This is a genomic window from Streptosporangium sp. G12, assembly GCF_052983175.1.
Genome location: NZ_JBRIQO010000041.1, coordinates 1 through 57671, shown reverse-complemented (window position 1 = coordinate 57671; position 57671 = coordinate 1). Strand labels below are relative to the sequence as shown.

50 protein-coding genes and 1 pseudogene are annotated in these 57671 nt (G+C 70.1%); 12 read left to right on the top strand and 39 right to left on the bottom strand.

Translation table 11 applies throughout. The features are described 5' to 3' along the window. Positions 1–89: 89 nt before the first annotated feature. The gene (locus ACVCAG_RS41775; RefSeq protein ID WP_447191452.1) at positions 90–1808 is read left to right on the top strand and encodes an HAD-IIB family hydrolase; all 1719 of its coding nucleotides are present in this window, start codon (positions 90–92) and stop codon (positions 1806–1808) included. A 60-nt stretch (positions 1809–1868) separates the two neighbouring features. Here ACVCAG_RS41775 and ACVCAG_RS41770 read toward each other — a convergent pair whose 3' ends face one another. Next, complete coding sequence (locus ACVCAG_RS41770; RefSeq protein ID WP_447191451.1) at positions 1869–2612, bottom strand: hypothetical protein; 744 nt, start codon at positions 2610–2612, stop codon at positions 1869–1871. Between the two features lie 187 nt (positions 2613–2799). Further along, on the bottom strand, positions 2800–3330 hold the full coding sequence (locus ACVCAG_RS41765; protein WP_440086844.1) for a hypothetical protein: 531 nt from the start codon (positions 3328–3330) through the stop codon (positions 2800–2802). Between the two features lie 516 nt (positions 3331–3846). Here ACVCAG_RS41765 and ACVCAG_RS41760 point away from each other — a divergent pair. Further along, a complete protein-coding gene (locus ACVCAG_RS41760; RefSeq protein ID WP_447191450.1) occupies positions 3847–5733 on the top strand; it encodes a propionyl-CoA synthetase in 1887 nt (628 codons plus the stop codon). A gap of 149 nt (positions 5734–5882) precedes the next feature. Beyond that, on the top strand, positions 5883–8165 hold the full coding sequence (locus ACVCAG_RS41755) for a WD40 repeat domain-containing serine/threonine protein kinase (protein WP_440086847.1): 2283 nt from the start codon (positions 5883–5885) through the stop codon (positions 8163–8165). Between the two features lie 172 nt (positions 8166–8337). Here the strand turns inward: ACVCAG_RS41755 and ACVCAG_RS41750 are convergent. The 12 genes and pseudogenes from ACVCAG_RS41750 to ACVCAG_RS41695 form a co-directional block, all read right to left on the bottom strand. Then, positions 8338–8703, bottom strand: a pseudogene (locus tag ACVCAG_RS41750) (cation:proton antiporter domain-containing protein); the annotation flags it as partial. Further along, entirely contained in the window at positions 8655–9137 is a 483-nt protein-coding gene (locus ACVCAG_RS41745) for a cation:proton antiporter domain-containing protein (protein WP_440086848.1), read from the bottom strand. The pseudogene ACVCAG_RS41750 and the gene ACVCAG_RS41745, both read right to left, overlap by 49 nt. A gap of 68 nt (positions 9138–9205) precedes the next feature. After that, positions 9206–9538 carry a hypothetical protein gene (locus ACVCAG_RS41740; protein ID WP_440086849.1) on the bottom strand — a complete coding sequence of 111 codons (333 nt, stop codon included), beginning with the start codon at positions 9536–9538 and terminating at the stop codon, positions 9206–9208. An 8-nt stretch (positions 9539–9546) separates the two neighbouring features. After that, entirely contained in the window at positions 9547–10713 is a 1167-nt protein-coding gene (locus tag ACVCAG_RS41735; protein WP_440086850.1) for a DUF418 domain-containing protein, read from the bottom strand. A gap of 121 nt (positions 10714–10834) precedes the next feature. Continuing rightward, a complete protein-coding gene (locus ACVCAG_RS41730) occupies positions 10835–11830 on the bottom strand; it encodes a BadF/BadG/BcrA/BcrD ATPase family protein (RefSeq protein ID WP_440086851.1) in 996 nt (331 codons plus the stop codon). A 5-nt stretch (positions 11831–11835) separates the two neighbouring features. Beyond that, the gene (locus tag ACVCAG_RS41725; RefSeq protein WP_440086852.1) at positions 11836–12723 is read right to left on the bottom strand and encodes an alpha/beta fold hydrolase; all 888 of its coding nucleotides are present in this window, start codon (positions 12721–12723) and stop codon (positions 11836–11838) included. Positions 12724–12940: 217 nt separating this feature from the next. Next, the gene (locus ACVCAG_RS41720; RefSeq protein ID WP_440086984.1) at positions 12941–14335 is read right to left on the bottom strand and encodes an FAD-dependent oxidoreductase; all 1395 of its coding nucleotides are present in this window, start codon (positions 14333–14335) and stop codon (positions 12941–12943) included. Between the two features lie 243 nt (positions 14336–14578). Continuing rightward, a complete protein-coding gene (locus ACVCAG_RS41715; RefSeq protein WP_440071169.1) occupies positions 14579–15430 on the bottom strand; it encodes an ABC transporter permease subunit in 852 nt (283 codons plus the stop codon). After that, positions 15427–16278, bottom strand: a complete 852-nt coding sequence (locus tag ACVCAG_RS41710; RefSeq protein WP_440086853.1) for an ABC transporter permease subunit — start codon at positions 16276–16278, stop codon at positions 15427–15429. The genes ACVCAG_RS41715 and ACVCAG_RS41710 overlap by 4 nt, the downstream gene beginning before the upstream one ends. A gap of 42 nt (positions 16279–16320) precedes the next feature. Next, a complete protein-coding gene (locus tag ACVCAG_RS41705; RefSeq protein WP_440086854.1) occupies positions 16321–17565 on the bottom strand; it encodes an extracellular solute-binding protein in 1245 nt (414 codons plus the stop codon). A gap of 7 nt (positions 17566–17572) precedes the next feature. Next, on the bottom strand, positions 17573–18718 hold the full coding sequence (locus ACVCAG_RS41700; protein ID WP_440086855.1) for a polyamine ABC transporter ATP-binding protein: 1146 nt from the start codon (positions 18716–18718) through the stop codon (positions 17573–17575). Between the two features lie 25 nt (positions 18719–18743). Further along, positions 18744–20201, bottom strand: a complete 1458-nt coding sequence (locus tag ACVCAG_RS41695; protein WP_440086856.1) for a gamma-aminobutyraldehyde dehydrogenase — start codon at positions 20199–20201, stop codon at positions 18744–18746. A gap of 193 nt (positions 20202–20394) precedes the next feature. Between ACVCAG_RS41695 and ACVCAG_RS41690 the strand changes: the two genes are divergently transcribed. Next, positions 20395–20889 carry an Lrp/AsnC family transcriptional regulator gene (locus ACVCAG_RS41690; RefSeq protein ID WP_329091340.1) on the top strand — a complete coding sequence of 165 codons (495 nt, stop codon included), beginning with the start codon at positions 20395–20397 and terminating at the stop codon, positions 20887–20889. Between the two features lie 122 nt (positions 20890–21011). On the opposite strand, the gene ACVCAG_RS41685 is transcribed toward ACVCAG_RS41690, so the two are convergent. Next, on the bottom strand, positions 21012–21593 hold the full coding sequence (locus tag ACVCAG_RS41685; RefSeq protein WP_440086857.1) for a DivIVA domain-containing protein: 582 nt from the start codon (positions 21591–21593) through the stop codon (positions 21012–21014). Positions 21594–22042: 449 nt separating this feature from the next. Further along, the gene (locus ACVCAG_RS41680) at positions 22043–24799 is read right to left on the bottom strand and encodes a glycosyl hydrolase family 95 catalytic domain-containing protein (RefSeq protein WP_440086858.1); all 2757 of its coding nucleotides are present in this window, start codon (positions 24797–24799) and stop codon (positions 22043–22045) included. A gap of 620 nt (positions 24800–25419) precedes the next feature. Between ACVCAG_RS41680 and ACVCAG_RS41675 the strand changes: the two genes are divergently transcribed. The 4 genes from ACVCAG_RS41675 (at position 25420) to ACVCAG_RS41660 (ending at position 32592) form a co-directional block, all read left to right on the top strand. Next, the gene (locus tag ACVCAG_RS41675) at positions 25420–27540 is read left to right on the top strand and encodes a ThuA domain-containing protein (RefSeq protein WP_440086859.1); all 2121 of its coding nucleotides are present in this window, start codon (positions 25420–25422) and stop codon (positions 27538–27540) included. Between the two features lie 45 nt (positions 27541–27585). Then, positions 27586–30930 carry a galactose-binding domain-containing protein gene (locus tag ACVCAG_RS41670; protein WP_440086860.1) on the top strand — a complete coding sequence of 1115 codons (3345 nt, stop codon included), beginning with the start codon at positions 27586–27588 and terminating at the stop codon, positions 30928–30930. Positions 30931–31168: 238 nt separating this feature from the next. After that, a complete protein-coding gene (locus ACVCAG_RS41665) occupies positions 31169–31924 on the top strand; it encodes an ATP-binding cassette domain-containing protein (protein WP_440086862.1) in 756 nt (251 codons plus the stop codon). Then, positions 31921–32592: a hypothetical protein gene (locus ACVCAG_RS41660; protein WP_440086863.1), complete on the top strand. Its 672-nt coding sequence runs from the start codon at positions 31921–31923 to the stop codon at positions 32590–32592. Before ACVCAG_RS41665 ends, ACVCAG_RS41660 begins: the two co-directional genes overlap by 4 nt. A gap of 110 nt (positions 32593–32702) precedes the next feature. On the opposite strand, the gene ACVCAG_RS41655 is transcribed toward ACVCAG_RS41660, so the two are convergent. The 4 genes from ACVCAG_RS41655 to rlmN form a co-directional block, all read right to left on the bottom strand. Then, positions 32703–34217 carry an alpha/beta fold hydrolase gene (locus ACVCAG_RS41655; RefSeq protein ID WP_440086864.1) on the bottom strand — a complete coding sequence of 505 codons (1515 nt, stop codon included), beginning with the start codon at positions 34215–34217 and terminating at the stop codon, positions 32703–32705. A 155-nt stretch (positions 34218–34372) separates the two neighbouring features. Continuing rightward, the gene (locus tag ACVCAG_RS41650) at positions 34373–34624 is read right to left on the bottom strand and encodes a Scr1 family TA system antitoxin-like transcriptional regulator (protein ID WP_440086865.1); all 252 of its coding nucleotides are present in this window, start codon (positions 34622–34624) and stop codon (positions 34373–34375) included. Between the two features lie 154 nt (positions 34625–34778). Further along, a complete protein-coding gene (locus ACVCAG_RS41645) occupies positions 34779–35039 on the bottom strand; it encodes a hypothetical protein (RefSeq protein ID WP_440086866.1) in 261 nt (86 codons plus the stop codon). Between the two features lie 404 nt (positions 35040–35443). Then, positions 35444–36568 (bottom strand): 23S rRNA (adenine(2503)-C(2))-methyltransferase RlmN, encoded by a 1125-nt coding sequence (gene rlmN / locus ACVCAG_RS41640; protein ID WP_362680458.1) that lies wholly within the window; start codon positions 36566–36568, stop codon positions 35444–35446. 72 nt (positions 36569–36640) lie between these two features. Here rlmN and ACVCAG_RS41635 point away from each other — a divergent pair, with 72 nt between their 5' ends. Beyond that, positions 36641–37732: a suppressor of fused domain protein gene (locus ACVCAG_RS41635; RefSeq protein ID WP_447191449.1), complete on the top strand. Its 1092-nt coding sequence runs from the start codon at positions 36641–36643 to the stop codon at positions 37730–37732. A gap of 93 nt (positions 37733–37825) precedes the next feature. Here the strand turns inward: ACVCAG_RS41635 and ACVCAG_RS41630 are convergent, their stop codons facing one another. The 6 genes from ACVCAG_RS41630 to ACVCAG_RS41605 form a co-directional block, all read right to left on the bottom strand. Then, positions 37826–38695 (bottom strand): phosphatidate cytidylyltransferase, encoded by an 870-nt coding sequence (locus ACVCAG_RS41630; protein WP_362680452.1) that lies wholly within the window; start codon positions 38693–38695, stop codon positions 37826–37828. A gap of 59 nt (positions 38696–38754) precedes the next feature. Beyond that, positions 38755–39312, bottom strand: coding sequence for a ribosome recycling factor (gene frr / locus ACVCAG_RS41625; RefSeq protein WP_362680448.1), 558 nt, complete (start codon positions 39310–39312; stop codon positions 38755–38757). A 336-nt stretch (positions 39313–39648) separates the two neighbouring features. Further along, on the bottom strand, positions 39649–40416 hold the full coding sequence (gene pyrH / locus ACVCAG_RS41620) for a UMP kinase (RefSeq protein WP_386160956.1): 768 nt from the start codon (positions 40414–40416) through the stop codon (positions 39649–39651). Positions 40417–40466: 50 nt separating this feature from the next. Then, positions 40467–41300 carry a translation elongation factor Ts gene (gene tsf / locus ACVCAG_RS41615; RefSeq protein ID WP_440086868.1) on the bottom strand — a complete coding sequence of 278 codons (834 nt, stop codon included), beginning with the start codon at positions 41298–41300 and terminating at the stop codon, positions 40467–40469. 109 nt (positions 41301–41409) lie between these two features. Next, positions 41410–42339 (bottom strand): 30S ribosomal protein S2, encoded by a 930-nt coding sequence (gene rpsB, locus ACVCAG_RS41610; RefSeq protein WP_440086870.1) that lies wholly within the window; start codon positions 42337–42339, stop codon positions 41410–41412. A 227-nt stretch (positions 42340–42566) separates the two neighbouring features. Next, positions 42567–43175: an ArsR/SmtB family transcription factor gene (locus ACVCAG_RS41605; RefSeq protein ID WP_440086871.1), complete on the bottom strand. Its 609-nt coding sequence runs from the start codon at positions 43173–43175 to the stop codon at positions 42567–42569. A 118-nt stretch (positions 43176–43293) separates the two neighbouring features. Here ACVCAG_RS41605 and ACVCAG_RS41600 point away from each other — a divergent pair, with 118 nt between their 5' ends. After that, a complete protein-coding gene (locus tag ACVCAG_RS41600; protein WP_440086873.1) occupies positions 43294–44601 on the top strand; it encodes an MFS transporter in 1308 nt (435 codons plus the stop codon). A gap of 194 nt (positions 44602–44795) precedes the next feature. Here the strand turns inward: ACVCAG_RS41600 and ACVCAG_RS41595 are convergent, their stop codons facing one another. Further along, positions 44796–46148 carry a CoA transferase gene (locus tag ACVCAG_RS41595; RefSeq protein WP_440086874.1) on the bottom strand — a complete coding sequence of 451 codons (1353 nt, stop codon included), beginning with the start codon at positions 46146–46148 and terminating at the stop codon, positions 44796–44798. A gap of 335 nt (positions 46149–46483) precedes the next feature. Between ACVCAG_RS41595 and ACVCAG_RS41590 the strand changes: the two genes are divergently transcribed. Beyond that, positions 46484–47218, top strand: coding sequence for a peptidoglycan DD-metalloendopeptidase family protein (locus tag ACVCAG_RS41590; RefSeq protein ID WP_440086875.1), 735 nt, complete (start codon positions 46484–46486; stop codon positions 47216–47218). A gap of 161 nt (positions 47219–47379) precedes the next feature. Here ACVCAG_RS41590 and dprA read toward each other — a convergent pair whose 3' ends face one another. The 12 genes from dprA to rpsP all read right to left on the bottom strand — a co-directional run bounded on the left by dprA (position 47380) and on the right by rpsP (position 56775). After that, entirely contained in the window at positions 47380–48447 is a 1068-nt protein-coding gene (dprA, locus tag ACVCAG_RS41585; RefSeq protein ID WP_440086876.1) for a DNA-processing protein DprA, read from the bottom strand. Between the two features lie 476 nt (positions 48448–48923). Further along, positions 48924–50585, bottom strand: a complete 1662-nt coding sequence (locus tag ACVCAG_RS41580) for an ATP-binding protein (protein WP_440086877.1) — start codon at positions 50583–50585, stop codon at positions 48924–48926. A gap of 122 nt (positions 50586–50707) precedes the next feature. Beyond that, entirely contained in the window at positions 50708–51061 is a 354-nt protein-coding gene (locus tag ACVCAG_RS41575) for a YraN family protein (protein WP_440071194.1), read from the bottom strand. Positions 51062–51306: 245 nt separating this feature from the next. Next, positions 51307–51630 (bottom strand): DUF2469 domain-containing protein, encoded by a 324-nt coding sequence (locus tag ACVCAG_RS41570; protein WP_030511723.1) that lies wholly within the window; start codon positions 51628–51630, stop codon positions 51307–51309. A 39-nt stretch (positions 51631–51669) separates the two neighbouring features. Continuing rightward, entirely contained in the window at positions 51670–52356 is a 687-nt protein-coding gene (locus ACVCAG_RS41565) for a ribonuclease HII (RefSeq protein ID WP_440086878.1), read from the bottom strand. 64 nt (positions 52357–52420) lie between these two features. Then, the gene (lepB, locus tag ACVCAG_RS41560; protein WP_440086879.1) at positions 52421–53017 is read right to left on the bottom strand and encodes a signal peptidase I; all 597 of its coding nucleotides are present in this window, start codon (positions 53015–53017) and stop codon (positions 52421–52423) included. A gap of 9 nt (positions 53018–53026) precedes the next feature. Then, a complete protein-coding gene (lepB, locus tag ACVCAG_RS41555; RefSeq protein ID WP_440086880.1) occupies positions 53027–53893 on the bottom strand; it encodes a signal peptidase I in 867 nt (288 codons plus the stop codon). Positions 53894–54049: 156 nt separating this feature from the next. Beyond that, complete coding sequence (gene rplS, locus ACVCAG_RS41550) at positions 54050–54403, bottom strand: 50S ribosomal protein L19 (protein WP_362680339.1); 354 nt, start codon at positions 54401–54403, stop codon at positions 54050–54052. Positions 54404–54601: 198 nt separating this feature from the next. Continuing rightward, positions 54602–55402, bottom strand: a complete 801-nt coding sequence (gene trmD / locus ACVCAG_RS41545) for a tRNA (guanosine(37)-N1)-methyltransferase TrmD (protein ID WP_440086881.1) — start codon at positions 55400–55402, stop codon at positions 54602–54604. A 1-nt stretch (position 55403) separates the two neighbouring features. Next, positions 55404–55937, bottom strand: coding sequence for a ribosome maturation factor RimM (gene rimM, locus ACVCAG_RS41540; protein WP_440086882.1), 534 nt, complete (start codon positions 55935–55937; stop codon positions 55404–55406). A 93-nt stretch (positions 55938–56030) separates the two neighbouring features. Continuing rightward, positions 56031–56273 (bottom strand): RNA-binding protein, encoded by a 243-nt coding sequence (locus ACVCAG_RS41535; RefSeq protein WP_362680331.1) that lies wholly within the window; start codon positions 56271–56273, stop codon positions 56031–56033. A 1-nt stretch (position 56274) separates the two neighbouring features. Continuing rightward, entirely contained in the window at positions 56275–56775 is a 501-nt protein-coding gene (gene rpsP, locus ACVCAG_RS41530; protein ID WP_362680328.1) for a 30S ribosomal protein S16, read from the bottom strand. Positions 56776–57042: 267 nt separating this feature from the next. Here rpsP and ACVCAG_RS41525 point away from each other — a divergent pair, with 267 nt between their 5' ends. After that, a complete protein-coding gene (locus tag ACVCAG_RS41525; RefSeq protein ID WP_440086883.1) occupies positions 57043–57597 on the top strand; it encodes a hypothetical protein in 555 nt (184 codons plus the stop codon). Positions 57598–57671 lie beyond the last annotated feature (74 nt).

Here is a 57671-nt window from a genome sequence, read left to right as displayed (position 1 = left end):
ATCTCGTTCCGCCACCGGAACATCCTCCTGCCAGGAGAAGTTCACCTCGGACCCCGTTTCCCTCCCTGGGGCGGGGTAAGTGGCCCGGCATGCGCTATCACGTTCTGGCCTGTGACTACGACGGAACGCTGGCCGCCGAGGGCCACGTCGACGACGACACCCTGGACGCGCTCGAACGCCTCGCCCGATCGGGGCGGCGGCTGGTGATGGTCACCGGCAGGGAGGTCGACTCGCTCACCCGGGACTTCGAGCGACTGGACCTGTTCGACCTGGTCGTCGCCGAGAACGGGGCCGTGCTCCACCGTCCCGGCGAACAGGAGAGCTCGACCCTCGCGGAGGCGCCGCCCGAGGCCTTCGTCGAGCGGCTGCGCGAGCTGGGCGTGGAGCCGCTCAGTGTCGGTTCGGCGATCGTCTCCACCTTGGAACCCCACGCCGAGACCGTTCTCACCGCCATCCGCGAGCTCGGGCTGGAGATGCAGGTCATCTTCAACAAGGGCGCGGTGATGGTCCTGCCCTCGGGTGTCAACAAGGCCACCGGCCTGGCCGCGGCCCTGGCCGAGCTGGAGATGTCGGCCCACGGCGTGGTCGGCGTGGGCGACGCCGAGAACGACCACGCGTTCCTGGCCGCCTGCGAGTGCGCGGTGGCGGTGGCCAACGCGCTCCCCGCCGTCAAGGAACGGTGTGACCTGGTGACCGAACGGGAGCGCGGCGCCGGGGTCGTCGAGTTGATCGACCGGATCGTGGAGACCGACCTGGCCGACGTGGACGTGACGCGCCACCACCTGCTGCTGGGCACCGACGACGGCGGAGAGGTACGGTTCCCGCCGCACGGCGTGCGCATGCTGGTCGCCGGGCCCTCGCACAGCGGCAAGTCCACCGTCACCGCCGCGCTGCTGGAGCGGATCACCAGGGCGGGCTACCAGTTCTGCCTGATCGACCCCGAGGGCGACTACACCGACGGGGTCGAGGGCGCGTCCGTGCTCGGCGACGTCCGGCGCGCGCCCACCCAGGAGGAGATCCTCCAGGTGCTGCAGGACCCCGAGCAGAGCGTCGTGGTCAACCTGCTGGGCGTACCCCTCGACGACCGGCCCGGTTTCTTCCAGGACTTCCTGCCCCGCCTGTCGGCACTGCCGGCCGGCTCCGGGCACCCGCACTGGCTGGTGGTCGACGAGGCCCACCACATGATGCCCGACGGGTTCAAGCTGCGGTCGGTGGGGATGCTGCGCGAGATAGGCGGGATCCTGCTGGTCACCGTGCATCCCGAGGCGGTCAGCGAGGCGGTCGTCCAGACCCTCGACACGGTCGTCGCGGTCGGGGACGAGCCCGGGGGCGTCCTGGGCGCGTTCGCCGCCGCCACCGGCCACGACGCTCCCGGCCGGGATCTTCCCGACCTGCCGACCGGGGAACTGCTGTTCTGGCGGCTCGGCGGCGAGCCGGTCAGGGTGAGGCTGGCCCCGCCGGAGGAGGAACGCCAGAGGCACCGCCGCAAGTACGCGGCCGGCGAGCTCGGGGAGGACGCCAGCTTCTACTTCCGCGGCCCCGAGAACGTGCTGAACCTGCGGGCCGGCAACCTGACCGCGTTCTGCCGCATCGCCGACGGCGTCGACGAGGAGACGTGGACCTACCACCTGCGCCGGGGCGACTACTCGCGCTGGCTGGCGGACAGCGTCAAGGACGAGGAGCTGTCGGCCGAGGTGGCCGAGGTCGAGCAGGATCCCGGCGACTCCGTCGACGACGCCAGGAAACGGGTACGCGAGCTCATCGAGGCCCGCTACACCGCCCCCGCCGAACCGAGCGGAATCACCTGATCCCCCAGCCGGACCGGCGTGTCGGGCGAGGACGGCGTGACCTCGCCCGACACGCCGTCCTCATGCCGTGGCACCGGTGAGCTGGGCGTGAAGGCGCTTGCACTCGTGGACGAAGCGGATCGTCCGGCGGCTGCGCGCGAACTCGGCGACGACCGGGATCTCCCCGCGCGCGCCGGTCCAGCGTGCCACGTCGGTGGCGAAGGCGACGAGTTCGGTGTGGGTCACGGTGATGCGCCGCCCCTCGCCCGGCAACATCCCGGGCAGCAGAGCCCGCAGGATGCGCCACACCTCGTGGTGGCCGCCGGCGTCGGCCAGCTCGGTCAGGGCCGCGATGGCGGGGCGGGTCTCCAGCCAGGTGCGGCGCAGCACCAACGCGAGCTGGCGGCCGATCGTCTCGGCGGGCAGGTCGCCCCTGGCCGCCATCCGCAGCACCACCGGGATCGTCCTGGGCACGCCGCTCCCCAGCAGGAAGGCGATGATCACCGCCGTCGCCTCGCTCACGGGGCCGTCGCAGGCGGCCAGGCGGGACAGTTCCGCCGGGGTCACGCTCGCGTACCAGCGGCCGCGGAGCACGAACGGCAGCATGTTCACGACCACCACCTCGCGGTGCGAGGGCAGCATGGCCGACCACCCGTCGATCCCGCTGCCCAGGCCCTCGCCCGACCAGTCGAACGGCTGCCGCAGCAGCACCTCGTCGATCAGCTCGTCGCCGGTGGGCGTGGCCCGTAGCGCGGGTGTCAGGCGGACCTCGGTGAAGTACTCGGGTTCGCCGTCGCCGAACTCGACCATGGACGCGTCCACCATGTGAGTCCACCGGAGACCGCACTCCGGGTCGGGCATGCCCTGCCCGGCCAGCCATTCGGTTAAGATTCTTTATTAAAATCTTGACATCCGTGATCTTCCATGCCGACCGTGCCTGGCGAGCTGGTCGGCGACCGGACAACGGCCCGGCCGAGGGAGGTCCTGCCAGGATCGGTGTGGTCCAGGGGGATCACGGGACGGATGGTCGTGTGGCGTCAGCGCCGGCCTTGGCAGTGGTGAGGGCCGCCAGCAGGTAGGCGGCGAGGGCGTAGGCCGGGGCGTAGAGGAAGAACGGTGTCGCCCCGGCGCCCCGGTAGCAGGCGGAGTCATGGTCACCCAACGGCGGGCACACCGACAGATCCGAGAAAAGGGCAACCAGGTTGGCGCCGAGATTCGCCACTGAAAGGACGACCAGCAGCCAGACCACGAGCCTGGTGAAGCGACGTTCCCGCCACAGCAACGCCGCGACAACCAGAACCGCCGGCACCGCGAAACCGATCGTGAAAATTTCCACGCGCAGCACCGCCACCGCCACATCGAAGACCGCCGGGTTCAGGTACCCGACGCCGAGTCCTTGCGCCAGCGCGAATATCCCGATCCCATCACGCACGGACATGTCATAATAAAACAGCCCGGTAATCGAGATAAGTGCTCCCCCGAAATACGCCGACACCGTCGGAAACAACACGAAAATCACGGCAGCCGACCAACGCATCCACATGCGTCGAAATCATAGGTCCAGCCCCGTCGCTCCACCCACACCCAGGCTTGTCATCCAGGGCGCCGGCACCGCGGTCCGGTCATGAAGCGCCGTGCTCGCATATGCCGGAAGAAGCGGCCCGGAAGGCCGCCCGCTGCGCGCTCTGTCCGTGCTCTCGTTCTACGGCTGGTTGAAGAGAATCCGTCATGGGGTCACCGGCGCGTGCACGGCGAACCGGCCATCCTCGGTATCAAGGTCGCGCCCTCTGCCATCTGGGAAATTCTTAAGACGGATCCGGAGGACGCGGGCTGCCGAGCGCGCCACCTGATCCAAGAGCGGGACGGGAATTGCCCGGAACTCATGGACGAGATCCCGGCCGAGGCCGGCATCCATACGGTGCTCACCGGCGTCCGCATACCGCGCGTCAACACGGTCACGGAGAGGTGGGTGAGGTCCTGCTGTCGTGTGCTTATGGATCGATGCCCGCTCCGGAGAGGGGCCTCGACCCGGGAGTCCGGGAAAGAGCATGATGGCCTGATGTCGTACGCTGACGCCTTCGCCCGCAGCATCGCCGATCCCGAGGACTTCTGGGCCGAGGCCGCCGAGGCGGTCACCTGGAGCAGGCCGCCGCGCGAGGTGCTGGACGCGGGGGCGCCGCCCTTCTACCGGTGGTTTCCCGACGGGGAGCTGAACACCTGCCACAACGCGCTGGACCGGCACGTCGAGGCAGGTCACGGCGACCGGCTCGCGCTGGTCCACGACAGCCCGGTGACGGGCACCGGCAGGCGCTACACCTACGCCGAGCTGCGCGACGAGGTCGCCAGGTTCGCCGGCGTGCTGCGCTCGCTCGGGGTGGAGCAGGGCGACCGGGTGGTGGTCTACATGCCGATGGTGCCCGAGGCGGTGATCGCCATGCTGGCGTGCGCGCGGCTGGGGGCGGTGCACTCGGTGGTGTTCGGCGGGTTCGCGCCCAGGGAGCTGGCGGCCAGGATCGACGACGCGCGCCCCAAGGTGGTCGTGTCGGCCTCCTGCGGGATCGAGCCCTCGCGCGTGGTGCCGTACAAGCCGATGCTCGACGCCGCGCTGGGGCTGGCCGCGCACGCGCCCGCGCACTGCGTGATCCTGCAGCGCGAGCAGGCCCCCGCCGAGCTGGTGGAGGGGCGGGACGTCGACTGGGCGAGCGCGAAGGCCGAACCGGCCGAATGCGTGCCGGTGCGGGCGACCGACCCGCTCTACATCCTCTACACCAGCGGCACGACCGGCCTGCCGAAGGGCGTCGTGCGCGACAACGGCGGGCACGCGGTGGCGCTGCTGTGGAGCATGGCCAACGTCTACGACATCGCGCCGGGCGAGGTGTTCTGGGCGGCCTCCGACGTCGGCTGGGTCGTCGGGCACTCCTACATCGTGTACGGGCCGCTGCTGCGCGGCGCCACGACCGTGCTGTACGAGGGCAAGCCGGTCGGCACCCCCGACGCGGGCGCGTTCTGGCGGGTGATCGCCGAGCACCGGGTGAACGCGCTGTTCACGGCGCCGACCGCGTTCCGCGCCATCAGGAAGGCCGACCCGGAGGCGGCCCTGCTCGGCGGGTACGACATCTCGTCGCTGCGGACGCTGTTCCTCGCCGGTGAGCGTCTCGACCCCGACACCTACCACTGGGCGGCGGACAGGCTGGGCGTGCCGGTCGTCGACCACTGGTGGCAGACCGAGACCGGCTGGCCCGTCGCCGCCAACCTGCGCGGACTGGAGCCCATGCCGGTCAAGCCCGGCTCCCCCACCGTGCCCGTCCCCGGGTACGACGTGCGCGTGCTGAGGCCCTCCGGCGACGAGTGCGCCCCGGGAGAGGAGGGGGCGATCTGCATCCGGCTCCCGCTCCCGCCGGGCACCCTTCCCACCCTCTGGCAGGACGACGAGCGCTACGTGAAGTCCTACCTGTCGGCCTTCCCCGGCCACTACCTGACCGGCGACGGCGGCCACCTCGACGAGGACGGCTACCTGTTCGTGATGGGCCGCACCGACGACGTGATCAACGTGGCCGGGCACCGGCTGTCGACCGGGTCCATGGAGGCGGTGCTCGCCGCGCATCCGGCGGTGGCCGAGTGCGCGGTCATCGGGGTCGCCGACGAGCTTAAGGGGCAGGTGCCGCGCGGTTTCGTGGTGCTGAAGAGCGGGTCGGAGATCGACCTGGAGACCCTGCGGGCCGAGCTGGTCCTGGCCGTCCGCGAGCAGGTGGGCGCCGTGGCGGCCTTCCGGCAGGTGGACGTGGTCCCGGCCCTGCCGAAGACCCGGTCGGGGAAGATCCTGCGCAAGACCATGCGCGGTATCGCGGAGGGCTCCGACGAGCCCGCCCCCTCGACCATCGAGGACGCGACGGTGCTGGACGTGCTGCGCCCCATCATCGGACGCCGCACCGCCGCAGACGGCTAGGAGGCCGGAATCTCCCGAGGTCACCCCGGGGGTTCTCGAGAATTCACGTGACGGCCGCGCCGATCGGACGGCCCACGCTCGGCATCATCACGGTTACGATCAGTTCCCCTTTACGGCTTATCACACCATGCCGTCGTTAAGGTCTTATCGTGGCGAACGACGCGGGCAGGCTGGTCGCCGGGCGATACCGGCTGATGAACGTGCTGGGCCGCGGCGGGATGGGCACGGTGTGGCGGGCGCGGGACGAGAGCCTGCACCGCCAGGTGGCGGTCAAGGAACTCATCCTCCCCGATCATCTGGACGTTTCCGCGCGCGAGACGCTCTACAAGCGGATGCAGCGTGAGGCCCGCGCCGCGGCGCAGTTGAAACATCCGGCGATCATCACCGTTCACGACCATGTCGTCGAGGCCGACGGCCGCCCGTGGATCGTGACAGAGATCGTCGACGGGCCCTCATTGGACGAGGTGCTGAGAACCCGGGGGCGCCTGCCGCCCCAGCGGGTGGCGGCGATCGGCGGGCAGATTCTCGCGGCGCTGACGGTCGCACACGCCGCCGGGATCACCCATCGCGACATCAAACCCGCCAACGTCCTGCTCGAAGGCGAGCGGGTCGTGCTGACCGACTTCGGGATCGCCGCCGTCGAGGGAGACGTCACCCTCACCGGCGCCGGCGTCACCCTGGGTACCCCGGCCTTCATCTCTCCCGAGCAGATCAACGGCCACCCCGCCACCGCGGCGTCGGACCTGTGGTCGCTGGGCGCCACCCTGTACGCCGCGGTCGAGGGCCACCGTCCGTTCAGCGGCACGACGCACGCGTCGATCTACGTCTCGATCGCCACCCGGCCGCCCGTCCCGCCCGTGCACGCCGGTCCTCTGGCGCCCGTTCTGGAAGGGCTGCTGCGCAAGGACCCCGCCCTACGCCTCACCGGCTCCCAGGCCGCAGCCGCGCTCGCCGGGATCGCCGCCGGGCCGGCATCCGGTGAACCCTCCGCCGGGCCGGGAGACGAATCCTCGGCCGGGCCGGGACCGGACGACGGCGACACCCGGATCGCCGACCGCGCCGCTCCCCCCGCACCCGCTCCTCCCCCGTCTCCTTCACCGGCCGAGGCGTACGCCACCGCGCGCCAGGAGGAGGTACGGCCCGTCACCCTGCCGTTCACCGCAGTGTCCGCCGTGTCCCCTATGTCCCCCAGCGCCCCGCCCCCCACCACCTCTCCGGCCGCCACCGAGCCCGCGCGGGTCCCGGCGCGTACCCCCCGGCGCGGGCTCCGCCCCGCGATCGCGGTGGCCGCGGCGATCCTGGTCACCGCCGCCACCGCGGCCTACCTGTTCCGGCCCGCGCCGGACCCCGCGAGAACAACCGGCGTCGCCCAGCTCAGGGGGCACACCGAGAGGGTGAACGTCGTGGCGTTCAGCCCCGACGGCGGAACGCTGGCAGGCGGCGACGGCGACGGCGCGGTGATCGTGTGGGACGCGCGGACCCGGCGGCCGGTCGGCGACCCGATGAAAGGCCACACCAGGGCGGTGGAGGCGATGGCGTTCAGCCCGGACGGCGGGCTCCTGGCCAGTGGCGGCAACAACGGCGAGGGAACCGACTCCGGCGACCACACGGTGATCCTGTGGGACACACGGACCCGGCAGCCGGCCGGCGACCCCCTCACCGGCCACACCGACTGGATACGGTCGGTCGCCTTCAGCCCCGACGGCAGGACCCTCGCCACCGCCGGCGCCGACAAGACGGTGATCCTGTGGGACGTCGCGACCCGGCAGCCGACCGGCGACCCCCTCACCGGCCACACCGACTGGGTGCAGTCGGTCGCCTTCAGCCCCGACGGCAGGACCCTCGCCACCGCCGGCGACGACGCGACGGTGATCCTGTGGGACGTCGCGACCCGCCGGCCGATCGGCGCCCCCCTCACCGGCCACACCGATCTGGTGCGGTCGGTCGTCTTCGGTCCCGACGGCAGGACCCTCGCCACCGGCGGCCGCGACAGGACGGTGATCCTGTGGGACGTCGCGACCCGCCGGCCGATCGGCGCCCCTCTCACCGGCCATCCGGACGAGATCCACACCGTCGCGCTCAGCCCGAACGGCGCAACCCTGGCCGTGGGCACCGGTTCCGTCGTCCGGCTGTGGGACCTGGCGACCCGGCGGCCGATCGGCGACCCGCTCACCGGCCACGCGGGTCCGGTCTGGTCGGCCGCCTTCGCTCCCGACGGGAAGATCCTCGCCACCGGTGGCGACGACAAGACAGTGAGGCTGTGGGACACCTCCTTCGCGGCCGGTGCCGGCACGACCGTTCCGTGGCCGTGGCTCGCCGGGGCGGGCGTGCTGGTCGTGGCGGCGGCGGGAGCGGTGGTGATCCTGCGGCGGCGCGGCCGGCGGGCTCTCGCCGGGGAGGCCACCGGAGCGGGAACCTCGGCGGCCTCCTAGCGGGCCTGTCCCAGGGAACCGGCTGCCGGTCCCCGGCCCCGGCCGAATCCGCCGCCTCGGCGTCGCGCCGCCCTCCGGGGAGCAGCCGGGCGATCTGCTCGGAGCGGCTCGCGACCAGCGGGCCCAGCAGGGCGAGGACGAGCACGTACCCGGCGATGAACGGGGCGAGCCTGCCGTCCAGCCCCGCGGCCAGCGCCATGGTGGCCAGGACCAGGGCGAACTCGCCGCGCGAGAGCACGGTCAGCGAGATGTTGACCGCCTCCGGCCGGCCGAACGCGTTGAGCCTCGCCGCCAGCACCCCGGCCACGACGTTGAGCACCACCGTGACCAGCACCGCGATCGTGACGGGCCAGGCCACCGACAACATGTCCCCCGGCTCGATGGACAGGCCGAAGGCGAAGAAGAACAGCGCGGCGAAGGCGTCCCTGAGCGGATGGACGAGCTGCCGGATGCGCGGGGCGGCCCTGCTGGAGCTCAGGATGAGACCGATCATGAAGGCGCCGATGGCGTCGGCTCCGCTGAGGACCGGCTGCAGCACGGCGAGGTAGAGCGCGAGGAAGACGTCCTCGACGACGATGATCCCGAGGAGGAGATGCCGATCACCCCGGCCAGGACCATGGCCTCCCTGGTCCCCCAGCCCACGGCGAACCCGAAGGCCAGGCCGCCGCCGACGTTGAGCACGATGTAGCCGACCCCGGCCGGCACCAGGCGCCTGCCTCCCGACACCAGGTCGTCGAGGGAGAACTCCAGGCCGAGGTGGAACAACAGGAAGATCAGGCCGAGCGCGGCGACGACCTTCAGGTCCGCCGGATTCTCCACGAGGGCGAGACCGGGCGTGTGCGGGCCGAAGACGATGCCCGCCAGCATGAACAGGGGGATGGTCGGCAGCCCTATCCGGGTGCCGAGCCTGGCGATGATCCCGGCGGCGAGGAAGGAGCCGCCGAGCGCGACGAGAGCGTCACCCAGTGCCATTCGGCCCTCCCCCCGAGACGATCGCGGGCATGGCGGACACACATTCGTGGAACATGAAAAAACCTCCGTCAAACGATCTCGGGCAGGAACCTCTGCTGATCGCTTGACGGAGGCGCTCGGGGAGAGCTCTCGTCGTACAGGGTGTGCGTGGCCGGGACCGGCCAGGCGGGCAGGGGCGCGACCCTCACCGACCGGCCGGGCGGCGCGAGGCCGGGGCCGGGCGGGCACAGGTCGCAGGCCGGCGCGTGAGGGGTCGCGGGAGCGAAGCCGACCCCGCTGGCCAGCGTGATCGCGGCGCCGGGGACGGCAGGGTGATGGTCGGGCCCCGGCAGCGGGGCGTACACGAGGGCGATCAGGGACAGCAGAAGGGCCGCGACCGTACCGGCGACCCTTCGCGACAAACCCTGCCCTAACGTTTTATGGAATCTTCTACTATTTTATCAGGGTTCTTCGAGCGTCCCTGTGGCGCCAGGTACGCCCACTGCCAGAGCGTCTCGACGGGGCCTCGTTCGAAGCGCCGCAGCCACAGCGTGGACAGCGTCATGAAGAGCGCGCAGATGCCCGCCCAGGCCGCCGGTACCCACCACGGCCGCAGGTCGTCGAGCGACGCGGCCAGGCCGAGTCCCCACCCGTAGCAGAGCGCCGACGCGACCAGGTTCTGGAAGATGTAGGAGCTCAGGGCGGTACGGCCGACGTTGTTCAGCCCTCGCCTCAGCACCCCGGGGGCGCCGGTCGCCCGCCGCGCGAGGGTCGCGACGAGGCCGAGCAGGCCCAGCGCCACCAGCGGGGGCAGCAGGTAGCGGTCCACCAGGAACCAGCCGGGGCCGGCGAAGGCGGTGACCAGGTTCAGCGGCAGGGCCACGGCGAGTCCGGCGACCATGAGCCTCCGGCGCAGCGTGGCGCCCCGCTCCGAGTCCTCGAACACCCCGGCGCGCATCAGCCGGGAGCCGAGCAGGAACAGCACGATGCCCATCGGGACGATGAGGACGATCTCGATCCGGTAGAGACCGATCATCTCGATCCGGGCGGCGACCTGCTGCGGGTAGGTGCCGTCGGTGAAGAGCGTGGACGACTCCGGCCCGCCGCCCGTGCTCGCCGGGGCGGCGAGCATGCCGGCGGTGAGCAGGCCGATCAGCGCGGCGAACACCGTCCCAACGGTGATCATCCATACCTTGACCACGCGGTCGCTCCTGCCGATCAGGTACGCCACGATGATCGAGGTCAGCGCGTAGCCCATCAGCACGTCGAACTCGAAGATCAGCAGGTAGTGGATCAGGCCCTCGACGAACAGCAGCCCGGCCCGCCACAGGTACCAGCCGGGCCACGGCACGCCACGGCGGGCGGCCGAGCGGTACTGGAGTTCGAGCCCGACCCCGAAGAGCAGGGTGAGCAGCGCGAGGAACTTGCCGTTGGTGAGGGAGCGGAGGAGGGTCTCCACGGTTCCCGGACCGCCCAGCGCCCCCATGACGTCGGCGGGGCCGCCGGGGTCGGTGAAGATCCAGATGTTCGTGCCCAGGGTGCCGACGACGGCGATGCCCCTGAGCAGGTCGAGCACTTCTACGCGGCGACTTGTCACGCCTTCCACGATCCCGCCCGGCGGGCCCGCGGACATCGTCGCGCAGGCCCATCCGGGACGTACATCGATGTGTGTACCCGGACCGGGTTCCGGCCCGCCGGACCGTGGAGAGGAAACCCGGTCAGCCTCCGGAGACGACGCGGGCGTGCAGCCGGGCGGCGGTCGCCGGGTCCCAGCCGAACGCCTTCCGGCCGGCCAGCCACGCCGCCGCCGCCGCGCCGTCGCCCGCCAGGACCGTCGAGGGACCCAGCCTCTCCCGTACGGCGGAGGCGACCGGTCCTTCACTGGTCAGCACGCTCCCGGCCAGCACGATCGGGCTCGTCTCGCCCGACCGGCGGACCTCGGCCACCGTCTCGCAGAGCAGCCGGGCCGCGGTGGACACGATCTCCAGGGCGGCCGGGTCCCCCTCCGCCGCCGCCCGGCTGACGAGCGGGGCGAGCCGGGCCAGCTCCAGCGGGGGCCGCGACTGCGCGCGGACCACCAGTCTGATCGCCAGTGCCCGCGTCTCCTCCATCGTGCCCGCGCCGCCCTCTCCCATCTCGGCGACCACCGGCCCCGAGACGTCGTCCTCCAGGAGCGCGTCGGTGACGAGGCGGGTGAGCCTGCCGCCCGCGTCCCCCCGGCTGAGGGCGTGGGCGGCGGCGGCGGCCGCCTCCCTGCCCAGCCAGAACCCGGAGCCCTGGTCGCCCAGCAGCCAGCCGAGCCCGTCGGCGATCATCACCGGCTCGCCGTCCTCGATCCTGGCGGCGATGGCCCCGGTCCCGGCGATGAGCGCGGTGCCGCGCGGTTCCGCCGTACCGGCGGCGAAGGCGATGCCCAGGTCGCCGGTGAGCCGGGGCGGGACGCGCAGGCCGGCGGCGGCCCACATGGGGTCGAACACCAGGCGGTCCAGCGCCCCGCCGCCCGCCAGCCCGATCACCGCCCCGGCCACCAGGCCCGGGTCGATCCCGCGCAGGGCGATCTCCAGCGCCAGGCCGATGTTGGCCACCGCGACGGCGTTGCCGTGGGCCGCGGGATTGCCGCCCGGCGCCTTCCCGTACCCGGCCCGCCGCCCCGAGGCGTCGAGCAGGAGGGCCCGCGAGGAGGTCCCGCCGACGTCCAGCCCGAGGACGTACATCGCGTTCAGAGGTGCTCGCCGAAGAACGTGGCGGCCGCCTCGACCGCCCGGGTGACGTGCGGTTCGGCGTCGTAGAGGTCGATGTGCAGCCTGGCGTCCAGCCAGACGAGCCTCTTGGGCTCGTCCATCCGCCGGTACGCCTCCTCGGCCCCCTCGGGCGAGCAGAAACGGTCGACCACGCCGTGCACGATCAGGCCGGGCTTGGGCGACAGGAAGTCGGCGCCCGTCATGTTGTCCATGGTGATCAGCTCGCGGACGGAGGCACGGGTGACCTCGTTGCGCCAGTGCTCCGAGGCGCCCCTGGAGGTGCCGTAGTAGGCGAACGGCTCGTCGCCCGGCATCGCCGCCTCCCCCTCCTCGGCCACCGCGGGCAGGTACTCCACCTCACCACCCCTGTCCTGGCGCTCCAGCACCGCTGTGAACGAGGCCAGCGCCTCCTGGTACCCGGAGGGGGACATCCCGGCGCGCATGCCGTAGGGGTTGTTGTAGGCCCCCGCGATGCCCGCGAACGCCTTCACCCGGGGGTCGAACGCGCTGAACTTGAGCGCGTAGCCCCCGCCGAGGCAGATCCCGACCGCGCCGATCCTGTCGCCGTCCACCTCGGGACGCGAACGCAGCAGCGAGACCGCGGCCCGCAGGTCCTCCAGCTTGCCCTGGGCGTCCTCGTGGTTGCGCGGCTCCCCGCCCGACTCTCCCCAGTTGCGGTGGTCGAAGGCCAGCGTCGCGTATCCCGCCTCGGCCAGCCGGGCGGCGTACAGGCCGGTGACCTGGTCGCGGGTGCCGGTGAACGGGCCCGTGAGGACCAGGGCGGGATGCGGGCCCGGCGCCGCCGGAATCCGCAGGTCGCCGACGAGGGTGATCCCTCCGGCGGTGAACTTCACCTTTTCGGACATGCTCCAAGTCTGTACGGCCCGCGCGGCGGAAGCCAACGGCGTCCCCCCGCCGGTCCCGGACCCGGCCCCGGCCGTTCTCCGGCCCGTCCCATGCCGTCCCCCCGTCGTCCCTGATCGTCCTTCGCCGTCCCATGGCCGTCCCCGCCCCCGCCCGACCGGCCTGAGCCCGGAGCGGGAGCGGGGACGGCCCTTGGGAACCTCAGGGACCTCGGAAACCTCAGGAGTCGAAGCCGAGACCCATCCGGTCCAGGGTCCGCAGCCAGAGGTTGCGGCGCCCCTGGTGCAGGTCGGCCTGGGCGATCGACCAGCGGGTCATCTGGATCCCGGCCGAGCGGACCGGCTCGGGCGGGAACGGGACGGGCTTCTCCTTGACCATCCGCAGCTCGGTCCGCTCGGTCCGCTCTCCGGCGAGCAGGTCGAGCATGACGTTCGCCCCGAACCGGGTCGCGCCGACGCCCATGCCGGTGTACCCGGCGGCATAGGCGAGGCGCCCGCCGTGAGACCGGCCGTAGAAGGCGCTGAACCGGCTGCAGGTGTCGATCACGCCGCCCCACCTGTGGGTGAAGCGCAGCCCGGACAGCTGGGGGAACGTGGTGGAGAAGTGTTCCGCCAGCTTGACGAAGGTCTCGTCGCGCTGCTCGTACTCGGGCTTGATCATGCCGCCGTTGTAGTAGACCGCGTCGTAACCGCCCCAGAGGATCCGGTTGTCCTCGGTCAGCCGGTAGTAGTGGAACTGGTTGGCCGCGTCCCCGACCCCCTGCCGGTTGTGCCAGCCCACCGAGGCCAGCTGGCCGGCCGAGAGCGGCTCGGTCATCAGGGCGTAGTCGTAGACCGGCACCAGGAAGTGTCTCAGCCGCCGCAGCAGCGGCTGGAACACGCCGGTGCCGAGCGCCACCTTGCGCGCCCTGACGCTGCCGTGCGGGGTGATCAGGTCCAGGCTCGTCGGGGTGTCCCTCATGGTGCGTACCGGCGTGCGCTCGTGGATGCGCACGCCCAGCGAGAGGCAGGCCTGCCGGAGCCCCCAGGCCAGCCGGGCGGGGTCGAGCATGGCGCAGCCGTCGCGCTCCCAGTGGCCTCCGATGTACGTGGGCGAGTTCACCTCCGCCCGCACCTGTTCCTCGTCGAGGACGTCGAAGCGGGCGCCCAGGTCGCGGGCGACGCCGACGTTGCGGTTCATCTCCTCCAGCTGCCATGGCTCGGTGGCCACGTGCAGCTCGCCGGTGCGCTCGTAGCCGCAGTCGATGCCGTATCCGGCGACCGCCTCGCCGATCTCGTCGAGGTTGTCGAGACCGAGGCGTTCGAGCGTGGAGATCTCCTCGGGCCAGCGCTCCAGCCCGTTGGCGATGCCGTGGGTCAGCGTGGCCATCGCGAAGCCGCCGTTGCGGCCGGACGCCGCCCAGCCGACCCTGCGCCCCTCGAGGAGGACGACGTCGAGCGAGGGGTCGCGTTCCTTGGCCATCAGGGCGGTCCAGAGCCCCGAGAAGCCGCCGCCGACCACCGCCAGGTCGGCGGTGGTCTCGCCGAAGAGCCGCGCCAGCGGCTCGGGTTTCGCCGGACTGTCGAGCCAGTACGGCTTGCGCTCCGCGTCAGCAAGAGCCTTCAGCGGATCCACAAATCTCACTTCCCTACGTGAGTCAGGTTGTCTTTGTGTGTATCGCGTGGTCATGGAGATCACGCGCGGGTTCCCCCCGCCTGGGTCCGATCTCGCCTCCCTGTTCTCTGCCGGGAATCTGTTCTCCGCCGGGATATTGTCCGCCGCGGCCCTCGCCGCCGGGAACCCGGGACCCGGAGATCCGGGAGCCCGGGTACACCGAAGCCCCGTGCCACCCGGTGAGGGCACGGGGCTCGGCGAAGGCTAGGTGCGGCGGCGCGCGGTGACCGTGTTGACCACGGCGATGGCGACGCCTACCGCGAATATAAGCGTTCCGATGACGTTCACCTGAGGCGGCACCCCGATACGGGTGGCGCCCCAGATCCACAGCGGGAACGTCTGGACGGCGCCGCTGGTGAACTGGGTGATCACGAAGTCGTCGATGGACAGGGCGAAGGCCAGCAGCGCGCCAGAGACGACGCCGGGCAGGATCATCGGGAAGGTGATCCGCCAGAACGTGATCCAGGTGGACGCGCCGAGGTCGCGCGCCGCCTCCTCGATCGACCGGTCGAGCCCGATCACCCGGGCCCGCACGGTGATCGCCACGAAGGACAGCGAGAACAGCACGTGCGCGACGACCACGGTCGCGAAGCCGGTCTGCACGCCGACGCTGATGAACAGCGACAGCAGCGAGGCGCCCATGACCAGCTCGGGCGAGGCGATCGCGGCGAACATCACCAGGTTGGTGGCGCCCTGCCCGCGGAACCGGTAGCGGCCCAGGGCCAGGCCCATGAGCGTGCCGAGCAGCGTCGTGATCACCGTGGAGAGCAGGGCGATGGAGATGGAGTTGCGCACCGCTTTGAGCAGTTCGGGATACTCGTCCAGGCGTCCCCACCACTGGAGGGTGAAGCCCTGCCAGGTCACGTTCGACTTGCTCTGGGTGTCGTTGAAGCCGAACACGATCATGACGGCGATCGGCAGGAACAGCCAGATCAGGATCAGCCACACGTAGCCGAAGAGCAGCCGGTCGCCCAGCCGCCTCCGTCCCCGCGGGGACCTCCGCCCGGCGGGCGCGTCCGCCGCCGGGGCCTCCGTGACGTCGATGGTGCCGCTCATCGGGCCGCCGCCTCCAGGACGTTCTCCGTGCCGAGCGCCTTGGCGTAGGCGAAGATGCCGACCAGCATCGCCGCCATCAGCGTGAACGACAGCGCGGCGGCGGTCGGGTAGTCGTTGTTGACCAGATACTCGGTCTGGATGATGTTGCCGATCATCGTGTTCTCCGGGCCGCCGAGGATGCCCGCGTTGACGTAGTCGGCGGTCATCGGGACGAACGTCATCAGCACCCCGGCGAACACGCCCGGCAGCGAGAGCGGCAGCACGATCCTGGTGAACGCCTCGCGCCTCGCCGCGTAGAGGTCCTGGGCGGCCTCGACCACCTTGGGGTCCACCCGCTCCAGCGCGACGTAGATCGGCAGGATCATGAACGGCAGGTAGTTGTAGACCAGCCCGCCGATCACCGCGGACGTCGTCTGCAGCACGTGGAAGTCGTCGGGCAGCAGCCCGGCCGACTTCAGCGGCCCCAGCAGCATGCCGTCGTCGGCGAGCATGAACTTCCACGACACCGTGCGCAGCACGAACGAGACGAAGAACGGCAGCAGCACCAGCAGCAGGTAGGTGGACTTGCGGCTGCCGCCCTTGAAGGCGATCCAGTAGGCCATCGGGTAGGCCAGCGCGATGGAGATCACGGTCGCGGCCAGGCCGTACCCCGCCGAGCGCAGGAACTGCGTCTGGTACTGCGCCAGGGCGTCGCCGTACACCGAGAGGTTGAACGTCTGGACGAATCCGTCGACCACGTTGCCCTCCTGGGTGGAGACCGAGGCCATGAAGACCATCGGCACCACCAGGAAGATCGCGAGCCAGAGTCCGCCGGGCAGGATGAGCAGGTAGGGGGCGAGGCGCTTCACCGGCCGACGACCCCTTCCGGTCCGAGTCGCTCTCTCATCCGCCTAGCCCTGCGTGACCGGCTGGAAGATGTCCTCGAAGATCTTCTCCTCCGCGGAGGTGAGCGTCTTGTACGACCGCAGCTTGGCCATGTCCGCCTCCGAGGGGAAGATCAGCGGACTCTCGGCGATCTGCTCGAGCGCCTTCTTCTCGTCGCCCTCGGCCTTGGCCGCGTCGGCGAGGACGAGGTCCTTGGCGGAGGAGACCGGCGTGATGTAGTTGATGTACTCGACCAGCATCGTGGCGATCTTGGGCTGGTAGACGTAGTCCATCAGGGTGAGCGCGTCGACCGGGTTCTGCGCGGTCTTCGGGATGCACATGTTGTCGGTCCAGATCGTGCCGCCCTCCTCGGGCACCACGAACCGCAGGTCCTTGCCCTCGGCGACCTGCTGGAAGATGTCGCCCGACCAGGCCATGGTGATCCAGACGTCGCCCCTGGCGAGGGCGTCGACGTAGTCGTTCTCGTAGTACTTGCGCACCAGCCCCGCGTCGCGCTGCTCCTTGAGCTTCTCGCCGGCCTTCTTCCAGTCGGCCTCGGTCGACTTGTCGGGGTCGATGCCCAGGGCGAACATGCCGAAGTTGGCGACCTCCTGGGTGTCGAGCATCATGCCGACCTTGCCCTTGTACTTGGGGTTCCAGAGGTCCTGGATGCTCTTGACCTCGTCCACGTACTTGGGGTTGTAGGCGATGCCGGTGACGCCGACCGTCCACGGGATCGTGTGGGCGTTGTTGGGGTCCCAGGTGGGGTTCTTCACCGCGGAGCTCGCGTTGGCCGCGAAGTTCGGCAGCTTGGAGTGGTCGAGGGGGACGAGGTAGCCCAGCGCGATGGCCTTGCTCAGCTGGAGGCCGTTGGTCAGGACCATCAGGTCGTAGCCGATGTCGTTGCTGGCGGCGAGCAGCGGCTGGACCTTGCCGAAGAACGTGCTGTTGTCCTGGATGGCCTCCTGGTAGGACACCTGGATGCCGGTGTCGGCGGTGAACAGCTCCAGCGAGGGGTACCGCTTGCCGTCCTTGTCGATGTAGAGCGGCCAGTTGGCGAAGCGCAGCGTGCCGTTCTTCTTCTTGGAGCCCCAGTATTCGGCGATGGCGTCCCTGGGGGGGACGGCCGCCACCTTCTTGCCCTCCACGCCGCAGGCGGCGAGGGCGAGGGCCGCGGCCGACAGCCCGCCGAGGCGAAGGGCGTCACGGCGCGTGACGGAGCGGCTCTGCGTCATGCCTCGCAGAAAGGCGGGGTTCGTGCGGGGGTCCATGTCGAGCTCAACTTCCGATCGCGTACGAGTGGTGCGGCAGCCACGACAGCCAGACGGCGTCGCCACGCTCCGCCGTGCTCGTGCTGTCGAGTGCGTTCTGCTGGAAGACGGTCACCTCTGCGCCGTGGGCCAGGCAGACCGTGTAACTGGTGTAAAGCCCCAGATAGACCACCTCTGAGACGGTGCCTCGCACGACGCTGAGGTCGCCGGTGGGCTCCTCCGTGGTAATCCTGATCTTCTCCGGGCGCACCGTGATCGCGATCGGTTCCCCGGCGCGGAACGATCCGCCCTCGGCGAGGACGTGGTCGTCATCACCCAGCTTAAGCACCGCGAAGCCCGACTGGAAGCGGTCGACAGTGCCGCTGAGCAGGTTGGACGTGCCGATGAACCCGGCCACGAAAGCGGTCGCGGGCCGCTCGTAGATCTCTCTGGGGGTGCCGAGCTGCTCGACCTGGCCGTCGTTCATGACGGCGATGCGGTCACTCATCGTGAGCGCCTCGCTCTGGTCGTGGGTGACGTACACGAAGGTGATGCCGACCTCGCGCTGGATGCGCTTGAGCTCGATCTGCATGGCCTGGCGGAGCTTGAGGTCGAGGGCGCCGAGCGGCTCGTCCAGCAGGAGCGCGCGGGGGTTGTTGACCAGGGCCCGGGCCAGGGCGACCCGCTGCTGCTGGCCTCCGGACATCTCCCGGGGGCGGCGTTTCTCGCGCCCGGTGAGATCGACGATCTCCAGGATCTCCCCCACCCGGCGCTTGATCTCGGCGTCGGCCACCTTCTTGCGCCGGAGGCCGAACGCGACGTTCTCCCAGACGTTCATGTGCGGGAAGAGGGCGTACGACTGGAAGACCATGTTGACGTCGCGCTTGTTGGGGGGGACGTCGGTGACGTCCTGGCCGTGCAGCCGCACGTTGCCGCGCGAGGGGTCCTCGAAGCCGGCGATCATGCGCATGGTGGTGGTCTTGCCGCAGCCCGAGGGGCCGAGGAGCGAGAAGAACTCCCCCTCGGCGATCGACAGGGTGACACCCTTGACCGCCTGGACGACCTCGCCGTGGGAGACGTACTCCTTGACGACCCCGTCAAGTTCGATTGCGGGTACGTGGGGCGAGCGGGAGACGGTGTCGGCCGTCTCCGTGCTCGCCTGGATTTCGGTCATGCCAGGCTTATCCCTCTGTTCGCGGCTATTCGCCGATGTAGTGCATGACGTGCTTGACGCGCATGTAGTCGTGCAACCCGAAAACGGACAGATCCTTGCCGTAGCCGGAGTGTTTGAAGCCTCCGTGCGGCATCTCCGAGACGAACGGGATGTGGGTGTTGACCCACACCACGCCGAAGTCGAGACGGTTCGACACCCGCATCGCCCGGCCGTGGTCGGAGGTCCACACCGAGCCGGAGAGGCCGTACCTGACGCCGTTGGCCTTGGCGACCGCGTCGGCCTCGTCGGAGAAGGTCTGGACGGTGATCACCGGCCCGAACACCTCGTTCTGCACCATCTCGTCGTCCTGCTTGAGGCCGTCGACGACGGTGGGGGCGAAGAAGTAGCCCCGGTCGCCGATCCGGTTCCCGCCGGTCAGGACCTTGGCGTGGCCGGGGGCCCGGTCGATGAAGCCGGTGACGCGGGCCAGCTGGTCGGCGTTGTTGAGCGGGCCGTAGAGGGCGTCCTCGTCGGAGAGGTCGCCGGTCACGGTGTTCGCCGCCGCCTCGGTGAGCGCGGCCACGAACTCGTCGTGGACGTCCTCGTGGACCAGCACGCGGCAGGCCGCGGTGCAGTCCTGCCCGGCGTTGTACAGGCCCGCGGTGGCGATGGACTCCGCGGCGGACTTGAGGTCCCTGACGTCGTCGAACACGACGACGGGCGCCTTGCCGCCCAGCTCCAGGTGCACCCGCTTGAGGTCGTCGGCGGCGCTCCTGGCCACGGCCATGCCCGCGCCGACCGAACCGGTGATCGCGACCATCGACGCGGTCGGGTGGCCGACGACCAGCGCGCCGGTCTCCCGGTCGCCGACGACGACGTTGAAGACGCCCTTCGGCAGGACGTCACCGAGGATCTCGGCCAGCTTGACCGTGGAGACGGGGGTGGTGTCCGAGGGCTTGAGCACCACGGTGTTGCCTGCGGCGAGCGCCGGGGCGATCTTCCAGACCGCCATCATCATCGGGTAGTTCCAGGGGGTGACCTGGCCCACCACGCCGATCGGCTCGTGCCGGATCACGGAGGTGTGGTCGGCGAGGAACTCGCCCGACGTCGGGCCCTCCAGCGTGCGCGCGGCCCCCGCGAAGAACCGGAAGTGGTCGGCGGCGATCGGGGTCTCGTCCTCGGCCATCCGGGCGCGCGGCTTGCCGGTGTTGCGGCACTCGGCCTCGTTCAGCTCCTCGGCCCGCGCGTCGATCGCGTCGGCCACCTTGAGGAGGAGGTTGGCGCGCTCGCCCGGGGTGGCCCGGCTCCACGACTCGAACGCGGCGGCGGCGGCGGCATAGGCCGCGTCGACGTCCTCGGGACCCGAGACGGGGGCCTTAAGGTAGATCTCGCCGGTGCATGGATCAATGACGTCGGAGAACCGGTCGCTCCTGGCCTCCACGAGTTCGCCGCCGATGTAGTTCCGCAGGCGAGGGAATTCGCTGGTCTCAACCGGGGTGGTCACCGTCGGCCTCCTAAGGATCGGGGCTGAGTTGTCGCGACTCTTACAGAGCGACAGCCTTACGACAAGGGATTTCGTTGTTAAGATACCAAATTGCTACGAAATCGCTTGACAGAAGCGCCGGAACTGACAGCATGTCGCATCGGAGCCGCAACATGACGGCAACAGCCCCGCAACATGACGCCAGGGAGCGCCCATGACGACGCCGCCCAAGGTTCGCCGCGAAAACGACGCCAGGCCCGGCCCCGTCGTCCTCGACGAGATCTCCAAGCAGATCATCGAGCAACTGCAGACGGACGGGCGCAAGCCGTACGCCGCGATCGGCAAGGCGGTGGGGCTCTCCGAGGCCGCCGTGCGCCAGCGGGTGCAGCGCCTGCTCGACGCGGGGGTGATGCAGATCGTCGCGGTGACCGACCCGCTCACCCTGGGTTTCCCCCGCCAGGCCATGATCGGCATCAAGTGCGAGGGCGACCTGGAGACGGTCGCCGACGAGCTGTCGGCCATCAGGGAGATCGACTACGTCGTGCTGACCGCCGGGTCGCTGGACATCATGGTCGAGGTCGTCTGCGAGAGCGACCAGCATCTCCTGGAGATCCTCGGCAAGATCCGGGCCATCCCCACCGTCCGCGCCACCGAGACCTTCGTCTATCTCAAGCTTCACAAACAGACCTACTCCTGGGGCACCCGCTGACGGGTCCCGGGGCACACTCCGGCACCTCCGCGTCCGGTCGCCTCGCCGCGCCGCCGCGGGCCGGCGGAGCGTCGCCTCCGCCGTAGCGCCGCGGGCCGGCGGAGCCGGGAGAGCCCGTGCCGCTAAAGACCGCGAGAGGCGTCGTCGCCGGCTGACGGATCGCGAAAGGCGTCGTCGCCGGCCGGACGGGGCTCCAGGGCGTCCGCGAGCTCGTCGAGGAACTCGTCGACCTCGGCGATCGCGTAGCCCGGCCTCAGCATCACCGTGGCGAACCTCGCCTCGCGCACGTCACCGGGCGTGAGAGGCGCGTCGGTGGTGCCGCGCAGGGTGGCCACGATCCGGTCGAGGAAGGCGTCGACCTCGTCCTCGTTGTAGCCCATGCCGAGCCGTCCCGGCCTGAAGGCGACCCGCTCGACCCGGGCGGCGCGGTCCTCGTTCTCCTCCCGCTCGGGCGCTTCGGGCGCGGCACGGCGGGCGGGGACGGCCGGGCGCCCGTCCGTGCCGGTGGGCCGGGTCTCGATCGCCACGATGAAGGCCTCGAGCGCGAAGTCGACGGCGACCTCGTTGTAACCGCCGAGCCTGGTGCGGAACCGGGCGTCGCGGATCTCGTCCGCGGTGACCGGCTCACCTTCCGGGGCGCCCCTGCCGAGGGTCCCCTCGATCCGGCGGACCAGCAGGTCCACCTGGTCCGGGTCATATCCCATGCGAATCCCGAGGACCCGTGGAAAGCGGTTCAAACCCGCGTCCTTTCGCGTCTCCCCGATAGGGCCTTTATCCGATGTATCCATTCTGGAGGAAATAGCCGGACAAAAGCGAGACGTCTGAGGCGGGCGTGGAGCCTGGTGTTCCAATGGACGCCGGGATCCGCGAAAACGGCCTCGGCACGCGGCGGGACCCGGACGGTCCCGTCACGACGAATGACGATGAGGATATCCGGGGGTGACAGCTCGGGTGACCGGCGGGAATGCCGGAGACGGGGCCCGGGGGCCGGGTGAACGGCGGGGAACGGCGGAGACCGGGCGCACGGATCGGGTGACCGGAGAGAAAGGCGGAGGCCGGGCACCACGGATCGGGTGAACGACGGGAAAGACGGAAACCGAGTCCGGCGGGTCGAGACCCTCCGCCGAACTCGGTTTCCTGAAAAATCGCTGATTTAGTTATTTATCAGGTCGAAGCTCTCCCAGGGGCCCACCGCGTCACGGTCGGCGATCAGCGGCTGGGCACCACCGCCCTCGGCGCACACCAGCTTGTTGTTGACCTGGGCCCTGAGGCTGACCGAACCGTCCGGGTTGGTGAGGAGCTGGAAGACCTCCCAGGGGCCCACCGCGTCGCGGTCGGCGATCAGCGGCTGGGCTCCGGCGCCCTCCGCGGCCACGAACTTGTTGTTGATCTTCGCGCGCAGCGCGATGGTGCCGTCGCTCTGGTTGACCCGCTCGAACTGCTGCGCCGTCCCGGTGGACGTCCCGTTCGCGATCAGCGGCGAGCCGTTGGAGGCGGTGACGTAGAGACCGTTCGCCTTGGAGCGCAGGCTGATCGTCCCGTTGCTCGTGCCGCCCGGCAGACCCAGGGTGGAGGCGGTGCCGCTCAGGGACTTGACGCTTTGGTTGGCGGAGCCGGTCAGCGTCGTGGAGGCGTAGCCGCTCAGCGGCTTGGCGGTCCGCTCCACGACGTACACGGTGCCGGCGGCGGTGGCGAAGGAGACCTCGCCGGTGGAGACGGTGGTCAGGATGGCGTTGTCGGAGGCGCGGCGCACCCGGATCTGCTGGGTGCCCCAGGGGTTGACCACCGTGGCCTGCTTGCCGTGCAGGCTCCTGAGCCCGACGTACTTGATCTCCCCGGCCTCGCGCTCGGAGCTGACCTGGAAGCCGTCCTTGGCCAGGAGGGTGAACTTCCCGACGAAGGAGGAGTCGCCCGGCACCGCGGGGAACACCCTGATCCTGTCGTTGTAGCTCTGCATGAGCGACTCGTTCAGCGCCGACAGGTGCACGCCGAGATACTCGAAGACGCCGTTGGTGTTGGTCGTCATGCCGTTGGGGTAATTCTGGTACTTCTGCAGCATCGTCTTCATGCCCTGGTACGCCTGGTCGCCGAGACCGAGGCGGGCCGCCTGCACCGCGTCGTTGGACCAGACGTTGCCGTAGGGGAACGGCCGCTGGTTCCAGGTGTTCAGCGCGGTCTGGTAGTCGGGGTAGCCGATGCCGGTGATGTTGTACGGCCAGATCAGCTCCGAGGCGACGTTCTCGTTGTTCCTCGTCTGCGAGATCGGCGGCTCGTGCGGCAGGTAGGCGCCGTTGCCCGTCGGGTAGGCGACGAGGTTGTTCACGATGTTCTGCCAGTCGGCGCGCAGGCCGGCGTCGAGGCCGAGCTGCTGGCTGACTTGGATCGTGAGCGGGAAGATGCTGCGCACCGCGGCCAGGTCGGTGATCGCGTTGCGGACGTTCCAGTACGTCTCGTGGGAGTGGGAGTTGGCCATGTAGTACTTGCCGGTCGGCCCGTCGAAGGACAGCAGTCCCTTGTAGAGCTTCGCGGTCTCGCGCATGTACGGGTACGCCACGTCCCGCAGGTAGTTCGCGTCGTTGGTGTAGCGGTACTGCAGGTACATGTTGTACGCGGCCTGGTAGCCGGTCGTCAGGATGTTCTTGGTGTAGTCGCTGTTGACCGTGCCGCGCGCGTTGCCGTCCCAGCCCATGGTCTCGGGCACCCACAGGGCGTCGATCCCGTACCTCGTCTGCGTGTACGCCTTCAGCGCGGTGTAGTTGCGGCTGTAGAGCCGGTTGAAGGTGTTCATCAGGTCGGCGTGGTTGGAGGCGAGGAAGGAGTTGTAGACGTCCCGCTGGTTCCAGTACCAGTAGGCGTTGCTCCACTTGGAGTTGTCCTGCGTGGCGCGGAAGACACCGTTGATGAAGTGCAGCGGGTAGTTGCCGTAGCCGCCCGCGGCGATCATGTACGTGCTGAGGTAGTAGACGTTCTCCAGGTAGTCCGCGTCGCGGTTGGAGGTGGAGTACTGGACGAACGACTTGGCCCAGAACGCGTGCCACCAGTTGCGGTAGTTGTTGAACGTGGTGGCGTAGCCGGTGTTCCTCACCGAGGTGAGCTGGCTGCGGGCCTGGGCCACCGAGTCGCGGTTGGGGGCGTTGATCCGGCTCGCGGCGGTGAACCAGATCGTGTAGCTGGAGGTGGGCGTGATGTTCAGCCGCACCTTCCTGCCGTCCACCACCTGGGTGGTGAAGTTCGCGCCCTCGACGGTGGCGGCCATGGTGTAGCCGAAGCCGTTCGCGTCGGTCTGGCCCCGGCTGAACCCGGCCACGTTGGCGTCGGAGAAGGTGGAGATCGTCCGCCAGGTGTTCAGGTCGGGCACGTCCGCGATGTTCTGGACGGTGGCCGGGTCCCACATGCTGAGGTCGAAGGCCACGTTGGACACGCCGCCCCGGGTGTCCTCGACGTGGATGCCCATGACCTCGGAGTTCGGCGACCCCATCACGGTCACGGTCCGGTTGGAGTCGTACCTGGTGGTCAGCGTCCCGTCGTACAGCGACAGCCGCTGCTGGAAGGTCGTGTACCCGGTGTCCATGGCCGGGGTGGTGCTGAGGTTCGCCAGGCCCGCCGCGTAGGTCGACTGCGGCGACAGGTCCACCCCCGACACCTGCATCGTCAGCCCGTTCTGGTTCCAGGCCATCGCCCCGGTGCGGCCGTTGCCGACGGTCAGGCCCTGGACCGGGTTGGTGTTGGGGCGGTTGTAGACGAGGTCGTGCTTCGACAGGTACGACCCGTGGTCGACCCTCAGCGCCCCGGTCGCCTGGTCGAAGGCCGTGTCACCCGGTGCCGCCCACGCCGGCACGGCCATGCCGACCGAGGCCAGGCATGTCACGAGGAACCACATGAGTAAGAGGCGTACTGGTTTTCTCGGCATGATCTTCCTTAATCGCCACCGGGGACGGCGGCCACGCCGCCCCGCCTTGACCGAGCGCGCGACTCACCCACCTGCGTGCCGGCGCCGCCGCTCGGGGAGAGCGGGTCGCTTCGGCGGGACGTTCCGGTGGGCGGGTGACGTGATGCAGGGGAGCTACGCCGGGGAGTTAGGGAGCCGCCGCCGGCAATCGGCGACCGGCGGCGACTCCCTAACTTCCCCGTGGGTACAGATCCGCCACCGGGACACCTGTGGTCACAGGCCGGGCCTGCTTCACATTTGGTAGATCGGATCTGTCAGCCGTAGTTAACATCGGACGTCTGCATACGTCAAGACGTGAAATATCCCCTTTGGACAGGAAGAACTTGCCCCGCAAGCGCGGTGAGTCGCTGACCAGGCCATATTTTGTCCATACCGTCCGGAAATTACAGCGTGCCGCAAATAAATACATCCGATGTATCAAGATCATCGCGAGGCGAATCGCCTGTTAGCGCTCCCATACATTGACGCTTTCGCTGGTCCGTGCGAATCTTTTGTCGTACGGCGGCGAATGTCTCGACATCTCCGCCGAAAGGTTGTCACCAGGTGCGGCGGCGCGCTCCTCTCCCCCTAGGAGTAGACGTATGCGCCGGATCTCGCGGGTTCTCCTCGCGCTGGCCGTCATGATCACCGGAGCCGTCGCGCTGCTACCCAGCACCGCCTCCGCGGCTCCCCTGACCAAGGTCCTCATCTTCTCCAAGACCGCCGGCTTCCGGCACTCCTCCATCCCCCTCGGGATCTCCGCCATCCAGCGGCTCGGCGCGGCCAACGGCTTCACGACGGTCGCCACGGAGGACGCGGGAGCCTTCACCACCGCCAACCTCGCCCAGTACCAGGCGGTCATCTGGCTGTCGACCACCGGCGACGTGCTCAACGCGACGCAGCAGACCGCGTTCCAGTCCTACATCGCGAGCGGCGGCGGATACGTCGGCGTCCACGCAGCGGCCGACACCGAGTACGACTGGCCCTGGTACGGCGGCCTGGTCGGGGCGTACTTCCGCGCCCACCCCGCCACCCAGCAGGCGACGATCCGCGTCGAGGACCGGGCGAACCCGTCCACCTCGCACCTGGCGCCCACCTGGACCCGCACCGACGAGTGGTACGACTACCGCGCCAACCCGCGCACCGCCGTCAAGGTGCTGGCCAACCTGGACGAGTCGTCCTACAGCGGCGGCGGCATGGGCGCCGACCACCCGATCACCTGGTGCCAGGACTACCAGGGCGGCCGGGCCTGGTACACCGGCCTCGGTCACACCGACGAGTCCTACGCCGACCCCGGCTTCACGAAGATGCTGCTCGGCGGCATCCAGGTCGCCGCGCGGGCCAGGGCCGCGGACTGCCGTCCCGAGACCGGCTACACGCCGCTGTTCGACGGCACGCAGGCCAGTCTCAACCAGTGGCGGCAGGCCGGCGCCGGCGGCTTCACCCTCGCCAACGGGACGCTGTCCTCGGTCGGCGGCATGGGCCTGCTCTGGTACCCCGTCTCGACCTTCTCCAACTACTCGCTCAAGCTCGACTGGATGATGCCCGGCGACGACAACGGCGGCGTCTTCATCGGCTTCCCCGACCCGGGGAACGACCCGTGGCAACCGGTCGACCTGGGACACGAGATCCAGATCGACGCCTCCGACGCCGACCCCACCCGGACCACGGGCAGCGTCTACAGCTTCAAGGCACCCGACACGGCCGCGCGCGCCGCGGCGCTCAACCCGCCCGGCTCCTGGAACACCTACGAGATCGCGGTGCACGGGCAGCGCGTCGAGATCTACCTCAACGGCACCAAGATCAACGACTACACGAGCACGCGGAACATCGCCAACGGCTACATCGGCGTCCAGAACGACGGTGACGGGCTCGACATCAGCTACCGCAACATCCGCATCAAGCAGGACGGTCCCTCGAACCCTCCCACCACCGACCTGGCGCGGGGCAGGCCGGTCACGACCAGCAGCGTGGAGAGCGGCAGCGCGCACGTCGGATCCAACGCGGTGGACGGCAACCCCGCCACCCGCTGGGGCAGCGCCTACGCCGACCCGCAGTGGATCACCGTCGACCTCGGCGCCACCTACAACCTCAACCGGGTCCGGCTGAACTGGGAGGCCGCCTACGGCAAGGCGTACCAGGTACAGACCTCCACCGACAACAGCACCTGGACCAACATCCACTCCACCACCACGGGCGACGGCGGAGTGGACGACCTGACGCTGACCGGCACCGGCCGCTACGTGCGCGTGTACGGCACCCAGCGAGCCCTCGCGTACGGCTACTCGCTGTGGGACCTCAGCGTCTACGGCACCCCCGCCACCTCGACCCCCACGCTGCTGTCCGTCGGCAGGCCGGTCACGACCAGCAGCGTGGAGAGCGGCAGCGCGCACGTCGGATCCAACGCGGTGGACGGCAACCCCGCCACCCGCTGGGGCAGCGCCTACAGCGACCCGCAGTGGATCACCGTCGACCTGGGAGCCACCCGCTCCATCAGCCGGGTCCGGCTGAACTGGGAGGCCGCCTACGGCAAGGCGTACCAGGTACAGACCTCCACCGACAACAGCACCTGGACCGACGTCCACTCCACCACCGCGGGTGACGGGGGCGTCGACGACCTGACCGTCACCGGCACCGGCCGATACGTGCGCGTGTACGGCACCCAGCGCGGCCTGCCCCCCTACGGCTACTCCCTGTGGGACCTCGACATCTACGGCACCTGACACCACCCCGCACGCGTCTGCCTTTTCACCCCCCAGGAGACCTTCGTGTTAGGTTTCACGCGCCTTCGTACGACCTTGGGCGTTCTCGTTCTCGCTCTCGCCGCCGCCGCGGCGGGAGCCACCGGCACCACCGCCGCGGCGTCGACCGCCGCCGCGCTCGGGACCGCCTCCGCCTCCTCGCTCGGGACCACCGCCGCTCTCGCCCCGCCGCCGACCAGCGCGTTCGAGAAGGTCAAGCTGGACGGCGGGCTGTCGATGGGCGAGCCCATCGAGCTCTCCGTCCTGCCCGACGGCAAGGTCCTCTACATCAACCGGGGCACCACCTCCGGCGGCGGCCAGGTCCGCCTGTACAACCCCGCGACGAAGGCCACGACCGTGGCGCTCACGCTCCAGCTGGACGCGCGCTTCGAGGACGGGCTCATCGGCATCACCCTCCACCCGAAGTTCGCCACCAACCGCTGGGTGTACCTCTTCTACTCGCCCAAGATGACGCCGCTGGTGAACCGGATCTCCCGGTTCACCTTCAACGCCGGCACCAACGTCCTCGACCCGGCCAGCGAGGACATGATCATCGAGTGGCCCACCGAGCGTGAGCTGTGCTGCCACTCGGCCGGCTCGATGACCTGGGACAGCGACGACAACCTGTACTTCGCCGTCGGCGACAACACCAACTCCGGCGGCGACTCGGCGGGCATGGCCCCGATCGACGAGCGCACGAGCCGCAACCCGCAGTACGACGCGCAGCGCACCTCCGGCAACACCAACGACCTGCGCGGCAAGATCAACCGGATCCACCCGGAGAACAACGGCACCTACACCATCCCCGCGGGCAACCTCTTCGCCCCGGGGACCGCGCAGACCAGGCCCGAGATCTACATCATGGGCACCCGCAACCCGTACCGGATCTGGGTCGACAAGAAGTCGGGCAACACCCTGCACTGGGGCGAGGTCGGCCCCGACGCGAACGCGACCCTCGCCAACCGCGGTCCCGCCGCCTACGACGAGTTCAACCGCGCCACCGGGCCCGGCAACTACGGCTGGCCCTACTGCGGCGGTCCCAACGTCGCCTACAACGACTGGGACTTCGCGGCGAACGCCCCCCGCGGCTGGTTCCCCTGCGGCGGCACGACCGGCCCGGTGAACAACTCGCCACGCAACACCGGCCTCCAGCAGCTGCCCCCCACCAAGCCGGCGCTGGTCTGGGAGCAGCACGGCGGCAGCAAGGAGTGGCCCGCCCTGGACAACCCCGGCGGCTGCGGCTCTCCCAACCACGCCGAGGTCTACCACTACGACCCGAACCTCGTCTCGGACGTGAAGTGGCCCGTCTACTACGACAACAAGCTGCTGATCTCCGAGTACTGCCGTAACTGGATCAAGGAGGTCCAGTTCGGCAACGGCAACCCGACCACCGGGACGCCGACCGTCATCGAGCCGGTGCTCGCCGGAATGAACCTCGTGCACCCCATCGACATGGAGTTCGGCCCCGACGGCTCGCTCTACCTGCTGGAGTACGGCAGCGGCTACTTCTCCGGCGCCGCCGACGCCGGCCTCTACAAGATCAACCACGTGCAGGGCGGCCGGTCGCCGATCGCCCAGGCCACGGTCAACCGGGACAACGGGCTCGCCCCTCTCGCGGTCACCTTCTCCAGCGCCGGGACCTCCGACCCCGACGGTGACGCGCTCACCTACGCCTGGGACTTCGACGACAACGGCACCGTCGACTCCACCGCCGCCAACCCCACGTACACCTACACGACCAACGGCGACAAGCGGGCCAGGCTGACCGTCAGGGATCCGGGCAACCGCACCGGGACCGTCGTGATCCCCGTCGTGGTGGGCAACAACCGGCCCGCGGTGACGCTGAACGGCCTGCCCGCCGGAGGCATGTACAGCTGGGGCGACGACCTGGTCTCGACCGCGACCGCGACCGACGCGCAGGACGGCACGCCCCCCTGCGCAGACGTCGTCATCCGTGCCGCGCTCGGCCACCAGGAGCACGCCCACGAGGAGGGCCAGGGCACCGGCTGCGGCTTCACCGTGAACACCGGTCCCATCCACGCGGGGCTCGACGCCGTGCAGTTCTTCGTGATCCGCGGCGGCTACACCGACCGCGGGGCGACCGGCAGCGTCCCGCTCACCGGCGAGAAGGAGATCACGCTCTGGCCCAAGCAGTGGCAGGCCGAGCACTACGTCCAGCTCAACGGCCCCAGGGTCGTCGACCAGGCGGCGGCGGAGGGCGCCAAGCGGCTCGGTGACATCCAGAACGGCGAGTGGGTCAAGCACCACGCCGTCAGCCTCAAGGGCATCACCGGGGTGAGGGCGCGCGTCTCCTCCGCCAACGCGGGCGGCACCGTGTCGTTCCGCTTCGACTCGCCCACCGGCCCCGAGGTCGCCCGCGCCGCGGTCGCCGGAACCGGCGGCTGGGACAACTACGCCGAGGTGACCGCCCCGGTCACCAAGCCCGACGACGGCACCCACGACCTGTACATCGTCTTCACCGGCACCGGCACCGGCACCGGCGCCCTGTTCGACCTGGACAGCTACACCTTCACCGGTGCCGGGGCCGGCACCCCGCCCGGCGATCCCGACCCCACCACCGACCTGGCGCGGGGCAGGCCGGTCACGACCAGCAGCGTGGAGAGCGGCAGCGCGCACGTCGGATCCAACGCGGTGGACGGCAACCCCGCCACCCGCTGGGGCAGCGCCTACGCCGACCCGCAGTGGATCACCGTCGACCTCGGCGCCACCTACAACCTCAACCGGGTCCGGCTGAACTGGGAGGCCGCCTACGGCAAGGCGTACCAGGTACAGACCTCCACCGACAACAGCACCTGGACCAACATCCACTCCACCACCACGGGCGACGGCGGGGTCGACGACCTCACCCTCACCGGCACCGGCCGCTACGTCCGCGTCCACGGCACCCAGCGCGGCCTGCCCGCCTACGGCTACTCCCTGTGGGACCTCAGCGTCTACGGCACCCCCGCCACCTCGACCCCCACGCTGCTGTCCGTCGGCAGGCCAGTCACGACCAGCAGCGTGGAGGAGGGCAACGGCCGGGTCGGCGCCTACGCCGTGGACGGCGACCCCGCCACCCGCTGGAGCAGCGCCTACGCCGACCCACAGTGGATCACCGTCGACCTGGGAGCCACCCGCTCCATCAGCCGGGTCCGGCTGAACTGGGAGGCCGCCTACGGCAAGGCGTACCAGGTACAGACCTCCACCGACAACAGCACCTGGACCGACGTCCACTCCACCGTCGCCTCCGACGGCGGAGTGGACGACCTCACCGTCAGCGGCAGCGGGCGCTACGTCCGCGTGTACGGCACCCAGCGCGCCCTGCCCGCCTACGGCTACTCCCTGTGGGACCTCGACATCTACGGCCGCTGATCCCGTGAACGCGAAGCCGGACCACAACGGCACGTAACCGCACGGGCTCGGCACAACCGAACACCGCACAGGCTCGACGACGGAGACCTCGCGTTCGCGCGGGGTCTCCGCCCGCGTTCCGGCAGGACGCGACGGGAAAGCGGGTGACCGGGAACACAGGGGCCATCAGCCAAGGCCGGAAACCGGGAGATCGAGGACGCGGGCCGGAAAGCGGATGATCACGGTAGGGTTGCGGCTTATGCGGCTCTCCACGGTGTCCTTCCGATACTCGCGGCGCGGCCCCTGGATCCTGCGGGACGTCGAGCTCACGCTCCGCCCCGGCTCCGTCGTCGAGGTCACCGGCCGCAACGGCGCGGGAAAGTCGACGCTGCTCCGCCTGATGGCGGGGTTCGTCCCCCCGTCCCGGGGCTCGATCTCCGACCGGCCGGGCGTCGTCGGCTACGCCCCCGACGTGTTCCCCGTGGACCAGCCGTTCACCGTCGCCGCCTACCTCGCCCACATGGCCGGGATCCGGGGCCTCTCCTCCACCTCGGCCGCCGGAGGCCTGGCGGAACGGCTGAACGCGACCCACCTGCTGGAGCAGCCGCTCGGCGACCTGTCCAAGGGCAGCGCGCAGAAGGTGGGACTCATCCAGTCGCTGCTCGCCCCGCCGGACCTGCTGATCCTGGACGAACCCTTCGCCGGTCTCGACGAGCAGACCCGCACCGAACTCCCCGTGATCATCGAAGAGATCGCCGCACGCGGCGGCACGGTCGTGGTCAGCGACCACCAGAAGCAACTCCAGGACTTCCCCGGCGCCGACCACTGGCTCGTCGCGGACGGCAACGTCACCACCGGCGCCCTTCCCCCGCAGAACACCTCCGAAGAACCGCGGACACTTCCGGCAGGACCGTCCCCGCAGGTGGTCATCGAGGTGGTCGTGGACGCGGACGACGCCGACGAGGTGGAACAGAAGCTCCGCGCCGACGGCTACCTCACCAGGCGGTCATCATGATCCACCTCGTACGCTTCAAGCTCTCCGCCTACGCCCGGTCGCACCGGCTGCTCCAGCCGATGATCGGGCTCTTCGTGATGCTGCTCATCTTCTACTCCACCCTGACCCCGCCGGGCAAGGAGCTGCCCGCGTACGCCGACTCGGCCGGGTTGCTGATCCTCGTCTTCGCCTGGGCCGCCCGGGGACTGCTCGACACCGAGCCCCCGACGCAGCGGCTGATCTCCATGACGGCCGCCGGACGACCCGGTCGCGAGATCGGGGCCGGGCTGCTCTCCGCGCTGATCGTCACCCTCGGCATGGCGGCGATCGCGGTCGGGTTCCCGCTGGTCCACGGCTTCGCGGCCATGCCCACCTCCGCCGACCTGGCACTCGGCATCGTGCTGCACGTGCTCGGCGTGAGCGCGGGAACGGCCCTGGGCGCCCTGACCAGCCGCCCGATCCTGGCCTCCCCCGCCGTCTCGATGCTCGCCCTCTTCGGCGGCTATCTCGCCCTGCTGCTGGTCAGCCTCACCCCGGTGGGCCGCCTCTCGGTGCCGATCATGCCCTGGATGCGCGCCGCCAACGCAGGCCTGCTCGACACCGTCGTGCTCCCCATCTCCGCCGCCACCCTCTTCTGGACCGCCGCGAGCCTCACCCTGTACGCACGGCTCCGCCGCCTGAACCCCTGAACGGGTGTCGTCGAACCACCGGACTCGCCGTGGTTCGACGACACCCACTCACTCGACAGCCACACGAATCTCACCCGGATGAGCACCCGGGCGGAGACCCGCCTCCGGAGTCAGAAGGCGGGCGAGGCCGCGACCGGGCCGGCCGCCCAGTGGTTCGGGCCGGTCGGCCACGTCCGTGACGGCGCCTGCTGCTTGAGCACGCTCTCCTCGGGCGTGCCCACGGCGCAGCGCGTGCCGCGCGGCGGCACCTTCAGCGAGATCAGGTACTCGTCGAAGATGTCCGTCTGGCACTTGTCCTTGCCGTAGATGCGGTGTCCCCAGCCCTCGTATGTGAGCAACACCGCCTTGGACCCGAGCTGACGGGCCGCGTTGGCGGACCATATCCACGGGGTGGCCGGATCGTGCAGGGAATTCCCGAGCAGCAGCGGGGCGTCGCCCGTGTATCGCAGTGCGTGCGGCGCGTTGGTGGTCGGGTAGTTCATGCAGATCGGCAGATCGTCGATCGGGTACGGGTGGTACCCCGTGTCGGGTGCGAGCCGGTTGGAGACACGCATGAGCGCGGCGTACTCCGAGTAGTTACGCACCTGGAGGTTGTAGTCCTGGCAGAGAACCGCGGTCGGCAGATAGGCGACGTCACCCTCCACGGGCTGTCGGCCGGGCAGCGGGGGCGCCCACTCCGGCGGCGGCCCGCCGTCCAACCAGTTGATCACCTCGCTCAGTAGGTTCCAGGCCGGCCCCTCGGTGCCCAGTGCGGCGTTGTAGATGACCTGCAACTCGGTCATCGTCTGGCCCGTGCTCGGATACTTCAGCTCACCACGCCGCGCCTTCTCCCGCAGGTCCTTCCAGATCGCACGGATGTCGCGCCCATGCAGGACGCAGCTGGTGTCCTGCTCGCACCAGCCGACGAACTGGTCGAACGCGTCCTCGATGGCGAGCGCCTCGGTGGCCAGGAAGCCCGCGACGCCGAGGCTGTGGTCCATGTTGCTGTCGAGCCCAAGGGCCCGGACTCGGCCGGGGAACAGCTCGGCGTACATCTGGCCGATCAGCGTGCCGTACGAGATCCCGTAGTAGGTGAGCTTCTCCTCGCCCAGGGCGGCGCGCAGCGCGTCCAGGTCACGGGCGACGTCGGCGGAATCGACGTGGTCGTACAGCGGACCGGTACGAGCGCGGCAGTCGGCGTGCAGCTTCTTGGTGAACGCGTTCCAGGCGTCGAAGTCGGCCTGGCTTCTCATGACGGTGTGCGGCATCCGGTTGTACACCGACGCCGAGCAGATCACCGGGTTGCTGCGCCCCACGCCCCGAGGGTCGAACCCGACGATGTCGAACCGTCGCTGCAGTTCCTCGGTGTAGGACCCGGGGGCGCCGTACACGGCCTCCACGCCCGACCCGCCCGGACCACCGGGATTGATCACCAGCGAACCGACCCGCGCGGCCGGATCCGTGGCCTTCCGCCGCGCGACGGCGATGTCGACCTTCGCCCCGCCCGGCTTCGACCAGTCGATGGGCACGCTCAACGTGCCGCACTCGGCGGCGGGCTCCTCCTCACAGGGCGCCCAAACGATGGTTTGCGCCCTCGCTACCTCGGTGTCCGCGTTGGCCACCGCGACCGGTAAAACCGTCACCATCGCCAGGAGGACGGCGAACCAAGAGATTCTTCTTCGCACAATGCTCCAGTCTCTAGTCGATCTTCTGTCGTAACGGGCGACGGTAGCGGATCACTACATATTCGAAGGTAGAAACAGGAGAAAATGGCAGCATTTCCTCTAAATGGGTATCCGATTCAGTGGAGTTCGTGCCCTGTCATCGACGTGGACGACGACACCGCCACGCGGACGAGCCCGGCGTGCTCCCCGACACCGTAGGGAAGGACGCGGATCGTCACGTTGGGTCGGCACGCGGCGTTCAGCAGAGCTTGCAGCCGGTCGCGCATCAGTTCGTGCCCGCCTGTCGGGCGACGAACGACACCTTCGTCCACCACCGCGAGCAGATCCGGTGCGTCGGGGCGGCTGAGCGACGTGCGACGTACCGGCATGTCGGCTTACGGGCTTGAGCACGGCCTGTGCAACGTTCGCCGCGGAGCGACCGTGGGAGAACCGGCCCGCAACCTGGAAGAGGAGACCCGACTGGAGAACCAGCCCTGGCGACGCGTCCCGTTGATCCCGATGCCGTAACCGGCGATCAGGTGGTCACCCACACGGAGCGGCGACCTCCCAGAGGGCGCTCACCGGCATGGCGCGCATGCGGTCGCCGAACGGGAGCGTCTGTGTCCCCGTGCAGAGGACGATTCCCACCACGAAATCGGCGGGGTCGGTGAGCGCGGCCTGGCGGACGGCGAGGGTGTCGAGGTTGCGCCACTCTCCGGCGCGCCCCTTGGCGAGGAGCCGGACCGGGGTGCTCTTGCCGCACTGGCGTGCCCCGGTGACGAGGGTGACGCGGGTGTCGGCCAAGGCCTCCTCGACGAGCCTTTCCGCGCGTCGTGGAACGATCCTGCCGAGAGGAGTCTGTGAGCCGCTGACCATGGGACAAGCACGTCACAGCATGAGGTCTGATGACAGGATGGCCGCTGGGTTGCCGGCAGGATGGTCGCTGCTTTACCGGTGGATCGGTCGCCAGGTCTCCGCCAGCACGGTCGCAGGCAACGCGGCGGAATGGCCGCTGCTTCGCGGGATGCCGATCGATACGAGCATGACCGTGCCGGGGAACGCCAAGGCGACGGCGTGGGGATCCGGGCGGGCCACACCGGGCCGGTTGGCGATGCGGTGGGAGGGTGGGGTGGCCGGGGAGCGCCGCCCCGGGTGGGTAAGCCGGGGCGGCGGTCGGCGCCTCGGGGGGCGCAGCCGTACGGTAAGGGCTACTCGGCGGCGGCGAGCTGGCCGCAGGCGCCGTCGATCTCGCGGCCACGGGTGTCGCGGACCGTCACCGGCACGCCGTGATACTCCAGGCGGCGGACGAAGGCGCGCTCGTCCTCCGGGCGGGAAGCGGTCCACTTCGAACCCGGGGTCGGGTTGAGCGGGATCAGGTTGACGTGCACCAGCTTGTTCTTGATCAGCTTGCCGAGCAGGTCGGCGCGCCACTCCTGGTCGTTGATGTCCTTGATCAGCGCGTACTCGATGGAGACCCGGCGCTTGGTCCTGGCCGCGTAGTCCCAGGCGGCGTCGAGGACCTCGGCGACCTTCCAGCGGGTGTTGATCGGCACCAGCGTGTCGCGGAGCTCGTCGTCGGGCGCGTGCAGCGAGAGGGCCAGCGTCACCGGCAGGCCCTCGGCCGCGAGCTTGCCGATCGCCGGGACCAGGCCCACCGTGGAGACGGTGACGCCGCGGGCGGAGATGCCCAGGCCGTCGGGAGCGGGCTCGACCATGCGGCGGACGGCGCCGATCACGGCCTTGTAGTTGGCCAGCGGCTCGCCCATGCCCATGAAGACCACGTTGCTGACCCGCCCGGGACCGCCCGGGACGTCGCCGGCCGCGAGCGCGCGGGCCCCGGCGACGACCTGCTCGACGATCTCGGCGGTGGTCATGTTGCGGGTCAGACCCGCCTGGCCGGTGGCGCAGAACGGGCAGTTCATACCGCATCCGGCCTGTGACGACACGCACATGGTCGTACGGTCGCTGTAGCGCATGAGGACCGACTCGACCAGCGCGCCGTCGAAGAGCCGCCACAGCGTCTTGCGGGTGGTGCCCGCGTCGGTGGTCATCTCCCTGACCGAGGTCAGCAGGCTGGGGAACAGCGCGGTGGCGAACTTCTCCCTGGCCGCGGCCGGCAGGTCCGTCATCAGCTCGGGATCGCCGTTGAACTTCTCGAAGTAGTGCCGGGAGAGCTGGTCGGCGCGGAACGGCTTCTCGCCCAGTTCGGCGACGACCGCCCGGCGCTCGGCCATGGTCAGGTCGGCCAGATGGCGGGCGGGCTTGGCCCGGCGCGGCGCCACGAAGGTGAGCTGGCCGGGTACGGGGGTCCCGGACGGGCTGACGGTCGACAAGTCCAACGCCTTCTCTCAACGGTTACGCGAATGCTCGAAGCGGTGCCCGACGGTGATCTAGAGTCCGGAGGTATGGCGACAAACCGCCCCACGGGCCCCGCGGAACAGCGGGGGGACGGCGTCGAGGTCGTGCTCACCGACGTCAACCCCTACGGGAGCCGCACCCTGGTGGTCGAACGCGACGAGACTTCCTCGGTAGCTTACCTGTGCGGGCCGGGGGGAACGGTGCACGGAGCCGTCTGGCTGGCCAACCACCGCCCCGCCCCGGACGGGATCGACCCGGACCGCCTGGACTCCGAACTGCCGCCGGTGGCCCCGAGGGCGAACACCCGCCACCCCGACGGCAGGGGGCCCCTGGGCGCGCTGCGATCGCTGTGGTTCGAGGAGGGCGACGGCGTCGCCCTGTACGAGAACGACGAGCTGCTCGCGGTCATTCCTGGATGGGCGGACATGGGCAGGGGAATGCCCGGCTACTCCCGCGACGCGCTGGGCGAGTCCCCGTTCGCCTGGTCGCTGGAGGAGGCCCACGAAGGTCTGGCCTCCCGGATCGCCAAGGCCCGCGCCTACTGGGAGTGGCGCGCGGGAGACGGCTCCTGGGCCACGTTCCAGCAATTCGTGATGGGGCACCTGGACCGCAAGGTCGGTACCGCGGGCAGGTTCTGGGACGCGGGGGGCGAGCGGATGCCCGCGGTGGGCATCACCGAACGCCCCCCGGAGCGGGGCAGGGAGCACACGATCCTGTCCACGGTCGGGATGAGCTGCCAGCGGATGCCCACCGTCGAGCAGTACATCGACCGGCCGGACGCGTACGCCCGGGTGGAGCTCGCCGTCGCCTCCCCCAGCGACGCCCGCGACGCGGCCCGGCTGTTCCTGTGGCTGGGGCAGTATCCGTGGCACTCGGTCACCTGGCTGGGCCACGGCCACACCGCCAGGTGGTACCACCGGCCGGAGACCTTCCCGCTCGGCTCCGCCTACGGCGGCGTCATGATGCTGACCGGACTGCCGGGGCTGCCCGACCTGTCGGGTTTCTCCTTCGGCGGCGACTCCGTGCAGTGGCTCTGGCTCGTCCCGATCACCCCGGACGAGCTGAGCCTGGTCTCGGCCGAGGGCTACCGGGCGGTGCTCCCGCGCCTGTCCGCGACCCGGCTCACCAGGGCGGGATGACCGGGACCGCGCGGGAGCCGTACCGGGGTGCGGGACGTCACGCGCGGGCGGGAGGCGCTGTGACCCCGGCCGGCGCGGTTCAGACCAGCAGGCTCAGACCAGCAGGGTGAGCAGCACCCAGACCGGGATCAGCGCGGCCACCATGGAGTCGAGGCGGTCCATCATGCCCCCGTGGCCGGGAAGCACGCTGCCCATGTCCTTGACGCCGAGATCGCGTTTGATCACCGACTCGACGAGGTCGCCGAGCGTGGCGAAGACCACCACGACCGCGCCGATGAGGACGCCCTTCCAGATGTCGTCCTCCAGCAGCCACGCCACCAGCCAGCCGCCCACCGCCATGCAGGCCAGCGCCGACCCGGCGAAGCCCTCCCAGGTCTTCTTCGGGCTGATCACCGGGGACATCTTGTGCCTGCCGAGGGAGATCCCGGCGAAATACCCGCCGATGTCGCTCGCGGCGGTGGTGGCGATGAAGACGACCACCCGGTCCGGGCCCTGGTCGGGGTCGGCGAGCAGCAGCGCCACGAACCCGGCGAGCAGGGAGGGGTAGACGACGACCAGGATGGTCGCGGTGATGTCGCGGACGTAGTTCTCGGTGCCCTGGAACATCCGCCAGATCATCAGCACCAGCACGGTCATCGCGAAGACGCCGACCAGCCAGGCGGTCCCGCCCCAGGCGGAGCCGGTCACCTCACCGCCCCAGTAGGCGCCGACCAGCATGGCGGTCATGCCCGCCAGGACCGGGACGAGCGGGACGTTGATGCCTCTGGCCTCGAACGACCGGACCAGCTCCGTCACGCCGATGCCCACCGCCGCGATCACCACGGCGAGGAAGAGCACCTTCACGAAATAGAGGGAGGCGATGATGACCGCCGCCAGGGCGAGCCCCACCGCCACTGCGACGGGGAGGTTCCGGCCGGTACGGCTACTGCCCGCCACGGGTTCCACAGGGGGTCCTACTTTCATACCTGCACAAAATCCTTGCCCCGTACGGACAACGGCCCGCACGGGACAAGGATCATGGTTCAGACTTCGAGCAGCTCGGCTTCCTTGTGCTTGAGCAGCTCGTCAATCTTGGCGACATGCTTCTGGGTGAGGTCGTCGAGCTCCTTCTCCGCCCGGCGCACCTCGTCCTCACCGGCCTCGCCATCCTTGATCAGCTTGTCCAAGGTCTCCTTGGCATTGCGACGGATGTTGCGAATGGAGACCTTGGAGTGCTCCGCCTTGTTCCGGGCGACCTTGATGTACTCCTTGCGGCGCTCCTCCGACAGCTCGGGGAAGGCCACCCGGATCACCGCTCCGTCGTTACCGGGGTTCACACCGAGATCCGAGTTGCGGATCGCCTTCTCGATCGCGGCCATCGAGCTCTTGTCGAAAGGCTGGATGATGACCATGCGCGCCTCGGGCACGTGGAACGAGGCGAGTTGCTGAATGGGGGTGGGTGTCCCGTAGTACTCAGCGCTGATCTTGTTGAACATCGACGGGGTGACACGACCTGTGCGGATGCCCGCGAAGTCGTCCTTCGCCACCGACACGGCCTTGTCCATCTTTTCCTCGGCTTCGAGGAGGGTTTCGTCGATCACAGCGGCTCCCTGTCTTCTCGGTCACTCCCCATCCTCACGCACTTCGCGGGACGCCATGACGCCGGAGGCCCACCCTGGACCGCCACGGTCGCGTACCGCTCAGCTCGCTACGTCAGGTTCGCACCTTGTCCTGTGGTCGCTCACCACTCCTCGCTCGCTTCGCGGGACGCTCCTACCTCGCGTACCGCTCCACTCGCCACGTCGGGCTCGCTCCCTGTCTTCTCGGTCACGCGCCCCTCACGCGCTTCGCGGGACGCTCCTACCTCGCGTACCACTCCACTCGCCGCGTCGGGCTCGCTCCCGTTGCCGTACCGGCCCTGTCACCGTGCCGGCCCGTCACCGTGCCGGACTCACCAGCGTGCCGATCTTCTCACCGCGCACCGCCCGCAGGATGTTGCCCTCGCCCATGAGGTCGAAGACCACGATGGGCAGGCTGTTGTCCATGCACAGGCTGATGGCGGTGGCGTCCATGACTCCAAGGCCGCGGGTCAGCACCTCACCATATTCGAGATGGTCGAACCGGACGGCGTCGGGGTTCTTGCGGGGGTCGGCGTCGTAGACGCCGTCCACCTGGGTGCCCTTGAGCAGCGCCTCGGCGCCGATCTCCAGCGCTCGCTGCGCGGCGCAGGTGTCGGTGGAGAAGAACGGCGAGCCGAGCCCCGCCCCGAAGATGACCACGCGCCCCTTCTCCAGGTGGCGGATGGCACGGCGGGGCAGGAACGGCTCGGCGACCTGCTGCATGGTGATCGCCGTCTGGACCCGGGTGTCGATGCCCCGCTTCTCCAGGAAGTCCTGGAGGGCGAGGCAGTTGATGACCGTGCCGAGCATGCCCATGTAGTCGGCCCTCGCGCGGTCCATGCCACGCTCGGACAGGGCGGCGCCCCGGAACATGTTGCCGCCGCCCACGACGACCGAGACCTGGACGCCACCGCGGACGGCCTCGGCGATCGAGTCGGCGAGGTGGCCCACGACGCCCGGGTCGATGCCCAGCGGCTCGCCGCCGGCGAACGCCTCGCCGGACAGCTTCAACATCACCCGCTTCCAGCGAAGCGGGTCCGAGTACGAAGAAACCGCCGGCGTAGCGGGTCCTGGGTTCTCCTGCACGGCGGCGGCCTCCTCGTTTGATGCTCTGTTTGAAGAGCGGATGTCAGGGATTAGGCCTGGCCGACCTTGAAGCGGACGAAGGCCTGGACCTTGACACCATTCTCGTCCGCGAACTTCGCGACCGACTTCTTGTTGTCCTTGACGAAAGACTGCTCAAGGAGGGTGAAGTCCTTGTACCAGCCGTTGATCCGGCCATCAACGATCTTGCCGATGGCGGCCTCGGGCTTGCCCTCCTCGCGGGTCATCTCCTCGAAGAGCGCGCGCTCCTTCTCGACGACGTCGGCCGGGACCTCGGCGGGGCTGAGGTACTTCGGGGCCATCGCGGCGGCGTGCTGCGCGATGTCCTTGGCGACGTCGGCGTTCGGGGAGTCGAGCTGCACGAGCACGCCGACCGCCGGGGGAAGCTGGGGGTCGGTCTTGTGCATGTAGGCGCCGATGAAACCGCCCTCGAGCACGGCGAACCTGCGGATCTCGATCTTCTCGCCGAGCGCGGCGTTGGCCTCGTCGAGGTGCGTCTTGACGCTCTTGCCGTCGAGCTCGGAGTCGAGCAGTGAGGGCACGTCGGACGGCTTGGTGGCCAGGATGTGGTCGACCACCTGGCCCGCGAGCTCCTGGAAACGCTCGCCCTTGGCGACGAAGTCGGTCTCGCAGTTGAGCTCCAGCAGCGCGGCGGCGGAGTCGCCCTCCTGCTTCAGGGCGACCAGGCCGTTGGAAGCGGTGCGGGCCTCACGCTTGCCGACGTCCTTGGCGCCCTTGAGGCGGAGGATCTCGACCGCGCGGTCGAAGTCACCCTCGGAGGACTCGAGAGCCTTCTTGCAGTCCATCATGCCGGCGGCGGTCAGCTCACGAAGCCGCTTGACGTCGGCCATGTTCACGGAAGCCATTGTCTTTTCCTCGTGGGAATCGTCGTGGATCGGGTGGGTGCCCCCGACTGAGCGGCACCCACCCGGAAGGGTCTTGCGGGTCGTACGGCCGGGGCCGTACGAAAGTGACCTAGGCCTGCTTCTCGGTCTTCTCGGCGGACTCGTCCTCGGCGGCGGGAGCGTCCGTCGCCTCGGCGGTCTCGGTCCCCGCGACCTCGGCCTCGGCCTCGGCGGGGGCCTCGGCGGTCTCGGCCTCGGCGGCCGGGGCGCTGTCGGCGCTGCCCGCGAGCAGCTCCTGCTCCCACTCGGCCAGCGGCTCGGCGCCACCGGCGACGGCCGGCTTGTCGTCGCCGCGGTTGGCGCCGGCGCGGGCCATGAGACCGGCGGCGACGGCGTCGGCGACGACGCGGGTCAGCAGGCCGACGGCGCGGATGGCGTCGTCGTTACCCGGGATCGGGTAGTCGACCTCGTCGGGGTCGCAGTTGGTGTCGAGGATGGCCACCACCGGGATGTGAAGCTTGCGAGCCTCGCTGATCCCGATGTGCTCCTTCTTGGTGTCGACGACCCACACGGCACTGGGGATCCGGGACATGTCGCGGATACCGCCGAGGGTGCGCTCGAGCTTCTCCTTCTCGCGGCGGCGCATGAGGAGCTCCTTCTTCGTGAGCCCCGAGGCGGCCACGTTGTCGAAGTCGAGCTCCTCCAGCTCCTTCAGGCGCTGGAGCCTCTTGTGCACGGTGGAGAAGTTGGTGAGCATGCCACCCAGCCAGCGCTGGTTGACGTACGGCATGCCGACGCGGGCGGCCTGCTCGGCGATGGCCTCCTGGGCCTGCTTCTTCGTGCCGATGAACATGATCGTGCCGCCGTGCGCGACGGTCTCCTTGACGAAGTCGTAGGCCCTGTCGATGAAGGCCAGCGACTTCTGAAGGTCGATGATGTAGATGCCGTTGCGCTCGGTGAAGATGAAGCGCTTCATCTTCGGGTTCCAGCGACGGGTCTGGTGGCCGAAGTGCACGCCGCTTTCCAGCAGCTGTCGCATGGTGACGACGGGGGTGGACATTGATCGTCCTCCAGATCGGGGCGCCCATCTCTGGGCGCTGTTCTCGGTTGGACGCGACAGCCTGCGGCTGTCGCCCTGATGCCCCGAACAGGATCCAGCCGGGCTCTCGCCCGGACCGAGGGACCCCGGTTCTTGACGGGGCATGCGAAGTCGGCCCATGACTCACAGGCCTCCAAAAGTGTACCCGCAACCGCGCCTCTTCCCGACCTTCGGGCGTCAGGTGACCCTTACCCGTCGCGTGGAAGACCGTGCGGCCGGCGCTGGGCACGGGGGAAGAGGCTGACCTGCGCCTCGGAGACCCGGGCACCGGGCGGGGCGTCCCCCCTGTCCCTGACGGTGGTCTTGTAGGGGGTGAGCAACTCGTCGATCCGCTCGTTCAGCGCCCTCAGCTCCTCGGCGTCGACCAGCAGGACGGCGCGGTGGAACATCGCGGCCTCCCGCCACTCGCGTGACTCCCGCTCGAGGTTCTCCATCGCCCTGTTCACCTCGTCCGCCGCCTGCTCCAGCAACGCCTTGATCAGGAACTCCTTGGCGCCGCGCACGTCCGGTCCGTCGTCCGGGTCGGGACTGACGCTGAGACCCACGGCGCTGGAGCGCCAGAGCCGTTCCCTGCCGTCACCGCGCGCGGGCGCGTCCTCGACGAAGCCGTACTTGGCGAGCATGCGCAGGTGGTAGCTGGCCGCGCTGGGCGTGACCCCGACGACCTCGGCGACCTCGGTCGCGGTGCAGGGCCCCTCGGCCTGGAGCCGGTTCAGGATCGCGAGCCGCGCGGGGTGCGCCAGCGCGCGCATCGCCGTGGGATCGGTGAGGGACTTCCGCCTCGGTACCTCGGTCATGTGCAGACCGTACCCACTCCATATGTGAAGCATTGCCTTCATAACTATGAAGGGTTATCTTCACAGTTATGAAGCATTCCCTTCAGAGTCTCCGGAAGCCGGAAGGAGACGGATCCCCATGACCTCCGCGACCTCCGGGGCTCCCGCGGCTCCCGAGCCCTCCGCGACCAGGCCGGTGCCCCTCAGGAAGCAGCGCGACTACCGGTTCCTGCTCTCCGCCCGCGCCGTCACCGAGACCGGCACCGAGGTCTCCCGGCTGGCGGTGCCGCTGACCGCCGCCGTCCTGCTCGGCGCCTCCCCGATCCAGATGGGCGTGCTCACCGCCGCGACCTCGCTGCCCTACCTGCTGATCGGGCTCCAGGCCGGTGCCCTCGCCGACCGGCTGAGGCGGCACCGGCCGGTCATGGTCGCCTGCGACACGGTCTCGGCCGTCGCCATGGCCACGATCCCGGCGGCCTGGTTCACCGGGCTGCTCAGCGTGCCGTGGCTGATCGCGGTGGCGTTCGTCGTCGGCACCTGCTCGGTGATCTTCCGGGCGGTCAACTTCCCGCACCTGGTCACGGTGATCCACAAGAGCCAGCGGACCGAGGCGCTCGCGGGCTTCCAGTCGGCCTTCGCCGTGGCGACCGTCGCGGGACCGGGTCTGGCCGGGCTGCTCGTCCACCTGGTCACGGCACCGTTCGCGATCCTGGTCGACGCGGTGTCGTTCCTGGCCTCGGCGTTCCTGATCAGGTCGATCAAGGCGCCGGAGAACCACACGCCCGCTCCTCCGCGCGGCATGTGGACCGAGATCCGCGAGGGTCTGGGCACGGTGGCCGGGCACCCGGTGCTCCGCGCGCTCTGCGCCGCCGGGGTCACGATCAATTTCTTCGGCAGCGTGTACATGGCACTGTTCGTGATCTACACGCTCACCGTGGTCGGCCTGCCCGCGGGGCTGGTCGGCGCGATCACCGCCTTCTTCGGCGTCGGCGGCCTGCTCGGTGCGGCCCTCGTCCCGCGCTTGACCCGGCGGTTCGGCGAGAACCGGATACTGGCCTGCTCCGTGCTGCTCTTCCCCGTCGATTTCATGGTCGCCGCGCTCGCCTCGGGACCGGTGTGGCGCAGCTTCCTGTTCCTGTCCGCCAGCGCGGTGACCTCCGGCACGGCCGTCGTGGTCTTCTCCGTCTGCATGGGCGCCATCACCCTGCGCGAGACCCCCGCCGAGCTGCGGGGCCGGGTCAACGCCACGCAGTCGTTCATGATCCAGGGTGTCCTCACCCTCGGCGGTCTCACGGGCGGTCTGGCCGGCGAGCTGCTCGGGTTGCGCCCGGTGTTCTGGATCTCAGCGGCCGGAGCCCTGACCACGATCGCCTGGATCTGGCTCTCTCCCCTGCGTCATTCCCCCGCCCCCGCCCCCGCCCCCGATGATCCATCCCGAACCCGATGACCCCGCGGCGAGCCGCTCCTGCCCGCACGGACATGCCGGCCACGGGTGGGCCCGCACCGCGGGTACGTCCGCGGCGTAGCTGTTCGCGGGGGTCTCTCGCGAGAGGGCGTTCGGGAAAGACCGCCGGGAGAGGGCGCGGGAGGAGGGCGTTCAGGATTCGGGAGAGGACCTCCGGGAGCGGTCGTGGAAAGGTCTCACCACCAGGCGGGCGGGTGCTCGCCCCTCTGCGGGGGTGGACTCGACCAGTACGGTGACACGCCGTCGACGGTGCCGGGCGGCCTGAGGTAGGTCAGGCGGCCGAAGGCGCTGTCCATCTCCTCGATCATGTCGGTGACGTCAGGCTCCGGCGTGGCCGCTCCGTCGACCCTGCCGAGACCGTCCAACCACCGCGCGGTCCCGGCCAGGGAGAGTTCCACTCTCCAGGATCCCCCCTCGGTGGATCGGCGGAGCAGGGCGGCCATCGCGCCGAAGGCGGCCAGGTGGCCGGTGGCGTGGTCGAGAACCTGGGCGGGCAGCGGATGCGGCCGCGATCCGTCGCCACCCTCGCGGGCGATACCGGACACCATCTGTACCAGGCTGTCGAACCCACGCCTGCCCGCCCACGGCCCCCGCCCGCCGTACGCCGAGACATCGACGCACACGATTCCCGGCCTGATCCCGGCCAGCCTCCGGGGACCGAACCCCAGCGCTTCGAGGGCGCCCGGCCGGTAGGACTGCACGAGCACATCGGCCTCCGCCACCAGGTCGCGCAGCGCGGCGCTCCCGGCCGGAGTCCTCAGGTCGAGATGGCAGGACCGCTTGCCGAACGCGGTGCCGATCACCGGCCCCGGAACCTCGGGAAGATGCCGGGCACCCACCCTGAGCACCTGGGCCCCGTGGGCGGCCAGCGTGCGGGTCGCCACCGGCCCGGCGATCACCCTGGTCAGATCGAGCACCCGCACCCCGTCGAGCGCCCGCCCTCCCCCGCCTCTCGGAGCACCGGGCCTCGGACCACCGGAATCGCCGATCCGGGTCAGGTGAACGAGCGGCGACGCGGCGACCGCCCGCGACTGCGGGTGCTCACGCCATCCGGCGCGGTCGCGCATGGCCGCCGCGCATCCTCCCGCGGACGTCACCGCCTCCTCGACCTCGACGGCGGTACGCCCCGCGCAGGCGCGTTCGACGGCGTCCCTGCCCGTATCGGCGGGCAGTCCCAGCGCCGTGAGGACCGCGTCACGGTGGTGGTCGAAATTGCAGTGCAGCCGGACCCAGCCGTCGGCGGTGCGGTAGTCACCGGAGAGGGGAGCCCACAGATCCACGGCGACTCCGTCGATCCTGAAGTGACGCTCGTCCAGGAAGGCGATCGCCGCCTCCCGCACGTCCACCGCGGCCTGGCTCCCGCCTCCTTTGAGCGCCGCGGCGGCCGCGGTGGCGGCCCCGACGGCGACGGCGGCCGCGGTGCCCACCCGGAAGACGGAGGGCAGCACCGGATCGTCCCCGCTCACCCTGACCGGCGGCAGCTCGACGCCCACCTCGGCGGCCAGCTCGCGGATACGCTCTTCGACCACGCGATCCTCACTCGCACACGACGTTCCGGGCTCTCCCCCGCTCACCCGACGTTCCCCCGCTCTCCCCGTTCACCCGACGTTCCCCCGCTCTCCCCGTTCACACGACGTTCCGGGCTCTCCCCGCTCATACGACGTTCTCCGGCTCTTCCCGCTCAGTCGATATCTCTGGGCCATCCCATCCCAGCTCATCTCACGCGACACGCCAGGACTCTCATCGCTCACATGATGTTCTGCGACCCTCTTCGTCCCCATCCTCAGCCACATCCTCGACCGCCTATCCACAGAATCCCATTCGGCCCATACCCGGTCCATCACGGGACTTCATGCTCACGAGCATGAAGTCCGTCCACACCGTGGGGCTGCGAGCCCTGTTGTGCTCACTGATCCTGGCCACACCGGCGGCAGCGGGCGCCCGTCACGCGACCGCCCTCGCCCACCCCACCGGCATGACCGGCCGCGCGTACGGCGTGACGACTCCCACGACCACCCTCGCGTCCGCCCGCCCGGGTGCGCGCGGCCCGGCGAGAACGGCGCGTCCGGCCGGGGCACCCGCCCCCTCCTTTCACGGGAAACGGCCCCACCGGGAACGACCCCACGGAGGACGGCCCCACGGGGAACGGCCGCGCTGGGAATGGCCGCGCTGGGAATGGCCGCTCGCCGGACGGCCGCGGGTGCTCAGGGGCTTCGCACCACCGGCACAGCCGTGGCTGGCCGGTCACCGGGGCACCGACCTCTCCGCGTCTTCCGGAGCCGAGGTGCGGGCCGCGGGAGCGGGAACGGTCGGCTACGCCGGGCCGCTCGCGGACCGGGGCGTGGTGACCGTGCTTCACCCCGGTGGCCTGCGGACGACCTACCTTCCCGTCCAGCCCTCGGTGCGGCGCGGGCAGGCGGTGGCCACCGGCGAGGTGATCGGCACCCTTCAGGACGTCCCTGGGCACTGTCCCGCCTCCTGCCTGCACTGGGGCCTGCTCCGCGACCGTGCCTACCTCGACCCTCTGCTCCTCCTCGGTCATGGCCAGGTCCGCCTCCTTCCCCTGTGGCCGGCTCCGGCCTCGCGGCCCCCTTCGTAGGCTGCTCCGAAGCCCCGTTACGAGTTTTCGGCTTGAGCCGCCTCGACTCCTTGTCCTGCGCTGTTCCGGCTCCTTGGCTTGGGCCGTTTCGAGCCCTTGACTCGAGCCGCCTCGGCTCCTTGGGCTCGACCGACGACCGCCCCTCGCGACCCGGGAACGGGCTACCCGCCGGGAGGGCGGTCGGGGCGGAGGCGCCAGCCCCGGGAGACGCGTTCGACGTAGCCCGCGGCCGCCAGGCCTCCGAGGCAGGCGAGCACGGTCTCCAGGTCGACCCCCGCGGCGACGGCTATCGTCGCGGGGCCCACGCCGATCCGGGTGGGCATGGCCTCGACGACCTTCCGGGTCTCCGGGTCGAGCCGGTCGCGAGGAAGTACCGGACCGCGCGGCTCGGGAGCCAGGTCGGTGCCCATCGTCCCGGCGAGTTCGATCACCTCCTCGGGACCGGTGACGCAGATGGCCCTGCCCTGGCGGATCAGCCGATGGCACCCCGCCGAGAACTCCGAGGTCACCGGGCCCGGCATCGCGGCCAGGTGGCGGTTGAGCGCGATCGCGTGCCCGGCGGTGTTGAGCGCTCCGCTCCGCACGGCCGCCTCGACGACCACGGTGCCCCTGGACAGGGCCGCGATGACGCGGTTCCTGATGAGGAACCTCGGCCTGGTCGGGTGCGCGCCCATGGGGCACTCGCTGACCAGCACCCCCCGTTCCCGGATGGCGGCGAACAACTGCTGGTGCGCGCTGGGGTAGGCGACATCGGCGCCACAGGCCAGCACGGCGACGGTCGGTCCCTCGCAGGCGAGGGCGCCCCGGTGGGCGGCGCCGTCGATGCCGTAGGCGCCGCCGGAGACGACACCCCACCCCCTCTCGCTCAGCCCCGCCCCGAGCTCCGCCGCCACGTGCGTGCCGTAGGGCGTGGCGGCTCGGGAACCGACGACCGCGACGGATCTGAGACAGGAGAACCGCAGGTCGGCGTCGCCGTGGAGCCAGAGGGCATGGGGCCTGGAGTCTCCCAGGTCGTCCAGCTGGGTCGGCCATTCGGGATCGCCGGGAACCACCAGCCTCGCCCCTATCCGCTCGCCCTCGGCCAGGTCACGCGCGGGGTCGGCCGTCTTCAACCGGGCCGCCCAGGAGGCGACCATCCGGTCCAGCCTGGCCGCGAGCCGCCCATCCCGCGCGGCCTCCGAGCCGTTGTCCGTCCCAGACCGGCCGCCGCCGGAGCGGCCGCCGGACACGCTCGGTCTCCCGTGCCGCACCGCCTCCGAGGCGTCGTGCCGAAGGGGGCGTTCCCCGGACGGGCCGGATGCTCCGTCTCCCGGCTCCGGGCTCCCGTCATGCGGGCCCTCGCCCCCACCACGCGGAGGGAACCGTTCACCGGCTGAGCCGGACCTCCCGCCCGGCGGCTCCGGACTCCCGCCACACCGGCCGGGACCTTCGCCAACTGAACCGGGACCTCCGTCGTGCGGGCCCGAGCCTGCCTCTCGTGGGCCGGATCTTCCAGCCGACGGGCCGGGGCCGCCCACCGATCGGCCGGGATTTCCGGCCGGGCGGCCGTGCGTTTCGGCGAACCATCGGGTGAGATCCGCGTCCGCGGACCCCTTCCGGACCAGGGCGACGGCGGCCTCCGGGCCGCGCAGGGCGACGAGAGCGCCCATCACGGTGTCGCCCGGCTCGGCCAGGCGCATCAGGGTGAGCCGTGCGAGCCTGTCGCTCATCGTTCCTCCCCCAGCCATAGCCCCAGCGCGGAGTTGGTCTCGTGGAGCTCCGGCCGCTCCTTGCCCGCGAGGTCGGCCAGAGTCCAGGCCAGTTTGATGATCCGGTCGAGGCCCCGGGCGCTCAACCGGCCGCTGTCGAGATGCCCGAGCAGCGGCGACATCGCCGCGGGCGGCGGCCGGTATTCGGTGTGGAGGGCTCGGGCGGGCACCTCCGCGTTGCACCGCCACGGCGTGTTCGCGAACCTTTTGGCGGCCCGCTCACGCGCGAGCAGCACCCGCTCGGCCACCACCCCGCTCGACTCGATGAACCGACGGTCGGCGAGGAGCTCGCGCCTGGTCGAACGGAACAGGCCGACCTTGACGTCCACCCGGTCGAGCAGCGGGCCGGAGAGCCTCGCGAGATAGCGGCGGCGGGCCGCGGGAGCGCACGTGCACGGATCCTCCGGGGTGGAGGGCCGCGCGCACGGGCATCTGTTGGCCGCCAGCACCAGCATGAACCTGGCGGGGAAGGTCACCGACGCCAACGCCCTGGAGACCGTCACCCGCCCCGATTCGAGCGGCTGCCTGAGCGCGTCGAGAACGGTCGTCGAGAACTCGGGCGCCTCGTCCAGGAAGAGCACTCCCCGGTGGGCCAGTGAGACCGCCCCCGGACGGATCATCCCGCTGCCCCCGCCGATGACGGACGCGACGGTCGCGGTGTGGTGGGGCGCCACGAACGGCGGGCGGACCAGCAGGGGGCGGTCCCTGGGCAGCACACCGGCGACCGAGTGGATGGCGGTCACCTCCAGGGCCTGGTCCCGCTCCAGAGCGGGGAGCAGGGTCGGCAGCCGCTCGGCGAGCATGGTCTTGCCGGTGCCGGGGGGACCGAGCATCCAGAGGTTGTGTCCTCCGGCGGCGCAGATCTCCAGCGCGCGACGGGCGAGCGGCTGCCCCGCGACGTCTCCCAGGTCGGGAGCGTCGTCCGGGCCCTCCCCGGCATCGTGGGCGTCTCCGGGGCCGGCCTCGCCGGGAGATCCCGGCGGGAGCGGGAACGCGACCCCCGGGCCGCGATCACTGGTATCGGCACCGGGCTCCCCCGCCCCGGCTCCCCCGCACCCTCCGGAACCGGCCCGGCCGGAACCCGGCGGAAGACCTCCCGCCGGCTCGTCGCTCCGCAACCAGCGCACCAGGGCGCCCAGCGTGGTCGCGGGAACCACGCTCACCCCCGGCACGAGACCGGCCTCGGCGGCGTTACGGGCGGGAACGACGACGGTGTGGGCACCGGCGGCGACGGCCGCCAGCACGGCGGGGAGCACACCCCGCACCGGCCTGACCGAGCCGTCCAGGCCCAGCTCGCCCAGGAAGATCGGCTCGGCGACCCTGGCGGCGGGCACGAACCCGGCCGCCGCGAGCAGGGCCATGGCGATCGCGACGTCGAACAGGCTTCCACGCTTGGGCAGGCTGGCGGGAAACAGGCTGACCGTGATCCGGGCGTCGGGCCAGGCGTATCGGCTGTTGACCAGGGCGGAACGGACCCGGTCTCGGGCCTCGCTCAGCGCGGTGTCGAGCATGCCGATGAGGTGGAGGCCCGCCACGCCACTGCCGACATCGGCCTCGACCTCGACGAGACGGCCGGTCACCCCGACCAGGGCGACGCAGCGCGTGCGTGCGACGGCCACTCACCCCACCCCCCGCGGAGAGCGAATGATCCACGACAGGCCGGGAGAGATCGGCGGCGCGGGAGACGCCGACACGCCGGGGAACATCGATGCGCCAGGGAACATCAACACGCCGGGAGACATCAGCACACCCCCCGCTCGTGGCGGATGGCGAAATCCCCGGCGAACCGCTCCAGGGCGACGACGTCGACGCGGATCGCGTCGAATCGGTCCTGACGCTCGGCGAGCCAGCTGGCCGCGAGCCTGCGCAGACGGGCGATCTTCGCGTCGGTGACCGCTTCGAAGGCGGTGCCGTGGCTGCGCCCCGAACGGGTTTTCACCTCCACCGCGACGAGCGTGCGTCTCTCCCGGGCGACGATGTCGATCTCCCCGTCCGGGCACCGCCAGTTGCGATCCAGGATCTGCAGGTCGTGTGCCAGCAGATAATCGACGGCGATCTGCTCGCCGTGCTTGCCGAGCTCATCTTTCGCGGCCATGGAACCACCTCCGGTTCCAGACCTTCGCTCAGCTCACCGCACCGCCAAGAAGCCGAGCGCGATTCTGTGGAAATCCGGCCGGGCACGGAGCGTGGCTGTGGACAACGTCTCGCGGCCGCTCAGCCGCATCACGAGGCCTCGAAGCGCTCAGCCCCACCCCACCGGCCCCTCGGCCCTCCAGCCTCTCGAGGGCGCCTTCGAAGCCGCCGGGAAAGCCACCGGGAAAAAGGGCCCGGGAAAGCCGCTCAGGAGGAGAAGCCCTCCTTGGGCATCTCCAGATCGGGCTTGGCGAGCTCCTCGACGTTCACATCCTTGAAGGTCACCACGCGGACGTTCTTGACGAACCTCGCCGGGCGGTACATGTCCCAGACCCAGGCGTCCTGCATCTTCACATCGAAGAACACGTCACCGTTCTCAGCGGTGCGCACGTCGAGGTCGACGGAATTGGTGAGATAGAAGCGCCGCTCGGTCTCCACGACATAGGTGAAAAGGCCGACAACGTCGCGGTACTCACGGTAAAGCTGCAGCTCCATCTCGGTTTCGTACTTTTCGAGATCCTCTGCGCTCATACCGGTCCTCCTGTTAAACGCCCACCCCGGCCCGCCCGATCAGACGGCACCGGCCCCCACTTCATTCTCACCCATCACCTCGCCCGCTCCTGACCGCGCCACCGTCGAGAACGAGAAGCGGTGATCCGGACACGGACCGTAGGTTCTGAGAGCCCTGCGATGGTCGGCGGTGCCATACCCCTTGTGCACGGCGAATCCGTACCGGGGATGGCGTTCGTGCAGCGCCACCATCATCTCGTCCCGCGTCACCTTGGCCACGATCGAGGCCGCGGCGATGCAGGCCGCGACCTGATCTCCCTTCCACACGCCCAGCGACGGCGCGGGCAGGCCGGGAACGGGGAACCCATCGGTCAGAACGTAGCCGGGGTGACAGGGTAACCGCGCCACGGCCCTGCGCATTCCTCCGATGTTGGATCTGTGCAGGCCCCGGGCGTCGATCTCACCCGGCGGGATCACCACCACGCTCACCGCCCGCGCGGTCACCGTGATCCGCTCGAACAGCGACTCGCGCCGGGAGGCCGTCAGCAGCTTGGAGTCGTCCAGGCCGTCGATCGGGCCGCCCAGCACCACGGCGGCGACCACCAGCGGCCCGGCGCAGGCGCCCCGGCCCGCCTCGTCGACTCCCGCCACGGGACCGAGCCCGCGCCGGCTGAGAGCCCGCTCGTAGCCGTACAGTCCCGAATCCCGCCGGACCACGCTGGGTCTGGGGCGAAACGCAACCGTCATGGCACCACGGGTGACAGAGCGACCATGACCAGAGAGTACGCCCCCTCCGGTGCATTCGGTACCGCTATCTCACCTTGAGGAAGCTCTCCGGCCTCGAAAGCACCGCGGCCCTGGAGAACGGCCAGTAGATCGCGACGGCACGGCCGATGACGTCGCTCTCCGGAATCGACCCCTCTCCCAGCCTCTCCTCGTGGGCGCGCGAGTCGGCGGAGGAGGTGCGGTGATCGCCCATGACCCACAGCCGCCCCTTGGGAACGACCTTCTCGAACGGCTCCCCCGAGGGGAAGTCGCCGGAGTAGAGGTAGGAGCTCTCCTCGAGCGGCACCCCGTTGACCGTGATCCGCTTCTTGGCGTCACAGCACTTCACCGTGTCACCGCCGACCGCGATCACCCGCTTGATGGTGTCCTCGTTGTTCCAGCCCCTGAAAACCACGATGTCGCCGCGCTCGGAGTCGCCGTGCAGCTTGTTGACGACCACCCGGTCACCCACCAGAAGGGTGTTCTGCATCGACTCCGACGGGATCCAGAACGACTGGAAGACGAACGCCTGCAACAGCAGCGCCGCCACCACCCCGCACACCAGCAGGAACAGCGACTCGCGCAGGCCACCGCCCTTGCCGCTCTTCTCTTTCTTCTTCTCAGCCTCGGGTTCAACGGTCATGAGATGGGGCTACCGCCTTGAGAGCCAGCGACGACGCCACAGCACCAGCGGCACGGCGCCCGCGAAGCCCGCGAGGAGCGGAGCGGCCCCTCCCAGGGCCGCGGCGGCCTTGAGGGCCGGCTGGCCGAAGGTGTCGGGAATGGGAAGGGTCGTGGCCCTGGAGAACGGCCACACGATCACGAAGGCCCGGCCGATCACCTTGTCCACCGGGATCGTCCCGCCACCGGGATCACCCAGGTGGGAGCGGGAGTCGAGGGAGACCAGCCGGTGGTCGCCCATCACCCACAGGCGCCCCTCACCGACCTTGGCCTCGAAGAAGCTCTGGGACGGCACGTCGCCGGGGTAGAGGTACTCCTCGTCGAGGGGAACCCCGTTGACCGTCACCCGGCCCTTGGCGTCACAGCACTTCACGGTGTCGCCGGCGACGCCGATGACCCGCTTGATGTAGTCCTTCTCGCCGGGGACCACGCCGAAGGCGGTGCCGACCCAGCGGAAGAATCCCGCGACCGGGTTGGGCGGCTCCTCAAGGTCGATCTCGGGGTCCCAGGAGTCGACCCCGGAGAAGACCACCACGTCGCCGCGCTCGATGTCGCGGACGCGGTAGACGAGCTTGTTGACCAGGACCCGGTCGTTCGTGAGGAGGGTGTTCTCCATCGACTCCGACGGGATGTAGAAGGCCTGGATCACGAAGGTCTTGATTATGAGGGCGAGCACCAACGCCACGACGACCAGGACAGGCAACTCCTTCCAGAAGGAGCCCTTCTTCTTGTCCTTGCCGTCTCCGGCGGTCTTCTGAGTGTCTTCGGCGACCACGTCCACCTCGTCCTCGACAGGTCGACGCGAGACTGCGCCGTACTCCCGGTCTTCGCTAGTCATCGCTGACGAGCCTAGATGATGGGCGGTACCAAGTGGTCGAGTGACGGGGTACCGCATAGCCATGCGTATTGCCATAGGAGGTCAAACCTCCTTACATGCGACTGGCCCGCTCCCCGGTGACGGGGGCACGGGCCAGGTCGGCGGACGCTGACGCGCCTAGCGGGCTTCGCGCTTCTCGCGGATGCGAGCGGCCTTGCCGCGCAGGTCACGCATGTAGTAGAGCTTGGCGCGGCGGACGTCGCCACGGGTCACGAGAGTGATCTTCTCGATGACCGGGCTGTGCACCGGGAAGGTCCGCTCGACACCGACGCTGTAGCTGACCTTGCGGACGGTGAAGGTCTCGCGGGAGCCACCGCCCTGGCGACGCAGGACGAAGCCCTTGAAGACCTGGACACGGGACCGGCTGCCCTCGATGACCCTGACGTGGACCTCAAGCGTGTCACCGGGCCGGAAGTCCGGGACGTCGGTGCGGAGCGCGGACTTCTCGAGCTCGCTGATCAGCGTGTGCATGGCAGTGGTACCTCATTTACGAGCGCACACGGAGGTCCATCCGGCCGCGACGGGGCGGCGTCGCGATGGACACGCGTGCTGAAGTGGACTATGTCTCGGAGCCGGAACCGTCTGCCCGGCGGCGCGCGCCAGCCGGCGTTCAGTCGGCGGCAACGCTTCAGTCTGCCATATTTTCCCGACCGACCGGAAATCAACCGGTCAGGACGGCCGGCCCTCGAGATCCGCCGGCCCCGCCTGGGGGAGATCCAATTCCGCCAGGGCTCGCCTGTCGTGCTTGTCCAGGCTCTCCGGGTCGAGCGCCGCCAGCAGCTCGGGCCGGTTCCTCGCGGTACGGCGCAGCGCCTGGTCCCGCCGCCACCGGGCGACCTTCCCGTGGTGCCCGGAGAGCAGAATCTCCGGCACCTCGTGCCCCCGCCACTCGGGCGGCTTGGTATAGACGGGGCCCTCGAGGAGGTTCTCCATCGCGCCGGGCGCGAAGGAGTCGTCCACGGCCGAGTTGACGTTGCCGAGCACGCCCGGCAGCAGCCGCCCGACGGCCTCGATCATCACCAGCACGGCCACCTCGCCCCCGGCGAGCACGTAGTCGCCGACGCTGACCTCGTCCACACGCATGCGGGCGCCGTACTCGGCCATCACCCGGGAGTCGATGCCCTCGTAGCGGGCCGGGGTGAACAGCAGCCACGGCTCGGCGGCGTACTCCATCGCCAGCCTCTGGGTGAAGGGCACGCCGCTGGGAGTCGGCACGATCATCCTCGGCGGTCCGGCCGGGCCGGAGGCGAGGACCGCGTCGATGGCCTCCCCCCAGGGGCCCGGCTTCATGACCATGCCGGGACCGCCCCCGTAGGGGGTGTCGTCCACGGTGCGGTGCACGTCGTGGGCGTGGTCGCGGAGCTGGTGGAGGTGGACGTCGAGGATGCCGCGCTCGCGGGCCTTGCCGATGAGGGAGACGTCGAGGGGCGCGAAGTACTCGGGGAAGATGGAGATGACGTCGACGCGCATGTCAGACGATCTCGTCCGGGTCGAGCAGCCCGGCGGGGCCGTCCACGACGAGGACGCCCTTGACGAGGTCGACCACCGGGACCAGCGCCTTGACGAACGGCACGTAGACCTCGCCGCCCCCGGCGGCCCCGGCCTTGCCGCGCCGTACGACGAGCAGGTCCTGGCCGTGGTGGAGCACGTCGGACACCTCTCCCACCGTCTCGCCGTCGGGCTTGACCACGGTGAGGCCGATGAGCTGGTGGTCGTAGAACTCGTCGGGATCGTCGGAGGGCGGGATGTCGTCCGAGTCGATGACGAGCATGGTGCCGCGGAGATCCTCGGCCCGGTCACGGCCGGTCACGCCCTCGAACCTGACCAGCAGGATCCCGGAGTGCCAGCGGCGGGACTCGACGACCAGCGGGCCGGCCGACGCGGGGTCGGTGGCCAGGGCCGTGCCCGGGGCGAAGCGCCGGTCCGGCTCGTCGGTACGCACCTCCACGGACACGTCCCCGCGGAGCCCGTGCGGGCGGCCGATCCGGCCTACGACGAGCTGCACGCCCGCCTCCTCACGTAGTGGTGTCTAGGGAAAGCAGACGGGCCACCCACACTGGGCGGGTGGCCCGTTCGCTCGATGGACGCGTCTCGACGGCTAGCGGGCCTCGTTCAGGTCGAGAAGATCGACCCGGATGTACTTGCCGTCGCCGAGGGCGTTCACGACCGTGCGAAGCGCCTTGGCCGTACGGCCGCCGCGGCCGATGACCTTACCGAGGTCCTCGGGGTGGACCCGGACCTCAAGCACACGCCCGCTGCGGATGCGGCGGGCGTGAACCTGGACGTCGTCAGGATGCTCGACGATGCCCTTCACCAGGTGCTCGAGGGCCTCCTCGAGCACCTCAGGCCTCGCCTTCCGGCTTCTCCTCGGCGGCCGCGGTGGGCTCAGCCGGGGTCTCGGCGGCGGCCTCTTCGGCCTTGGGGGCCTCTTCGGCCTTGGCCTCTTCAGCCTTGGGAGCCGCCTTGCGGGTCGACTTCTTCGGCGTGGTGGCGGCCTCCAGGGAGAGCGCCTCCTTGGCCGCGGCCTCGTAGACGGCGTGACGGTCGGCCTTGGGCTCGGCGACCAGGAGCGGAGCCGGAGCCGGCTCGCCCTTGAACTTCTGCCAGTCGCCGGTGAGCTTGAGGAGCTTGAGCACGGGCTCGGTCGGCTGCGCGCCGACACCCAGCCAGTAGGCCGCCCTGTCGGAGTCGACCTCGATGCGCGAGGGGTTCTCCTTCGGGTGGTACAGGCCGATCTCCTCGATCGCCCGGCCGTCACGCTTGGTGCGGCTGTCGGCGATGACGATGCGGTACTGCGGGTTGCGGATCATGCCGAGCCGCTTGAGCTTGATCTTGACTGCCACTGGTGTGGTCTCTCCTGCATTAGAGCGTGGGTGAGCGGCGTCTCATCGAGTGGGGCACGAGGAGAGGACCGTTCGAGGGACAGGCATGGCACGCGGGAGTGAGAGGGCAACCACGTGTCACGATGTTCCAACATGTCATTGTGCCAGACGTGCGGGGGTGCCCGGCCAACCCGCGGCCATCCGGTACGGCGGCCGGAAGGCAAATCTCGGTAATCCCCGTGTGTCCGGACCCCGTGGCGGGCCGGCCTGGTGCGCTAAATGGCCGCCGTGGCAACCACCCTCAGATCTCTGCTGCTGACCGCGACCGGATCCGTCGCCGTGCTGGGTGCGGTCCTGGCCATCCGCGCGACGACCCCGGCGGGCCAGGCCGACGTGTCCCCGGCGCCCATCTCGTCCCCCGCCGGAACCCTTGACAGGACCCTCGACGGAACCCTCGGGCGCCCCGGAGGAACCACCGGGGCCACCGGGGCCACCGAGGCCTCGGGAATCTTCGGCGTCCTCGGAACCGACCTCATGACCGGCGGGGACCGCGCCCCCGGGCACTCTCAGGCCCCGTGGGGAGCACCCGAACCACCCGGCGCGCCCGCCCGGTGGGGAGATCCCGCCATGCCGGAGGCCGTGCCCGAGGCACCGCTTCCGCGGGGAACCGTGGTCCCGCCGGGAACACCCGTCTCACCGGTGGTCCCGATCCCGCTGGGGGCCCCGGCCGCGCCGGGACTCCCGATCCCCCAGGAGGCGTCCGCGCGGTCCGTGTTCCCGGGGTTCCCGGGGTCCCTGGGCTTCCCGGCCTCCCCGCAGTCGCCGCCGCTCCAGCCGTACTAGGAGCTGTTTGGGGTTCGGATCTATGTGAGGCCCGGTAGTGGGCTGGTCGTGGCTGGTAAAACTCGGACGTGGCG

Excerpts from the sequence above, each read along its gene's own strand:
- ACVCAG_RS41775 (WP_447191452.1), top strand. The coding sequence starts at position 90 with ATGCGCTATCACGTTCTGGCCTGTGACTACGACGGAACGCTGGCCGCC.
- ACVCAG_RS41770 (WP_447191451.1), bottom strand. The coding sequence starts at position 2,612 with ATGGTGGACGCGTCCATGGTCGAGTTCGGCGACGGCGAACCCGAGTAC.
- ACVCAG_RS41765 (WP_440086844.1), bottom strand. The coding sequence starts at position 3,330 with ATGTGGATGCGTTGGTCGGCTGCCGTGATTTTCGTGTTGTTTCCGACG.
- ACVCAG_RS41760 (WP_447191450.1), top strand. The coding sequence starts at position 3,847 with ATGTCGTACGCTGACGCCTTCGCCCGCAGCATCGCCGATCCCGAGGAC.
- ACVCAG_RS41745 (WP_440086848.1), bottom strand. The coding sequence starts at position 9,137 with ATGGCACTGGGTGACGCTCTCGTCGCGCTCGGCGGCTCCTTCCTCGCC.
- ACVCAG_RS41730 (WP_440086851.1), bottom strand. The coding sequence starts at position 11,830 with ATGTACGTCCTCGGGCTGGACGTCGGCGGGACCTCCTCGCGGGCCCTC.
- ACVCAG_RS41725 (WP_440086852.1), bottom strand. The coding sequence starts at position 12,723 with ATGTCCGAAAAGGTGAAGTTCACCGCCGGAGGGATCACCCTCGTCGGC.
- ACVCAG_RS41715 (WP_440071169.1), bottom strand. The coding sequence starts at position 15,430 with ATGAGCGGCACCATCGACGTCACGGAGGCCCCGGCGGCGGACGCGCCC.
- ACVCAG_RS41705 (WP_440086854.1), bottom strand. The coding sequence starts at position 17,565 with ATGGACCCCCGCACGAACCCCGCCTTTCTGCGAGGCATGACGCAGAGC.
- ACVCAG_RS41700 (WP_440086855.1), bottom strand. The coding sequence starts at position 18,718 with ATGACCGAAATCCAGGCGAGCACGGAGACGGCCGACACCGTCTCCCGC.
- ACVCAG_RS41690 (WP_329091340.1), top strand. The coding sequence starts at position 20,395 with ATGACGACGCCGCCCAAGGTTCGCCGCGAAAACGACGCCAGGCCCGGC.
- ACVCAG_RS41685 (WP_440086857.1), bottom strand. The coding sequence starts at position 21,593 with ATGGGATATGACCCGGACCAGGTGGACCTGCTGGTCCGCCGGATCGAG.
- ACVCAG_RS41680 (WP_440086858.1), bottom strand. The coding sequence starts at position 24,799 with ATGCCGAGAAAACCAGTACGCCTCTTACTCATGTGGTTCCTCGTGACA.
- ACVCAG_RS41675 (WP_440086859.1), top strand. The coding sequence starts at position 25,420 with ATGCGCCGGATCTCGCGGGTTCTCCTCGCGCTGGCCGTCATGATCACC.
- ACVCAG_RS41665 (WP_440086862.1), top strand. The coding sequence starts at position 31,169 with ATGCGGCTCTCCACGGTGTCCTTCCGATACTCGCGGCGCGGCCCCTGG.
- ACVCAG_RS41660 (WP_440086863.1), top strand. The coding sequence starts at position 31,921 with ATGATCCACCTCGTACGCTTCAAGCTCTCCGCCTACGCCCGGTCGCAC.
- ACVCAG_RS41655 (WP_440086864.1), bottom strand. The coding sequence starts at position 34,217 with ATGGTGACGGTTTTACCGGTCGCGGTGGCCAACGCGGACACCGAGGTA.
- ACVCAG_RS41650 (WP_440086865.1), bottom strand. The coding sequence starts at position 34,624 with ATGCCGGTACGTCGCACGTCGCTCAGCCGCCCCGACGCACCGGATCTG.
- ACVCAG_RS41635 (WP_447191449.1), top strand. The coding sequence starts at position 36,641 with ATGGCGACAAACCGCCCCACGGGCCCCGCGGAACAGCGGGGGGACGGC.
- ACVCAG_RS41630 (WP_362680452.1), bottom strand. The coding sequence starts at position 38,695 with ATGAAAGTAGGACCCCCTGTGGAACCCGTGGCGGGCAGTAGCCGTACC.
- tsf (WP_440086868.1), bottom strand. The coding sequence starts at position 41,300 with ATGGCTTCCGTGAACATGGCCGACGTCAAGCGGCTTCGTGAGCTGACC.
- rpsB (WP_440086870.1), bottom strand. The coding sequence starts at position 42,339 with ATGTCCACCCCCGTCGTCACCATGCGACAGCTGCTGGAAAGCGGCGTG.
- ACVCAG_RS41605 (WP_440086871.1), bottom strand. The coding sequence starts at position 43,175 with ATGACCGAGGTACCGAGGCGGAAGTCCCTCACCGATCCCACGGCGATG.
- ACVCAG_RS41600 (WP_440086873.1), top strand. The coding sequence starts at position 43,294 with ATGACCTCCGCGACCTCCGGGGCTCCCGCGGCTCCCGAGCCCTCCGCG.
- ACVCAG_RS41590 (WP_440086875.1), top strand. The coding sequence starts at position 46,484 with ATGAAGTCCGTCCACACCGTGGGGCTGCGAGCCCTGTTGTGCTCACTG.
- ACVCAG_RS41575 (WP_440071194.1), bottom strand. The coding sequence starts at position 51,061 with ATGGCCGCGAAAGATGAGCTCGGCAAGCACGGCGAGCAGATCGCCGTC.
- ACVCAG_RS41570 (WP_030511723.1), bottom strand. The coding sequence starts at position 51,630 with ATGAGCGCAGAGGATCTCGAAAAGTACGAAACCGAGATGGAGCTGCAG.
- ACVCAG_RS41565 (WP_440086878.1), bottom strand. The coding sequence starts at position 52,356 with ATGACGGTTGCGTTTCGCCCCAGACCCAGCGTGGTCCGGCGGGATTCG.
- lepB (WP_440086879.1), bottom strand. The coding sequence starts at position 53,017 with ATGACCGTTGAACCCGAGGCTGAGAAGAAGAAAGAGAAGAGCGGCAAG.
- lepB (WP_440086880.1), bottom strand. The coding sequence starts at position 53,893 with ATGACTAGCGAAGACCGGGAGTACGGCGCAGTCTCGCGTCGACCTGTC.
- rplS (WP_362680339.1), bottom strand. The coding sequence starts at position 54,403 with ATGCACACGCTGATCAGCGAGCTCGAGAAGTCCGCGCTCCGCACCGAC.
- trmD (WP_440086881.1), bottom strand. The coding sequence starts at position 55,402 with ATGCGCGTCGACGTCATCTCCATCTTCCCCGAGTACTTCGCGCCCCTC.